Genomic DNA, 56017 nt, shown 5'->3' on the forward strand with positions numbered 1-56017 from the left:
CATGCCGTAACCGCAGGACAAAAGACCTGTCGAGCCGTCGGAGCTATCCTCGCTTGTCATAGTAATGAAACGTGTTCTAGCCTGACCCCATGGGTAACCCGGTAATCGTCGAAGCCACCCGCAGCCCGATCGGCAAACGCAACGGATGGTTGTCAGGGCTACATGCCACCGAACTGCTTGGCGCGGTCCAGAAAGCTCTGGTGGAAAAAGCCGGCATCGACGCCGGAGATGTCGAACAAGTCATCGGCGGCTGCGTGACCCAGTTCGCCGAGCAGTCCAACAACATCAGTCGGACGTCCTGGCTGACGGCGGGGCTGCCCGAACACGTCGGCGCCACCACGGTGGACTGCCAATGCGGCAGCGGCCAGCAGGCCAACCACCTGATCGCCGGGCTGATTGCGGCCGGCGCCATCGACATCGGCATCGCATGCGGCATTGAGGCGATGAGCCGCGTCGGGCTAGGCGCCAACGCCGGACCGGACCGCAACTGGCGAGCCGAATCCTGGGACATCGACATGCCCAACCAGTTCGAGGCGGCCGAGCGGATCGCCAAACGACGGGGCATCACTCGCGCCGACATCGACGCCTTCGGATTCCAGTCCCAGCTACGCGCCAAGCGGGCCTGGGACGAGCATCGCTTCGACCGCGAAATCTCGCCGATCGAGGCTCCCGTGCTCGACGAGCAGAAGCAGCCCACCGCCGAACGCCACCTGGTCTCCCGCGATCAGGGTTTGCGCGAGACCACGCTGGACGGGTTGAGCGAGCTGAAGCCGGTGCTCGAAGGCGGGATCCACACCGCGGGCACCTCGTCGCAGATCTCCGACGGCGCGGCGGCCGTGCTGTGGATGGACGAAGACAAAGCCAAGGCGCTGGGGTTGAAGCCGCGGGCCCGAATCGTCAGCCAGGCATTGGTCGGCGCAGAGCCCTACTACCACCTGGACGGGCCCGTGCAGTCGACGGCGAAGGTGCTGGAGAAGGCCGGCATGAAGATCGGCGACATCGACATCGTCGAGATCAACGAGGCGTTCGCATCGGTGGTGCTGTCCTGGGCGCGGGTGCACGAGCCCGACATGGACCGGGTCAACGTCAACGGCGGGGCCATCGCGTTGGGTCACCCCGTCGGCTCTACCGGCAGCCGCCTGATCACCACCGCGCTGCACGAGCTGGAGCGCACCGACCAGAGCACCGCGCTGATCACCATGTGCGCCGGCGGTGCGCTGTCCACCGGCACCATCATCGAGCGGATCTAGTAGCTCAGGTTCGCCATGGCAAATCCCCCGCGCGCGCTCAACTCCGCTGGCACAGGCGTCTTCATCAAGTGGATGTCGCGTATCAACACGTGGCTGTACAAGAGGACCGGCGGCAAGGTCGGCGGCAAGTTCCTGCAGGGCGCCCCGGTCGCACTGCTGACCACAACCGGCCGCAAGACCGGGCAGCCACGGGTAAGTCCGCTGCTGTACATGCGTGACGGTGACCGGGTGATTGTGGTGGCCTCGCACGGCGGGCGGGAAAAGAACCCGATGTGGTACCTCAACCTCAAGGCCGACCCGAAGGTGACGGTCCAGATCAAAGACGAGGTGCTGCAGCTGCGGGCGCGCGACGCCAGCGACGACGAGCGCGCGAAGTACTGGCCGCAGCTGGTGCAGATGTATTCCTCCTACGAGGATTACCAATCCTGGACCGAGCGAAGAATTCCGATCGTCATCTGCGAACCCTGAGGGATGACTCTGCGGCTACGGCGTCGCCTACTCGCAGATTTGCGCCCTGAACGCAAAGTCATCCACTTGGTTAGGCCCCGTATACCGGCACCGGGGGACGCGACTTGGCCAGCAGGTCCGCGACGACCGGTCCCAGCTCGGCGGGATCCCATCGCGCGCCCTTGTCAATCTCCGGGCCGTGCGCCCAGCCCTCGGCGACACGAATCTTGCCGCCCTCGACTTCGAATACCTTCCCGGTGACGTCCCGGGACTCGGCGCTGCCCAGCCAGACCACCAGCGGCGAGATGTTCTCCGGCGCCATGGAGTCGAAGTCCTGGTCCTGGGTTGCCATCATCTCGGCGAAGACGGTCTCGGTCATGCGGGTGCGCGCGGACGGGGCGATGGCGTTGACCGTGACGCCATAACGGCCCATTTCGGCGGCACCCACCAGCGTCAGGGCCGCGATCCCGGCCTTGGCGGCGCTGTAGTTGCCCTGCCCGACGCTGCCCTGCAACCCTGCACCCGAACTGGTGTTGATGATCCGTGCATCGACAGTCTTGCCCTCTTTCGACAGCCCCCGCCAATAGGACGCGGCGTGCCGCATGGTGGCAAAGTGGCCCTTGAGATGCACGGCGATGACGGCGTCGAACTCCTCTTCGCTGGTGTTGGCCATCATCCGGTCGCGGACAATGCCGGCGTTGTTGACCAGCACGTCCAGGCCGCCGAACGTGTCGACGGCGCTCTGGATGAGCTCAGCGGCTTGATTCCAGTCGGAGATGTCGGAGCCATTGGCGACGGCTTCGCCGCCGGCTGCGGTGATCTCGTCGACGACGCGCTGCGCGGCGCTGCCGCCGCTTGCCGGCGATCCGTCCAGGCCCACCCCGATGTCGTTGACCACGACGCGCGCGCCTTCGGCGGCGAAGGCAAGCGCGTGCGCGCGGCCGATCCCGCCGCCCGCTCCGGTGACGATGACCACTCGGCCGTCGACCAGACCCATACTGATTGCTCCTTACTCGTTACTTGTTGGCACTCGAGGTGGCCAGATACTGCGGCGGTTCGCCGCCGCCGTGCACCTCCAACGTGGCACCGCTGACGTAGGAGGCCGCATCGCACGCGAGAAACGCTGCGGCCCAGCCGATGTCGTCGGGTTTGGCCAGCCGGCCCAGTGGCACGGTGGCAGCGATCCGGGCGATCGACTCGGCGTCGCCGTAGAACAGCTCGGACTGCTCGGTCTCCACCATTCCGACGACGACCGCGTTGACCCGGACCTTCGGGGCCCATTCGACTGCCAGGGTGGTGGTGAGGTTTTCGAAGCCCGCCTTGGCCACGCCGTATGCGGCGGTGCCGGGAGTGGGTCGGCGACCGCTGACGCTGCAGATGTTGACGATCGACCCACCGCTGTCCTGCGATTGCATGAGCGCGTTCGCATGCTGCGAAACGAGCAGCGGCGCAAGCACATTGAGCTCGACGATCTTGCGGTGAAAGTTGTGCGTGGCCTCCGCGGCCAGGGCGTACGGCGATCCGCCGGCGTTGTTGACCAATACGTCGAGGCGGCCGTGGCGTTCGCGAATGGCGGTGAACAACCGGGCCACCGACTCCTCGTCGCGGATGTCGCAGGCGTGGAACTCGTACGGCAAGCCCTCGACGGCTCGTCGGGCACAGGTGATGACCGTCGCGCCCTGCCCGGCGAAAACCGAACTGATGCCGGCGCCTACGCCCCGCACCCCGCCGGTCACCAGGACCACCCGCCCGGCCAGCCCCAAATTGATGGCTTCCCCCGTCAGGGGGCCTCCGTCGGCGCGCGTCACTGTGCTAGCGTACCAAGCAAGTGCTTGCTTAGGTAGCTGGGTCCCACAGGAAGTGCCATGACCATCACAACCTCTCAAACCGAACCGGGCATCGTCGCGGTCACCGTCGACTACCCGCCCGTCAACGCCATCCCGTCACGCGGCTGGTTCGAGCTGGCCGACGCGATAACCGCCGCCGGTGAGAACCTGGAAACTCACGCGGTGATTCTGCGGGCCGAGGGCCGCGGCTTCAACGCCGGCGTGGACATCAAGGAAATGCAGCGCACTGAAGGCTTTACCGCGTTGATCGACGCCAACCGCGGCTGCTACGCCGCCTTCCGCGCGGTCTACGAATGCGCGGTGCCGGTGATCGCCGCCGTGAACGGATTCTGCGTCGGCGGCGGCATCGGACTGGTCGGCAACTCCGATGTCATCGTCGCCTCCGACGACGCCACCTTCGGTCTGCCCGAGGTGGAACGCGGCGCGCTCGGCGCGGCCACCCATCTGTCCCGGCTGGTACCGCAGCACCTGATGCGACGGCTGTTCTTCACCGCGGCCACCGTGGACGCCGCCACGCTGCATCACTTCGGCTCGGTGCACGAGGTAGTGCCCCGGGCCGAACTCGACGAGGCCGCGCTGCGCGTGGCCCGTGATATTGCCGCCAAAGACACCCGCGTGATCCGGGCGGCCAAGGAGGCGCTCAACTTCATCGACGTGCAACGGGTCAATTCGAGTTACCGCATGGAGCAAGGCTTTACCTTCGAACTCAACCTCGCCGGAGTTTCCGACGAGCACCGCGACGCGTTTGTGAAGAAGTCATAATGCCGGACAAGAGAACAACTCTGGACGACGCCGTCAGCCAGCTGCGCAGCGGCATGACGATCGGCATTGCCGGCTGGGGATCGCGACGCAAGCCGATGGCCTTCGTGCGGGCCCTGTTACGCACCGACGTCACCGACCTGACCGTCGTCACCTACGGCGGACCCGATCTGGGCCTGCTGTGCTCGGCGGGCAAGGTGAAGCGGGTGTATTACGGGTTCGTCTCGCTGGACTCCCCACCGTTCTACGACCCATGGTTCGCAAAGGCCCGTACCAGCGGTGCCATCGAAGCCCGTGAGATGGACGAAGGCATGCTGCGCTGCGGATTACAGGCAGCGGCACAGCGGCTGCCGTTCCTGCCGATCCGCGCCGGGCTGGGCAGTTCCGTGCCGGACTTCTGGGAGGGCGAACTGCAGACCGTCACCAGTCCCTACCCCGCGCCCGGCGGCGGACACGAGACACTGATCGCCATGCCCGCGCTGCGCCTCGATGCGGCCTTCGCCCACATGAATCTTGGTGACAGCCAAGGAAATGCGGCCTACACCGGTATCGACCCCTACTTCGACGACCTGCTCTTGATGGCCGCCGAGAAGCGGTTCTTGTCGGTCGAGCGCCTCGTCTCCACCGAGGAACTTGTCAAGGCGGTGCCGCCGCAGGCGCTGCTGATCAACCGGATGATGGTCGACGCCGTGGTGGAAGCCCCCGGCGGTGCCCACTTCACCACGGCGGCACCGGATTACGGCCGTGACGAGAAGTTCCAGCGGCACTACGCCGAAGCCGCGTCGACCGAGGAAGGCTGGCAGCAGTTCGTGCAGACCTATTTGTCCGGTACCGAAGACGACTATCAGGCCGCCGTGCGCGCCTTCGGTGCGGAGGCCTCGTCATGACGACCAGGGCCGAGGTGTGCGCGGTCGCCTGCGCCGAATTGTTCAGGGACGCAGGCGAGATCATGGTCAGCCCGATGACGAATATGGCGTCGGTCGGCGCCCGTCTGGCGCGGTTGACCTTCTCCCCCGATATCCTGCTGACCGACGGCGAAGCGCAGTTGCTTGCCGATACCCCGCCAATCGGCAAGACGGGAGCGATCGAGGGCTGGATGCCGTTCGGCCGGGTGTTCGAGACACTGGCCTGGGGACGACGGCATGTGGTGATGGGCGCCAATCAGGTTGACCGCCATGGCAATCAGAACATCTCGGCGTTCGGTCCCCTGCAGCAGCCGACCCGGCAGATGTTCGGTGTGCGCGGCTCGCCGGGCAATACGATCAACCATGCGACCAGCTATTGGGTGGGCAACCATTCCCGGCGGGTGTTCACGGACGCCGTCGACATCGTCTGTGGAATCGGTTACGACAAGGTGGACGCGGACAACCCGGCTTTCCGGTTCGTCAACGTCTACCGGGTGGTGTCCAACCTGGGGGTGTTCGACTTCGGCGGTCCCGAGCACACGATGCGCGCGTTGAGCCTGCATCCGGGCGTTGCGGCCGACGAGGTCCGCGAAGCAACGTCGTTCGAGGTGCATGGCTTGGACGAGGCCGAAGAAACCCGACTGCCGAGCGACGAGGAGCTGCGGCTGATTCGCGAGGTCATCGACCCGAAAGCGCTGCGCGACAGAGAGATTCGGTCATGAGGCTGCGAACGCCGCTGACCGAGCTGATCGGCATCGAACATCCGGTGGTGCAAACCGGGATGGGGTGGGTGGCCGGTGCTCGCCTGGTGTCGGCCACGGCGAATGCGGGTGGGCTGGGCATTCTGGCGTCGGCCACGATGACGCTGGACGAGTTGGCGACGGCCGTCGGCAAGGTCAAGGCGGCCACCGACAAGCCGTTCGGGGTGAACATCCGCGCCGACGCCGCCGATGCAGGCGACCGGGTCGAGTTGATGATCCGCGAAGGCGTGAAGGTGGCGTCGTTTGCGCTGGCGCCCAGGCAGGAATTGATAGCCACGCTGAAAGAAGCCGGGGTGGTGGTGATTCCGTCGATCGGCGCGGCCAAGCATGCGCGCAAAGTCGCGGCTTGGGGGGCGGACGCGATGATAGTGCAGGGCGGCGAAGGAGGCGGACATACCGGGCCCGTCGCAACGACGTTGCTGCTGCCTTCGGTATTGGATGCCGTGCAGGGCAGCGGAATTCCGGTTGTCGCCGCGGGTGGCTTCTTCGACGGGCGGGGGCTGGCGGCGGCACTTTCTTACGGCGCCGCCGGAGTGGCGATGGGCACCCGGTTCCTGCTCACGTCGGATTCCACCGTGCCCGATGCGGTCAAACAGCGTTATCTTCAGGCCGCGCTGGACGGCACCGTGGTCACCACGCGGGTGGACGGCATGCCGCATCGGGTGCTGCGCACCGGCCTGGTCGAGAAACTGGAAAGTGGCTCGCGGGCAAGAGGTTTCGCTGCGGCGGTGCGCAATGCCGCCAAATTCAAGCAGATGTCGCAGATGACGTGGCGGTCGATGATCACCGACGGGCTGGCCATGCGGCACGGCAAGGATCTGAGTTGGTCGCAGGTGGTGATGGCGGCCAACACGCCGATGTTGCTGAAGGCCGGGCTGGTGGACGGCAATACCGAGGCCGGGGTGCTGGCGTCGGGACAGGTGGCGGGCATCATCGAGGACCTGCCGTCGTGCGCCGAGCTCATCGAGTCGATCGTGCACGATGCGATAAAGCACCTCCAGGCGGCCTCGGCGCTGGTGGAGTAACACGCGCGAGCAGACACAAAAGCCCCCAAAATCAACGGTTTTGGGGAGCTTTTGCGTCTGCTCGCGGTCGGACTAGAGCCGCTCGATGATCGTGACGTTGGCGGTGCCTCCGCCTTCGCACATGGTCTGCAGGCCATAGCGTCCGCCGATTCGCTCGAGCTCGTTGAGCATTGTGGTGAACAGCTTCGCCCCGGTGGCGCCCAGCGGATGGCCGAGCGCGATCGCGCCCCCGTTCGGGTTGACCTTCTCCGGATCGGCCTTGATTTCCTTGAGCCAGGCCAGAACTACCGGTGCGAACGCTTCGTTGATCTCGACGGTGTCGATGTCGTCGATGGACAGTCCGGTCTTTTCCAGTGCATAGCGGGTGGCCGGGATGGGGCCGGTCAGCATGAACACCGGGTCGGCGGCACGGGCACTGATGTGGTGGATGCGGGCTCGCGGCGTCAACCCGTGGGTCTTGACGGCCTGCTCGGAGGCCAGCAGCACAGCACTGGCGCCGTCGGAGATCTGACTGGCCATTGCCGCGGTCAGCCGGCCTCCCTCGATCAGCGGCTTCAACCCGGCCATCTTCTCCAGCGACGACTCGCGCGGGCCTTCGTCCACCCGGAACGGCCCGGAATCGGTTTCGACAGTAAGGATTTCGTTGTCGAAATGGCCACCCCGGATCGCCGCGAACGCACGCTCGTGACTGGTCAGCGAGTACCGCTCCATCTCCTCGCGGGACAGGTTCCACTTCTCTGCGATCAACTCCGAGCCGCGGAACTGAGAAATCTCCTGATCGCCGTAGCGATGCAGCCACTGCTTGGATTCGGCGGTCGGCGTGGTGAACCCGAACTGCTCGCCGACGGTCATCGCCGACGAGATCGGGATTTGGCTCATGTTCTGCACGCCGCCGGCCACGATGACGTCGGCGGTGCCGGACATGATCGCTTGTGCGCCAAAGGAAATCGCCTGCTGGCTGGAGCCGCACTGGCGGTCCACCGTGACACCGGGGACCTCCTCCGGATACCCCGCCGCCAGCCACGACAGCCGGGCGATGTTGCCCGCCTGGCCCCCGATGGCGTCGACGCAGCCGGCGATCACATCGTCGACGGCCGCCGGGTCCACATCTATCCGGTCGAGCAGGCCGCGCCACGCCAGGGCGCCGAGGTCGACGGGATGTATCCCGGCTAGAGAGCCACCGCGCTTGCCGACCGCCGTGCGTACAGCGTCGATGACATACGCCTCAGTCATTGGTCTCAGACTCCTTCTTTCGTAATGCCGCCGAGCACGATGGCGAGGTATTGCCGGCCCACCTGTTCGGCGGTGAGCGGCCCGCCGGGTTGATACCAGCGCACCGACACCCAGGTGGTGTCGCGGATGAATCGGTAGACCAGGTCGACGTCGAGGTCGGACCGTAAGTACCCCTCGTCGATGCCCTGGCTGAGCACCTCGACCCACATCTTGCGTTGTTGGCGGTTCATGTCCTCGATGTAGGAGAACCGGGGTTGCGACAACAGCCGTTGGGCCTCGTCCTGGTAAATGACGACCTGCGCATGACGGTGCTCGATGGCCTCGAACGACGCCATGAACAGGCCTTTGAGCCGCTCGAGCGGGTTGGCCTCGCCATCGACGATCTCCCGATAGCGGGCGAACAACCAATCCAGGAAGCCGCGCAGCAGCTCGTCGACCATCTCCTCTTTCGACGAGAAGTGGTGATACAAACTGCCGGACAGGATGCCCGCGCCGTCGGCGATGTCACGCACGGTGGTGGCCCGCAATCCGCGCTCGGCGAACATCGACGCGGCGAGCTCCAGCAACTCGTCGCGACGGCTGTTTGCCGAACCGGTCACTCGGTCCATCCGATCAGAGTATCAACCAAGCGCTTGCTTGGCTACCTGCAGGGTCATGGATGCTGGCTCGACACCGAAATCACCTCGCCAGTGAGGTAACTCGAGTAGTCACTGGCCAGAAACGCGATGGTCGCCGCTACCTCCCACGGCTCGGCGGCGCGCCCGAAGGCTTCGCCTGCCGCGAGCCGGTCGAGCAGCTCCGCCGAGGTGGTCTTGTCCAGGAACTTGTGCCGCGCGATGCTGGGCGACACCGCGTTGATGCGGACACCGTACTCGGCGGCTTCGATTGCGCTGCAACGGGTTAACGCCATCACGCCGGCCTTGGCGGCGGCGTAATGCGCCTGCGAGTGCTGGGCCCGCCAGCCCAGCACGCTGGCGTTGTTGACGATCACCCCGCCATGCTTGGCCTCGCGAAAGTACCGCAGCGCCGCGCGGGTGGCGCGGAACACCGACGTCAGCGTCACATCCAGAACGCGGTCCCATTCGTCGTCGGTCATGTCGGCCACCGGAGTCTGCCCGCCGAGCCCGGCATTGTTGACCAATACGTCGAGGCGGCCCAGCCGCGCGGTGGTCGACTCCAGCAGCGCGTCGACCTGAGCGGTGGAGGTCACGTCGCACAGCACGCTCTCGACCCGGCCCAGTCCCAGCGCGGCCAGTTCGTCGGCCGTCTGCCCCAACCGTCGTTCGTGGTGGTCGGAGATCAGCACGTTTGCACCCTCGGCCAGGGCGCGACGCGCGGTCGCCGAACCGATGCCGGTGCCCGCGGCAGCGGTCACCACCACCACCTTGCCGTCCAAAAGTCCGTGTCCGGCAACCTCTTTCGGTGCTACGGAAAGATTCAACCCTTCACCTCTCTGGGCAAGCCGAGCACCCGCTCGGCGATGATGTTGCGCTGGATCTCGTTGGATCCGCCGTAGATGGTGTCGGCTCTGGTAAACAGGTATAGCCGCTGCCATTCGTCGAATTCGCCGTCGGCCATGACCATCCCGGGTTTGCCGATCACGTCCATCGCCAGCTCACCTAAATCACGATGCCAGTTGGCCCACAACAACTTCGACACATTGTCCTGACCCGGCTGCTCAACGTCCATGGTCGCCAGCGCATATGAACGCATGGCCCGCAGCCCGGTCCACGCCCGGGTCAGGCGTTGCCGGATCAACGGGTCTTCGGCGGCGCCGTTGCGCTGCGCCAGCTCAACCAGGTTGGAAAGCTCACGGGCGTAGACGATCTGCTGGCCCAGCGTCGAGACGCCGCGCTCGAACGTCAGCGTTCCCATCGCGACCCGCCAGCCGTCGCCGGGCTGCCCGACCACCAGAGAAGCGTCGGTGCGCGCGTCGTCGAAGAACACCTCGTTGAACTCCGCGGTGCCGGTGATCTGGACGATTGGCCGGATCTGGACACCGGGCTGGTCCAGCGGCACCAGCAGATACGACAGCCCGGCGTGCCGCTTGGAGCCCTTCTCGGTGCGGGCGACCACAAAGCACCACTGCGATAGGTGAGCCAGCGACGTCCACACCTTCTGGCCGTTGATCACCCATTGGTCGCCGTCGAGTTCGGCAGTGGTCGATACGTTGGCCAGGTCGCTGCCGGCGCCGGGTTCGGAATACCCCTGGCACCACAGCTCGGTGACGTCCAGAATGCGTGGTAAGAAGCGCTGTTGCTGTTCGGGGGTGCCGAATGCGATGAGCGTCGGCCCCAGCAGCTCTTCGCCGAAGTGGTTGACCTTGTCGGGCGCGTCGGCGCGGGCGTATTCCTCGTAGAACGCCACTCGATGCGCGGTCGAAAGGCCGCGTCCGCCGTGCTCGACGGGCCAGCCCAGACAGGTCAGTCCGGCTTGGGCGAGATGCTGGTTCCATGCCCGGCGTTCTTCGAACGCCTCGTGTTCGCGGCCGGGGCCGCCGAGACCCTTGAGTGCGGCGAACTCGCCGACCAGATTGTCGGCCAGCCACTGGCGGACCTCCGCCCGGAACTCCTCGACGTCCTGCATGCCATGTAGGCTAACCTACCAAGCACTTGCTTTGTTAGCCCAGGAGCGTCACCAATGTCGAGCGATCCCCGCACCGTGCCCGCGGCGCTGGATCGTTTGGCGCGCCAGCTGCCGGACCACGACGCGCTGATCACCGAGGACCGCAGCTTCACCGCCGCGGCGCTGCGCGACGAGGTGTACCGGGCCGCTGCCGCCTTGATCAGGCTCGGTGTCCGGCCGGCGGATCGGGTGGCCATCTGGTCGCCGAACACCTGGCATTGGGTGGTGGCCTGCCTGGCCATCCATCACGCCGGCGCCGCGATGGTGCCGCTGAACACGCGGTATACCGCCGAGGAAGCAGCCGACATCCTGGCCCGGACCGAAGCGCCGGTGCTGTTCGCGGCTGGCCGGTTCCTGGGCGCCGACCGGGCGAGCGACCTCGACCGTGAAGCGTTGCCCGCGCTGCGCCACGTCGTACGGATTCCGATCGAGGAAGACGACGGCACCTGGGACGACTTCATCGCCAACAATCGCAACACCGACGAAGTGATCGCCCGCGCCGCCGCCGTCAAACCCGACGACGTCAGCGACATCCTGTTCACTTCGGGCACTACCGGGCGCAGCAAAGGTGTGCTGTGCGCGCATCGGCAGTCGCTGGCCGGCGCCGCGGCCTGGGCGGCCAACGGCAAGATCACCAGCGACGACCGCTACCTGTGCATCAATCCGTTCTTCCACAACTTCGGCTACAAGGCCGGCATCCTGGCCTGTTTGCAGACCGGTGCGACGCTGATCCCGCACGTGACGTTCGATCCGCTGCGCACCCTGCAGGCCATCGAGCGCCACCGCATCACCGTGCTGCCCGGGCCGCCGACCATCTACCAGACGCTGCTCGACCACCCGGCGCGTCGCGACTACGACCTGAACTCGCTACGGTTTGCCGTCACCGGCGCGGCCACCGTGCCGGTGGTGCTGGTGGAACGCATGCAGTCCGAGCTCGACATCGACATTGTGCTGACCGCCTACGGGCTGACCGAGGCCAACGGTATGGGCACCATGTGTCGCCCCGACGACGACGCAGTCACCGTCGCCACCACCTGCGGGCGCCCCTTCGCGGACTTCGAGTTACGTATCGACGAGTCCGGGGAAGTCCTGCTGCGCGGACCGAACGTGATGCTGGGCTACCTGGATGACCCGGAGGCGACCGCTGCCGCGATCGACGCCGACGGATGGCTGCACACCGGTGACATCGGGACCGTCGACGACGCCGGCAACCTGCGAATCACCGATCGGCTCAAGGACATGTACATCAGCGGCGGATTCAACGTCTACCCCGCCGAAGTCGAGCAGGTATTGGCCCGGATGGACGGTGTGGCCGACGTCGCGGTGATCGGGGTTCCCGACGAGCGGTTGGGCGAAGTGGGGCGCGCGTTTGTGGTCACCCGCCCCGGCACCGGCCTCGACGAGGCGTCGGTAATCGCTTATGCCCGTGAACATCTGGCCAACTTCAAGACGCCGCGGTCGGTGCGGTTCGTCGACGCGTTACCACGCAATCCCGGTGGCAAGGTGGTCAAACCCCAACTGCGAGAGATGGCTTGACAATGGATTTAACCTTCGACGACGAGACGTTGGCCTTCCAGGCCGAGGTCCGCGACTTCCTCGCCGCCAACCGCGAGTCGATCCCTACCAAGTCGTATGACAACGCGGAAGGCTTTGCACAGCACCGTCATTGGGACCGAGTGCTGTTCGACGCCGGCCTGTCGGTGATCACCTGGCCCAAGAAGTACGGCGGCCGCGACGCCCCGCTGTTGCACTGGGTGGTGTTCGAAGAGGAGTACTTTCGCGCCGGGGCGCCGGGCCGGGCCAGCGCCAACGGTACCTCCATGCTGGCTCCCACGCTGTTCGCGCATGGCACCGAGGAGCAGCTGGACCGCATCCTGCCCAAAATGGCCAGCGGGGAACAGATTTGGGCGCAGGCCTGGTCGGAGCCGGAGTCCGGCAGCGACCTTGCGTCGCTGCGGTCCACCGCGACCAAGACCGACGGCGGCTGGCTGCTCAACGGGCAGAAGATCTGGAGTTCACGAGCCCCGTTCGCCGAGATGGGTTTTGGGCTGTTCCGTTCCGACCCGGCCGCCGAAAGGCACAACGGGCTGACGTATTTCATGTTCGACCTGAAGGCCGAGGGCGTCACGGTGCGCCCGATCGTTCAGCTGGGCGGCGACACCGGCTTCGGCGAGATCTTCCTCGACGACGTGTTCGTGCCCGACCGGGATGTCATCGGAACTCCGAACGACGGCTGGCGTGCGGCCATGAGCACGTCGAGCAACGAGCGCGGCATGTCGCTGCGCAGCCCGGCCCGCTTTCTGGCCGTGGCGGAACGGTTGGTGCAGCTGTGGCAGGACAGCGGCTCGCCACCGGAGTACGCCGACCGGGTTGCCGACGGATGGATCAAGGCGCACGCCTACCGGCTGCAAACCTTCGGCACGGTCACCAGGCTGGCCCGCGGCGGAGAGCTGGGCGCCGAGTCGTCGGTGACCAAGGTGTTCTGGTCCGACCTGGACGTGGAGCTGCATCAGACCGCGCTGGACATCCTCGCCGCGGACGGGGAGCTTGCCGGCCGCTGGACCGAGGGCCTGCTGTTCGCGCTGGGCGGCCCGATCTATGCCGGCACCAACGAAATCCAGCGCAATATCATTTCGGAACGGCTGCTGGGTCTGCCCCGGGAGAAACGCTGATGGAATTCGCACTCGACGAACAGCAACGTGACTTCGCGGCCAGCATCGACGCCGCGCTCGGGGCTGCGGACCTGCCCGGCGCGGTGCGCGCATGGTCGGCGGGCGACGTCACCCACGGCCGTAAGGTCTGGGAACAATTGGCCAGCCTCGGCGTCACCGCCCTGCTGGTGCCGGAGAGGTTCGACGGCATCGAGGCCGATCCGGTCGACCTGGTGGTAGCCCTCGAACGTCTGGGCCGCTGGTGCGTGCCGGGCCCGGTCGCCGAATCCATTGCCGTGGCACCGGTTTTGCTCGCTGAAGACGACCGCTGCGCCCAGCTGGCCTCCGGTGAACTGATCGCCTCCGTCGCGATGCCGCCGCAGGTGCCGCGCGCCGTCGACGCCGAAATCGCCGGACTGGTGCTGGTGACCGACGGCAGCACCGTCGCCGCGGCCGAAGCCGGTACGGAACATCAGTCCGTCGACCCTAGCCGCCGCATTTACGACGTCGCGGCGATCGGCGAGAGCTGGCCGGCAGACGTCGAGCGCGCCTACCGATTGGGTGTGCTGGCTACCGCGGCGCAGCTTGTCGGCGCCGCGCAGGCGCTGCTGGATGCGGCCGTCGACTACGCCAAGCAGCGCAGTCAGTTCGGCCGGGTGATCGGCTCGTATCAGGCGATCAAGCACAAGCTCGCCGACGTGCACATCGCCATCGAGCTGGCTCGCCCGCTAGTTTACGGCGCCGCGTTGTCGTTGGCGGCCCGCGATGTGAGCGCCGCGAAAGCCGCGGCGGCAGAGGCGGGCTTGCTGGCCGCGCGCTCGGCGTTGCAGACCCATGGCGCCATCGGGTTCACCCAGGAACATGACCTGTCACTATGGCTGCTGCGGGTGCAGGCATTGCGGTCGGCGTGGGGTACGCCGCAGGAGCACCGGCGGCGAGTGCTGGAGGCGCTGTGACACAAACTGAAGAACGGCAGATGCTGCGGGAAACCGTCGCCAACCTGGTGGCCAAGCACGCGAACCCGTCGGCCGTGCGCGCGGCGATGGAGTCCGACCGGGGGTACGACGAGTCGCTCTGGCAGCTGCTGTGTGAGCAGGTCGGGGCGGCCGCGCTGGTGGTCCCCGAGGAGCTGGGCGGCGCAGGCGGTGAATTGGCTGATGCGGCAACGGTTTTGCAGGAGCTGGGCCGGGCGCTGGTGCCGTCCCCGTTGCTGGGCAACACGCTGGCCGAGCTGGCCCTGCTCGCCGCGCCGCAGCCAGACGGCGAGACGTTAGGGGCGCTGGCCGCAGGAACCTCGATCGGGGCGCTGGTGCTCGACCCGGACTATGTGGTCAACGGTGATATCGCCGACGTCGTCGTCGCTGCGACGGACGGTCAGCTCAGCAGGTGGACGCGATTCACTGCCCACCCGGTCGCCACCATGGACCCCACTCGCAGACTGGCCAAGGTGCAGCCCGAAGACACCGAGTCGCTGGGAGCCGACCCCGGCCTGGCCGACGCCGCGGCCATCCTGCTGGCGGCCGAGCAGATCGGCGCCGCCGAAAGGTGCCTAGAGCTCACTGTCGAATACGCCAAGAGCCGAGTTCAATTCGGCCGGCCGATCGGCAGCTTCCAGGCGCTCAAGCACCGGATGGCCGACCTGTACGTCAGGGTCGCCGCGGCCCGAGCTGTCGTCGACGCCGCATGCGTAGAGCCCACGGCGGTCAACGCGGCAACCGCTCGCCTGGCCGCCAGCGAGACGCTGTCCATCGTGGCCGCCGAGGGCATCCAGCTGCACGGCGGGATCGCGATCACCTGGGAACACGACATGCACCTGTATTTCAAACGCGCGCACGGCAGTTCACAGCTGCTGGCCACGCCCAGCGAGTTGCTGCGCCGGCTGGAAGAACAGGTGCTGCTTACATCGTGAGCGACCGTGTGGCCCTGCGCGCGGGCATTCCACCGTTCTACGTGATGGATGTCTGGCTGGCGGCCGCGGAACGCCAGCGCACCCATGGCGATCTGGTGAACCTGTCAGCCGGCCAGCCCAGCGCGGGCGCTCCTGAGCCGGTTCGAGCCGCAGCCGCCTCCGCACTGCAGCGCAACCAGCTGGGCTACACTGTCGCACTTGGCATTCCGGAATTGCGGTCCGCGATTGCCGCGGATTACCACCGCCAGTACGGCATCGACGTCGAGCCCGACGCGGTGATCGTCACGACCGGATCGTCGGGTGGATTTCTGCTCGCCTTTCTGGCCTGTTTCGACGTGGGAGACCGCGTCGCGCTGGCCAGCCCCGGCTATCCGTGTTACCGAAACATCCTGTCGGCCTTGGGATGTGAGGTGGTCGAGATCCCGTGTGGCCCTGGGACCCGGTTTCAGCCCACCGCCCAGCTGCTCGCCGAACTCGACCCGCCGATACAAGGTGTCATCGTCGCCAGCCCGGCCAATCCCACCGGGACCGTCATACCGCCAGAAGAGTTGTCCGCGATCGCGGCCTGGTGTGACGCTTCCGGTGTGCGGCTGATCAGCGACGAGGTCTACCACGGCTTGGTTTACCCGGGCGCGCCGCCGACCAGCTGTGCGTGGCAGACCTCGCGAAATGCCGTGGTGGTCAACAGCTTTTCCAAGTATTACGCGATGACGGGCTGGCGGCTGGGCTGGCTGCTGGTACCGGCCGAACTGCGGCGCGCCGTGGACTGCCTGACCGGCAACTTCACCATCTGCCCACCGGTGCTGTCGCAATTCGCCGCGGTTTCGGCGTTCACGCCCGAGTCTGCCGCCGAAGCCGACGGCAACCTGCAGCACTACACGGCCAACCGCTCGCTGGTGCTCGACGGGCTACGCGGGATCGGGATCGACCGGCTGGCGCCCACCGATGGCGCGTTCTACGTGTATGCCGACGTCTCGGACTTGACCGACGATTCGTTGTCGTTTTGCTCAAAGCTGTTGAGCGACACCGGGGTTGCCATCGCACCGGGCATCGACTTCGATCCGGCGCACGGCAATCGGTTTGTCCGGCTGTCGTTCGCCGGCCCAACGACCGACCTCGAAGAGGGCCTACGGCGACTGGGACACTGGCTGCGCGTCCGGTAGCCGGTCGATGCGTGCTTCGAGGACGCTGCGCTCGCCGACGTCGGCGATGTTGATCCCGAACCGGTCACCAAGCACGTCGATCACCGCCGCCGCATCGTCCAGCCGGATCTTCTCGGTCTGGCCCTTTCGGTGGACGGTCAGGTTGTGGTCAGCCAAATTCCAGCGGGCGTCGTCGGTGACCCTCGCCACCATCAGGTTGGTCACGAAATGCGACGACGGGTGGGTCGAAACGAACCAGCTACCCACCTTCAGATCGATCATCGGCGCCGTCCTGGTGGTGAATTCATATAGCGGCTGCCACTCGTCGCGCAGCTGCGCCTTGAGCACCAGCCCGTCGCCGCGGTCCTCGAGGCGATACGGTTCGTGCATTGTCTGCTGGACACTGCCCGTTTCCAGCCGAATCGGCGACGTGGGTGACTGCCCGCCGAAGCCGACGTCGACGAGATATGAACCTTGCGAGCCGGGGAAGGTTACCGCCAACACGGTGTGCGTCTGCGCCGGGAGCGGCGAGCCAGGCGGCATCATCCAGACCACGCGGCCCGCCAGCCGGCGCACCCGAAACCCGATTTCTGCCAGCACATAACCCATCAGGCCGTTTTGCTCATAGCAGTAGCCACCCCGTCCGCGGCGCACCAGCTTGTCGAACAGCGCCTCTGGGCTCAGGTCGTCCACCGGCACGCCCAGCAGCGGATCCAGATTCTCGAACGGAACGGTCTTGGTGTGCGCGCTGACGAGATTCTGTAGCGTGTCCAGGTTCGGCTCCACGGGGCCGTGATAGCCAATGCGGTCGAGGTAACCGGCCAGATCCAATGCCATGCAGCCATTCTGGACCTAGTGCGAACCATAGCCTCTCCCACCCGGATAAGACGGCGCCGATGGCCAGGTCACGCGTTGGGCCATGGCACCCAGAAAAAGGTTCCTCACGTTGGCGGAACGGTCACCGGGAAGTGCATGGTTCGTTACTCTGAACCTCGCGAACGACCCACCCGCGGGAGAGTGAGCGCCGACTAATGCCTGACGGACCCACCACCGGCCCAGCACGCCCGTCCAGCGGGCTCGCCGAGGAGCTAGCCGACGCCGGATTCGAAAGGGCTCAGCAGGTGGCTCGGGGCGGCGCCGGGGTGATCTACCGCTGTTACGAGACGGCGCTCGGCCGAAACGTTGCGGTCAAGGTTCTGCCGTCGCACTTCGACGAGGAGAGCCGAGAGCGTTTTCTGCGTGAGGGCTATGCGATGGGCGGACTGTCCGGGCATCCGAACATCGTCCACATACTGCGCGTCGGGGTTACCCCGAGTGGCAAACCGTACATCGTGATGGCCTACTACCCCGCCGATTCGCTGGCGGTGCGGTTGCGCAATGAAGGTCCCCTGCCCTGGCCCGACGTTTTGCGCATCGGCGTGAAGCTTTGCGGCGCATTGGAGACCGCCCACAAGACCGGCACATTGCATCGCGATATCAAGCCTGCGAACGTACTCGTAAACGATTACGGCGAACCGCTATTGAGCGACTTCGGCATTGCGCACATCGAGGGCGGATACGAGACCGCGACCGGATTCTTTTCTGGCACAATCGATTACACTGCACCGGAGGTGATGACGGGTAATCCGGCAACGGTCGCCTCCGACCTTTACTCGCTGGGCGCAACCCTTTATGCGCTCATCGCGGGCGGTGCCGCGCATGAGCGCAAGGCCGGCGAAGATCTCATTGCGCAGTACCTGCGGATCAGCACCAGCCGGGTTCCAGACATGCGTCCGGAAGGCATTCCGGATGTGGTGTGCTCGGCGATCGAGAGAGCGATGTCGATCGATCCCGCCGGACGGCCGGCGTCTGCCGAGCAGTTCGGCCACGAGTTGCAGGCCGCGCAGCGCAGCTGCGGCTTCAAACCCGATTCGATGGCGATCACCAGCACCATGTCTGGTTCGAGCCACACCATCGTCACGCCGACAGGTGTCGTTCGAGCGCCCACCCAAGAGACCGGCGCGCAGACAGCAATGGAGTCGGCGACTTCCGCTGGGTCGAGCCGGCATGGGTCGACGCAACAAATGGCGGACCCGTTCGGCCCCGCGCCCTCCGTCCGACGGCCGCTCGCGCCGGACGCAGGACCTGCGGGTCGAGATGAGTTCTCGCAAGCGGCCAGCGTCCTGCGTGAGGGGCATAGTTCCCCACCGCCCCCTCCTGGCTCACCCCCGACCGGCGCCACTCACGTATTCCCGCCGCCCGCCGGGCCGACCGGCATCGCCTCTGGCCCGTCGGGCCCGCCAGCGCCGCCGCCTTCAGCGCCGCCAAGAGTCCCAACAGCGCCGGCACCGTCGGGTCCGGTCCCGCCGCGCGGCCGGAAATCGGGTCTGGCCGGGTGGTTCGCGGAACCGGGAAAGAAGCGGAATCGCATGGCGCTGGCCGTGGTGGCGGTCCTCGCGGCCATCCTGTTGGTCGTCGGCGGCGTCTATCTGCTGACCGGCAACAAGAACGACCACAAGGTCGCCAGTCAACCCAGTACCCAGGCCCCGGTCCAGTGGAAGCCGATCACGAATGCGCCCATCGCGCGCGACGGGGCAGCAACCACCGAGCTTGACGGCACGATCTGGGTCTTCGGCGGGGTTCGGAGCGACGGCAACCTGACCCCGTTGCACGAGGGCTACGACCCCGTCGTCGACACGTGGAAGACCGGCGCCGATCTACCGGTCGCGGTTCAGCATGCGATGGCCGTGAAGTACCAGGACAATCCGATCGTGCTCGGCGGCTGGAAGATCGAGAACGGCAAAAAGGTTGGCACGGACAAGGTTTGGCGTGTAGTCAACGGTCAATGGGTGGAGCAGCCGCATCTGTTGCAGCCGAGGGCGGCGGGCGCAGCGGCAACGGTGGGCGACCGCATCATCGTCACCGGCGGTGTGGACGCCAACGGCGCACTGCTGAACACCACCGAAATCTTCGACGGCACCGCCTGGACCCTCGGCCCTCCGATACCGACGCCGCGACAGATGCTGGCCGCAGCCACGGACGGAAAGCTGCTGTACGCGGTTGGCGGATCCAGCGGGAACGCCGACCTGACGACGGTCGAGGCGTATGACCCGGCTGCGAAATCCTGGGCGGCGTTGGCCGGGCTTCCGCAGCCGCGCAGTGACCTAGGTGTGGCATTCGCCGATGGGCGCTTGGTGGCCGTCGGCGGCGTGTCAAATGGAGAAGTCCTCAAAAGCGTTTCGGTACTGGATCTGATGACGAAGACCTGGGACGCCTTACCGGACCTGACCAGCCCGCGGCACGGCATGGCGGTCGATGCGGTGGACAAGTCCGTGTACGCGGTCGGCGGGTCGACCGCGGTCGGAGACGGTCAGTTGGTCGCGACGGCGGAGGTGCTGAACTTGCCGCCTCGCAAGATTCAGCCAGCGTCTCAGTGGCGCTCGCTGCCGGACGCCCCGACCGCCAGGCTGATGATGGCGTGGGCCGTGCTCAACGACAAGATCTGGGTCATTGGTGGCCTGCGCAATGGGGTCCCGTTGCAGACCGTCGAGAGCTTCGACCCGAAGACGGGAGTCTGGCAGCCCGGGCCGCCGTTGCCGATGCCGCTGCATCACGCCGCAGCGGCGACCTACCGCGGCGAGGTGGTGGTGGTGGGCGGCGAAACCGAAAAGAACATCGGCAACGGGACCAACAAGGTGCTCGCGCTGCGTGGCAACAACTGGGTGGAGTTGCCGAGCCTCAACCACTCTCGTGCGGCACCGGCAGCCGCCGTGGTCGGCGACAAGCTGGTGGCTGTGGGCGGGCAGAGCGCCAAGCAGCTGGTCAAGCAAACCGAGGTCTTCGACGGCAGTTCGTGGAAGGACGCCGCCGATATGCCGACACCGCGGGAACACCTGGCCGCAGTGTCGGACGGCACCTATGTCTACGCGATTGGTGGTCGGTTCCTGTCCGCCTCCAAGAACACCGCGGCGTTGGAGCGGTTCGACCCGGCGTCGGGGACCTGGACCAAGCTGGTGGGCATGCCGACCCCGCGCGGTAGCTACGGCGCCACATACATCGACGGCCGAATCGTGGTGGTCGGCGGGGAGGCACCCACTCAAGTGCTGAACGTGGTCGAGATGTACGACATCGCCGACAACAGGTGGAGCACGCTGACCCCGATGCCGACCTCGCGTCACGCGGAGGTGGTCGCGACGGTCGGCAACACGGTGTACGTCATCGGTGGTGCGAATCGACCGTCACACGAAGGCCCCATCGCAACGGTCGAAGCGTTGGACTTCATGTAGCAAGCCCAGCAAAGCCCGTTTTATTTATGTCGAATATGGGGATCCGGTAGAGACGGCTGCAGCCAGCAACCCACAAACCGTCCGTCTACGGAGCTCAAGATGCATACCAGCAATACCGTCTGGATCGTGGTTGCCGTTGTGGTGGCCATCTTGGTGATCGCCGCCCTGGCCTTCGCGGTCAGCAGGGCATCCAGAACCCGCCGGCAGCGGCAGGCCGAACAAATCCGCGAACAGGCCCGGCTCGAGACCGCCAAGCTCGAACGGCGCGAAGCGCTCGCCGAGGAAACAGCCGCCAAGGCGCGCGCCGCGCAGGCAGAGGCCGAGGTGAAGGCCGCCGAAGCCGCGAGGCTGCAGGAACGAGCGGCCAAACATCAAAGCGAAACCGCGGCGTCGCGGGAACAACTTGACGAGCAGTGGAACCGCGCGGACAGCATCGACCCAAAGGTCAAGAAGGACAGGCGGGAAGGCGCGGAGCCGTCGGTGCCGGGCCGCCACGAGGACCCCGGCGACGGGTCATTCGAATCGACGCCGGACGCGCACGACCATCGCACCCAATCCACCTGAGCTTGCGTGGGCGTAGGCGCTGTAGACGCTATTGCGAGCTTCCCCCTTGATATTTCGCAGTAGCGTCACCCTGGCACGGCATGACGTCGAACCTCTTGACGGCAGCCGCGAGCAATCTGTCGCTCGCGCGCGAACAGCAACCCATAGGTAAAGCCGTTCTCTCCGTTCGTCGTTCCCGCGGTTATCCCCAGCCCTCGAAGCATTTCGCGGGCGACCACGGTGTCCTGATGATCACCAAGCACAGTTTGGATGTGCTTGTAGTGCTTGACCGCTCGCTTCGCACTTTTGTCCAGCGGTTTGTATAGTTCGGCGGCGTAACGGGCGCGCTTCGCAGCTTTGCGGGCCCGGTGCAGCAGGGCGTCGTCGTCGGCCTGCAGTGCGGCGGCAAGCCGACGATCCGCCTTGCGCTGTGCACGTCGCGCCCTGTTTCGGAGGTCGTTGGCGGTGACGTCGCGGTTTACTGGCGGTTCAACGCGCAGCTGCCGCAAAGCGGACATGATGCGCACATAGCGCTCGGAGTCCATCGCCTCACTCACCCGACTGCGGGCCGGCAACTCGATGCCTTGCAGGTGGTTGCGGATCCGTGCCGGCACGGGGCCAAGAATCAGTTCGTCGGGCAGTTCGTCGAGCGCATCGGTGAGCCGACGTTGTTGCACCTGGCAATCGCGGACTTCGCCGAGTAGGCCCGCGTACCACTTCAGTTCGGTGTCGAGATCGTCAACGGCCGCGGTATCCAGTGCCTTGCCGAATACCCGCAGTGTGCTGCGCAACCGCCGGATCGCCACCCGCGTGTCGTGAATCGGGTCCTGGCCGCGACGCAGACCGAGGTCACCGGCCGTGATCTGGTCGATCTGGGTGTTCAGGTAGCCGGCAAGCGCTCGGGTGGCCTGCATGTCTGAGAGCATTGCCGATTCGGGGACCGCCAAACATTCGCCGCACGACGCCGCGAAAGTTCAAGCGGGCGGTAGCGTTACGCTCGCTAGCCACGCATTGTCGGCGAACTAAAGCCAGGTGTCCTGGGTGGTGGTGGTGAGGAAGGCTTCCAGATCGTCGCGCCACTGAGCCGGTGTCGTCTTGTCCGGCTCGATGCCGGTGTAGTCGCCGCGATAGAACAGCAGCGGACGCGGCTTGATCTTGGGCACTTCGGACAGCGACGTGACCGCGCCGAAGACGACGAAGTGATCGCCGCCGTCGTGCACGGAAGCCACCGTGCAGTCGATGTATGCCAGCGAGCCCTCGATGATCGGCGATCCCAACGGCGAAGGGCGCCAATCGATTCCGGCGAACTTGTCAGCTTCCTTGGACCCGAATCGCGCCGAGACGTCCTTCTGCTGCTCGGTCAGCACGTTGACGCAGAACCGTCCGCTGGCCTCGATGGCCTTCCAGGATCGCGAGACCTTGGTCGGACAGAACAACACCAGCGGCGGGTCGAGTGACAGCGCTGCAAATGACTGACAGGCAAAGCCGATCGGGACCTCGTCGTGCACAGTGGTGATGATCGTTATCCCGGTGCAGAACTGACCGAGCACGCTACGGAACGTGCGCGGATCGATCGGCTCGGCAGACATTTCCGGGGGCGAGGCTAGCCGCGCGCGCCGACGGTGAAGTCGTGACCCCACAGGCTCACGGCGGTGCTCTCCCGGGCGATCCAGTCGTCGTCCTCGACTTGTCTACCCTCGCAACCGAATTCGACGTCGAAGCCGCCGGGTGTCTTCATGTAGAACGACAGCATCAGGTCGTTGACGTGACGGCCCAGGGTTGCCGACATCGGCACCTTGCGGCGCAACGCCCGATCCAGGCACAGCCCCACATCGTCGGCGTTCTCCACCTCGACCATCAGGTGCACGATTCCGCTCGGTGTCGGCAGCGGCAGAAACGCCAGGCTGTGGTGGCGCGGGTTGCAGCCGAAGAAGCGCAGCCACGCCGGTGCGCCGTCGGCCGGCCGGCCCACCATCTGCGGGGGCATCCGCATCGAGTCACGCAGCTTGAACCCCAGCACATCCCGATAGAAGTGCAGCGCCTCGGCGTCGTCGCGGGTGGTCAGCACCACGTGGCCGAGGCCCTGCTCGCCGGTGACGAACTTGTGCCCGTAGGGGCTGACCACCCGGCGGTGCTCCAGGGCGGCCCCGTGAAACACCGCCAGCGGATTGCCCGACGGGTCGGCGAACAGGATCATCTCGTCCACACGCCGTTCGGCGAGCTCGGCGGCGGTGGCTTCCTTGTACGGCGTGCCCTCCACGTCGAGCCGGTTCCGGATCTCTTGCAGGCCTTCAGCATTCGCGCATTCCCAGCCGGCTTCCGCGAGCCGGTCCTGCTCACCGGGCACGATCACCAGCCGAGCCGGAAAGTCGTCCATCCGCAGATATAGAGCACCCTCGGTGGCGCCCTTGCCCTCGACCATGCCGAGAACTTTCAGGCCGTACTCGCGCCAGGCCGCCATGTCGGTGGCCTCGATGCGCAGCCAGCCCAGCGACCTAATGCTCATCGCGCACCTCCCAGGAAATCGATGGTGAGCTTGTTGAACTCGTCGAACTTCTCCACCTGCGCCCAGTGTCCACATTGCCCGAAGACGTGCAGCTGCGCACGCGGAATGGTCTTCAGCGCCACCAGCGCCCCGTCCAGTGGATTGACCCGATCCTCCCGGCCCCAGATCAGCAGCACCGGCTGGCGCAGTTTGTACACCTCGCGCCACATCATGCCGAGCTCGAAATCGGCTCCGCTGAAAGACATTCCCATCGCCCGGGTCGCGGTCAGCGATTCCGGCGTGCTGGCCAGCTCGAAGCGCTGGTCCACCAGCTCGGGGGTGATCAGCTTCTGGTCGTAGACCATGACCCGCAGGAACGCCTCCAAGTTCTCGCGGGTCGGTTCGACGGAGAACTTGCCCAGCCGCTTCACGCCCTCGGTGGGGTCGGGTGCAAACAGGTTGACGCTCAGCCCGCCCGGACCCATCAGCACCAGCCGCCCGGCCCGATCCGGATAGTCCAGCGCGAACCGCACCGCGGTGCCGCCGCCCAGTGAATTGCCCACCAGCGGAACGCGGCCCAGCTGCAACTGATCGAAGAGGCCCTTGAGCGCCCGTGCGGCGTACCGGTTGAACTGGCCGTGCTCGGCGCGCTTGTCGGAGTGGCCGTAGCCGGGCTGGTCGACGGCCAGCACATGGAAGTGACGCGCCAGCACCGCGATGTTGCGGGAGAAGTTCGTCCAGCTCGACGCGCCGGGACCACCGCCGTGCAGCAGGATGATCGTCTGATCGTTGCCGACGCCGGCTTCGTGGTAGTGCAGCTTCAGTGGTCCGTCGACGTCCACTTCGGCGAAGCGCGAGGTGGATTCGAACGTCAGGTCCTCTGTCGTCGCGGTCACGGGCATCAAACCATCGTGTCGCCGGGCGGCAGCCCGAACTCATGGTTGCCGAAGATGACGTAGGCCCGTTCCGGGTCGTTCGCGGCGTGCACCCGGCCGGCATGCGCATCGCGCCAGAAGCGTTGCACCGGTTGGTCATTGGCCAGCGCGGTGGCACCGGACGCCTCGAACAGCCGATCGATCGAAGCGATCGCGCGTCCGGTCGCACGCACCTGGTCGCGGCGAGCACGGGCGCGCAGCTCGAAGGGGATCTCCTTGCCGGCGGCCAGCAGCGCGTATTCGTCACCGACGTTCCCGATCAGCTGGCGCCACGCGGCGTCGATGTCGCTGGCCGCCTCGGCAATTCGCACCTTGGCGAACGGGTCGTCCTTCGCCTTCTCCCCGGCGAACGCTGCCCGCACCCGCTTGCCCTGGTGCTCGACATGGGCGTCGTAGGCGCCGTAGGCCATGCCCACGATAGGCGCCGAGATGGTGGTGGGATGCATTGTGCCCCAAGGCATCTTGTAGACAGGCGCGGTGTTGGTCCGATAGCCGCCGGCGGTGCCGTCGTTCATCGCCTTGTAGGACAAGAACCGGTGCCGCGGCACGAAGACATCCTTGACCACCAGCGTGTTGCTGCCGGTGCCGCGCAAACCGACGACATGCCACACGTCGTCGATGCGGTATTCGCTGCGCGGGATCAAGAAGCTGCCGAAGTCCACCGGGCGGCCATCTTTGATCACCGGGCCGCCCACGAACGTCCAGGAGGCGTGGTCGCAGCCGGACGACCAGTTCCATGACCCGTTGACCAGATATCCGCCGTCGACGACGACGCCCGCGCCCATGGGGGCGTAAGACGATGAGACGCGAGTCGTCGGGTCCTCGCCCCAGACCTCCTCCTGGGCTTGCTGGTCGAACAGCGCCAGATGCCAGTTGTGCACGCCGACGATCGAGCTGACCCAGCCGGTCGAGCCGCACGCGCTCGCGATACGCCGAACCGCCTCGTAAAACAGCGTCGGATCGCACTGCAGGCCCCCCCATTGCTCGGGCTGCAGCAGCGTGAAGAACCCGACCTCGTCGAGCTCCTGGACGGTCTCGTCGGGCAGCCGGCGCAGGTCCTCGGTGGCCTGGGCGCGCTCGCGGATCTTGGGAAGCAGATCATCGATGGCGGCCAACACCGACTGCGCGTCACGCTGTTGAATGGACGTCACTTACGTTTGCCTCCTGGGCCAGGACCTACCGAGTGGATTTATCCGAAAGACTAGAACACGTTCCGATTTGTGTCGAGCAGGGTATTCCTGCGGCTGGTAGCGATACCAATCGGGTTTTCTGTAACATGTTCTAGTTATCCGTGACGCGCGGCGCGCGGCGCGTGGCGATCGCAAGAGCGGCGCAGCCGGTCGCGGCGGGTCGCCACATAGTGACACAGAGAGGATGGGCGTTGACCGGCGCGATTCCCGACGAGCCTCTCGGCGACCACGTCCTCGAACTGCAGATCGAAGAAGTCGTCGCTGAGACTGACGAGGCGCGGTCGCTGGTGTTCTCGGTGCCGGACGGCCCGAATGACCCGGGCATTCCGGCGGAGCGGCTGCGCTACGCGCCGGGGCAGTTCCTCACGCTGCGCATCCCCAGCGACCGCACCGGCTCGGTGGCGCGCTGCTACTCGCTGTGCAGCTCACCCTTCACCGACGACGCGCTGACCGTCACCGTCAAACGAACCGCCGACGGGTATGCGTCGAACTGGCTGTGCGACAACGCCCACAAGGGCATGCGGATCCACGTCCTGGCGCCGTCGGGCAACTTCGTGCCCAAAACGCTCGACGACGACTTCCTGCTGCTGGCCGCGGGCAGCGGCATCACCCCGATCATGGCGATCTGCAAGTCTGCGCTGTCCGAAGGCGGTGGCCAGGTGGCGCTGGTGTACGCCAACCGCGACGACCGCTCGGTCATCTTCCGCGATGCGCTGCGCGAACTGGCCGGCAAATATCCCGACCGGCTCACCGTGGTGCACTGGCTGGAATCGCTGCAGGGGCTGCCGAGCGCGACCGCGCTGGCCAAGCTGGCCGCCCCCTTCACCGGCCGGCCCGCGTACATCTGCGGTCCCGGCCCGTTCATGCAGGCGTCCAGGGAGGCGCTTGAGGCACTGGATGTGCCGGCCGAGCAAGTACACATCGAAGTGTTCAAGTCGCTGGATTCCGACCCGTTTGCGGCGGTCAAGATCGAAGACGCCGGCGACGAGGCCCCGGCGACCGCCGTGGTGCAACTTGACGGGGAGACACACACCGTCTCGTGGCCGCGGCACGCCAAGCTGCTCGACGTGTTGCTGGCCGCTGGTCTCGACGCGCCGTTCTCCTGCCGGGAAGGTCACTGTGGCGCCTGCGCGTGCACCCTGCGCGGGGGCAAGGTGGCCATGGAAGTCAACGACGTACTGGAGCAGCAGGACCTCGACGACGGGCTGATATTGGCCTGTCAGTCGCACCCGGAAACCGATTCGGTGGAAGTGACCTACGACGAATAGTCGCAAGCGTTAAGTTCTCCTTGAGGTCGGCGTTGGGGAAGGGAAGCGGGATGAAGCGGCTGATGATGGGCTTCGCTGTCGTCGGACTGATGTTCCCGTTCGTTCCGTCCGGAGCCGCTCACGCGGCGAGCAACACCGCCACCACCCTGTTCCCGCTGGACGGGCCCAATCAGTTGGAGACGCGCGCCTTCCTCAATTGTAGGAAGCCGAGCGGTAGCTGCGACTTCACCGTCGGCGCCGACATGCTGACTCCCGACGGCGTGACCGGCTTCCCGTCCGGCCTCTGGGCCCGCCAGACCACCGAGATCCGCTCGTCGAACCGCCTGGCCTACCTGGACGCACATGCGAACGGTCAATACGAACGCGTCCACAAGGCGATGGGAAGCGACGAGATCACCACCATCTACTTCGGCGAGGGACCCCCGGACAAGTACCAGACCACCGGCCGTATCGACTCCACGGATTGGTCCACCGGCCAGCCCAAGACCGACATCAACGTCTTCGTCTGCACCCACATCCAGGTGGTCTACCCCGGGGTCAACATCACCTCGCCCAGCACCTGCGCGCAGGCGAATTTCTCCTAAGTCAGGGCTCTAAGCGGTGTGGTCCGCGGAACAAGAATGTCGCATCCCGGATCGACGGCAGTCCGAGCAATAGCATCAGCACACGGTTCAATCCCATTCCGAAACCACCATGCGGCGGTGTCCCGAATCGAAAGATATCGAGATAACTGCGCATGGATTCCGGGTCCAAACCCTTCTCCACCGCCTGGTGCACCAACACGTCGTACCGGTGCTCACGCTGAGCGCCCGTGGTGATTTCCAGCCCCTTCCACACCAGGTCGAAACTCGCGGTGACATTCGGTTTCGGCCGCATGTGGTAGAACGGGCGCACTGAGGTCGGGTATTCGGTGAGATAGACGAACTCGCTGCCGAATTCTTGTCGCACGTATTCCGCGATCATCCGTTCGCCTGCGGGATCCAGGTCAGCCTTGTCAATCGGCTCCCACCCGCGATTCAGCAGAATCCGCCGAGCTTCTTCTAGCGGAATTCTCGGGAACGGCAGCGCCGGTACAACGACATCCACACCATAGGCGTCATGAATCTGTTGCCCGCAGCGTTCTCGCACCACTTCGAGCATGTGCCGCAGCATCGACTCTTTGAATTGCATCACGTCTTCGACATCGTCAATCCAGGCCATCTCAATGTCGACGCCGGTGAACTCGGTCGCGTGCCGCGACGTGAAGGAGGGCTCAGCGCGAAATACCGGACCCATTTCGAAAACCTTGTCGAAACCGGACGCGATAGCCGTCTGCTTGTAAAACTGCGGCGATTGAGCCAGGTACGCGGGACGACCAAAATAGTCCAGCTGAAACACCTCGGCCCCGGACTCGGATGCCGTCCCCATCAGCTTCGGGGTGTGCAGCTCGACGAATCCCTCTCGGCTGACGAAGGCACGCAACGCCATCTCGACAGCTGTGGATACGTCGAACACAAATCGCCGCTGCGGGTGTAGTCGAAGATCAAGGAATCGCCAATCCTGCCGTACGTCGGGACCAGACTCCGGCCCGATTGGAAGCGCAGCCTCAGCACGTGCCAGGACTTCAACTTGGCTCGGAAGCAGCTCAATTCCGCCGAGTTTCACGATTTCGTTGCGCAGCACCACGCCGGTAATGGCGACCGCTGAAGCGGCAGTCAGGCGCTCGAGTTGCCGCTCGATCTCGTCATCCGCACCACCCCTGCGGTGGGTCACTTGAACCGCGCCCGAAGCGTCGCTGACGATGACGAATTGCATTTTCCGCTGCAGCCGCAGGGCGCTGACATAACCACAGACTCGGACGGTCTCGCCGATTCGCGAGTGGAGATCTTCGATTTTCGCGCGGCGCACGGGTCAATCCGACCACGCAGAATGCCTAACGCGGAAGACCGAGCAGCCGCTCGGCGGCGACGGTGAGCAGGATTTGCTCGGTGCCGCCGGCGATCGTGAGGCAACGCGTGTTCAGGAAGTCGTGTACCGCGCGGTTTTCCACGAGGCCGCCGCCCTCTGACACGTCCATCGTGTATTCGGCCAGCGCCTGGCGATAGCGCACGCCGATGAGCTTGCGCACGCTGGACTGCGCACCCGGATCCTGCCCACCGAGCGCCAGCTGGGCGATCCGCTGGTCGAGCAGTGCGCCGGTGGCGGCGGTGGCGATCAGCCGTCCCAGCCGGTCTTGGTCGGCAACGTCGAGGTCCAGCTCGGCCAGCACCTCGAGCAGCTCTTCCATCGGGTTGCCCAGCGCAGTACCGGTGGCCATCGCGATGCGTTCGTTCGCGAGCGTGGTGCGGGCCAACCGCCAGCCGTCGTTCACCGCGCCCACCACCATCTCGTCGGGAACGAACACGTTGTCCAGGAAGACCTCGTTGAACAGCGAGTCGCCGGTGATTTCGCGCAGCGGCCGGATTTCGATTCCGGGCGATTTCATGTCCACCAGGAAGTAGGTGATGCCCTTGTGCTTTGCGGCGTCCGGGTCGGTTCGCGCCAGGCAGACGCCCCACCGCGCCTTGTGCGCCGCCGAAGTCCACACCTTCTGCCCGGTAAGCAGCCAGCCACCCTCGGCGCGCACTGCTTTGGTACGCAGCGACGCCAGATCTGAACCGGCTCCCGGTTCGGAAAACAGTTGGCACCAAAGGAATTCACCGCGCAGGGTGGCGGGCACGAAGCGCTCGATCTGCTCGGGCGTGCCGTGCTCGAGGATGGTCGGCGCCGCCCACCAACCGATCACCAAGTCGGGACGCACGACGCCGGCCGCCGCCAGCTCCTGATCGATCAGCAGTTGCTCGGCCGGCGAAGCGTCGCGCCCGTAGGGTGCCGGCCAGTGCGGTGCCAGCAGGCCCGAATCGGCCAGCGCCACTTGGCGCTGCTCTTCGGGCAGCGCGGCCACCTCGGCAACGGCGGCGGCGATCTGCGGGCGCAGGCGTTCCACCTCCGACAAATCGATGCCGAGGCGACGCCGGACTCCGTCCTGGGTCAGTGCGGCGACGCGACGCAGCCAGCGCTCGGCGCCACCAAGGAAGCGCCCGATGCTGTGCGCCCGTCGCAGGTACAAATGTGCGTCGTGCTCCCAAGTGCAGCCGATACCGCCGAGCACCTGGATGCAGTCTTTGACGTTGGCCTTCGCGGCGGGGATGCAGATGCTGGCAGCCAGCGCCGCGGCGATCGCGAACTGGCTTTCGTCGGATTCACCGGCGGCCCGAGCGGCGTCGGCGGCGGCCACCTCGGCCTGCTCGGCCCGGCACAGCATTTCCGCACACAGGTGCTTGACCGCCTGGAAGCTACCGATCGGCTTGCCGAACTGCTCCCGCACCTTGGCGTAGGCGACCGCGGTGTCCAGCGCCCAGCGGGTCACGCCGGCCGCCTCGGCGGCCAGGACCATCGCAGCCAGGTCCCTTACCGGCTGCTGACCGAGCAACGACACCTCGGCCGAGGTCAGCACCACCCGGGCCAGCGGCCGGGAAAAGTCGGCGGCGCGCAGCGGTTCGATGGACACCCCGTCGCCGATGGTGTCGACCAGCAGCCAGTTCTCGTCGGCCGGCACCAGCAGGACTCCGCCGGGCACGGCGCCGATCACAACCGGCAGTGTGCCCGACGCCCGTGAGGTCTCGCTGTCGAACCGCACATCGCCCTCGAGTGCCAGGCCGGCGACGCGCTCGCCAGACGCCAGCGCAGCGCGGACGTCGGGATCGGCCGCCACCAATGTGGCCAGCGCAGTGGTCGCGACCGGTCCGGGCACCAGCGCCTTGGCCGCCTCCTCGACCATCGCGCAGAGGTCTTCGACGCTGCCGCCGGCCCCGCCGTGCTCCTCGGGCACGGCGACCCCGAACAAGCCCAGTTCGGCCAGCCCCGCGTAAACGGGGCGCCAAGCGTCGGTGTTGCCCTGCTCGGTTGCCCGGATGGCCTGGCTCGAGCCCGAGTTACGGGACCAATCGCGCACCAACTCACGGGCGGCAGACTGTTCGTCGACGACGGGCGCTACCACGTGTGAGTCCTCCGGATGGTGTTCGAGGTGGGCGATCCGCCCCCACTTCCAAATTGTCCGACTCCTCTTCGGCTTCCCCCGCAAGCCGCATCGTCGTCAGACTAGAACGTGTTCTAATAGTGCCAGTAGTCGAGCGTCAAGTCGAACTGCATCGCAGCAGGACACATGGTTGTGTCGGTGTCCGGGAGGTGGGAAATTCACACACGAAATGCGTATCGTTTGCGAACGGACCGCCGGAAAAAGGAGCAACCCCTCAGATGTCGCCAACGAACACAAACCCGGGTCGCGCCGCCGCCCAGGCGGACGATGCGCAGCCCCGCGAGGTGACGAACGTGGCGGTATTGGCTGAGTCCGAGCTCGGTTCGGAGGCGCAGCGGGAGCGTCGCAAGCGCATCCTGGACGCGACCATGGCAATCGCTTCCAAAGGCGGCTATGAGGCGGTGCAGATGCGTGCCGTCGCGGACCGGGCTGATGTCGCCGTCGGGACGCTGTACCGGTATTTCCCGTCGAAGGTGCATCTGCTGGTGTCGGCGCTGGGGCGGGAATTCAGCCGGATCGACGCCAAGACCGACCGTTCGGCCGTTGCCGGTAGCACCCCGTTTCAGCGACTGAAGTTCATGGTGGACAAGCTCAACCGCGCGATGCAGCGCAATCCCCTGCTCACCGAGGCGATGACTCGCGCCTACGTGTTCGCCGACGCCTCCGCGGCAAGCGAGGTTGACCATGTCGAGAAACTCATCGACAGCATGTTCGCGCGCGCGATGGCCGACGGCGAGCCGACCGAGCACCAGTACCAAGTCGCCCGCGTGATTTCAGATGTATGGACCAACAACCTGCTGGCTTGGCTGACCCGGCGAGCGTCGGCCACCGACGTCAGCAAGCGGCTCGACCTTGCCGTGCGGCTGCTGATCGGTGACAGCGACGGTTCCCGCAGCTGACTCTGCGCCGCGCACCCGAACGGCTAGGCGGGCGGACCGGCCGTGCGCCCCCGAACGAGCTCGGTGGGCAACAGCTCGACCACCGGCAGGCCGGAACGCGGTGGCTGGTGCACCAATTCCCCCGCGCGGCGCCCTTTCTGCAAGCTCGGCTGCGAAACGGTGGTCAGCCCCCGGCTGATCGCCTCCGGCACGCCGTCGAATCCGGTGACGGTAAGCTCCCCGGGCACGTAAATGCCATGTGCCCGTAGGTAATCCATGGCCGATAGCGCCAGTATGTCCGCGGTGCACATCAGCGCGGTGATGCGTGGGTTGACGTCCAGCGCGACCTGAGCGGCGGCGCCGCCGGAGGTGGGCAGGTGATCGTAGCTCTCCACGACCGTGAGCGAATCCCGGTCGATCCCGTGGGCCGTCATTGCCTCCCAAACGCCGATGATGCGCTCGCGCTGCACATCGAACGTCGGGGATTGCAGCCGTTCGGCGTCCACCAGGCCCTGGCGGCGGTCCCGGCCCAGTCGCATCGTCAAGAGGCCAATCTCGCGATGGCCCAATCCCATTACGTAGCCGGCGATTTCGCGCATCGCCGCCCGGTCGTCGATGCCCACCCGCGACACTGCCTGCACGCCGATCGGCTGGTCGACCACCACAACGGGCAGCCGCCGTTGCAGCACCACCTGCAGATAGGGGTCGTCGTCGCAGACCGAATACACTACGAAGCCGTCCACCCCGGCAGCAAGCACGGCGGCGGTTCCGTCGGCGACGCTGCGGCTCGGTCCGACCGCTACCAGCAGCAGCCCCCGCCCCAGTTCTTCGCACGATTGCGCCACTCCCGCAACGAAATCCCGCGCCGCGGGGTCGCTGAAGGAGTACGTCAGCGCTTCGGTCAACACCAGCCCGATAGCGCCGGCTTTGCGGGTGCGCAACGATCGCGCCACCGGATCTGGTCCGGCGTAACCCAGCCGCTTGGCTGTCGCCAGTACCCGCTCCCGGAGTTCGGGTGAAAGCTGATCCGGTCTGTTGAACGCGTTCGAGATGGTGGTCCGCGAGACGTTCAGCTCGGCCGCCACGGATGCCAGAGTCGCACGCCGACGCGGGGTGGGACTCACGATCGGTCACGCTACAGCGGATTCCCGGGGGGCGGGTATGCACCGCGGGGCCCGCTTTACTAATGGAAACGATTTTCATTAATATTGGTGGTCAGCTTAGGGCCAGCGAGAGGAAATCGGGCGTGCGAGCGGCTCTAACGGGACTTCGACGGCGCCCGCATAACGGCGACCCACCGCGCTGGCTGTGCGCCGCCGCCATTGTGATCGGCGTTGTCGTCGGCTCGACAATGCTGACCGGCTGCGGCACCAGTGGCGGGGCGCACCCGCACGCGGGGGCCATCGTCGCATCCACCGACGTGTGGGGCAGCGTGGCCCGCGCCGTCGCCAAGAGTCACCTCACCGTCAGAGCCATCCTGTCCGGCGCCGCGACCGATCCCCACTCGTACCAGGCCAGCCCGTCGGACGCCGCGGCGATCGCCGATGCGGCTCTGGTGGTCTACAACGGTGGCGGATACGACGGATGGGTCGAGCAGGTGCTCGCCAGTCATCCTGGCATCAAATCGATCGGTGCGTACTCCCTTCTCGAGCCCGCCAATTCGCCGTCCGGTGCGCCACCCGACGAGCACGTCTTCTACGACCTGAACGTTGCCAAGTCGGTGGCTGCCCTGATCGCCGACCGGCTGGCGGTCATCGACCCGGTCAACGCCGCCGACTATCGGGCCAATGCCGCCGAGTTCTGTCGCGGCGCAGACGCTATCGCCATCTCCGAACACGCGATTGCCACCAACTATCCCGCCACCGGAGTCATCGCGACCGAGCCCGTCGGGCACTATCTGATCGCCGCCTCCGGCCTGGTGAATCGCACGCCGCCCGCCTTCACCGCGGCGAACGAGAACGAAACCGACCCGTCGCCCGCCGACATGGCCTCCGTTCTGGACCTGATCAACCACCGGCAGGTCGCGGCGCTGCTGGTCAACCCGCAGACGTCCAGCGCAGCGACCAACGGCCTCAAGGATGCTGCCCGGCACGCGGGAGTCCCGGTGGCCGAAGTGACCGAGACACTACCACCGGGCACCGATTACCTGACGTGGCAACGCAATACGGTCAACCAGCTACTCGCCGCACTGCGGTCGAGTCGATAAGCGTGGGCAACGCGACTGTCGGCGCCCCTGGTGCGCACAGCATTTCGCTGAAGGGTGCGCGGTTGGCGTTCGGCGATCGGGTGCTGTGGGACCACCTAGACCTTTCGGTCTCGCGCGGAGAGTTCATCGCGGTGCTGGGTCCCAATGGGACGGGCAAGACGTCGCTGCTCAAGGTACTGCTCGGGCAGCTTCCGCTGAGCGCGGGCGTCGCCCTGGTAGAAGGCAAGCGCGTCAGCTCGGGTAGCGGACACATCGGTTACGTGCCGCAGCATCGGCCGATGGACCGCGACGTGATGCTGCGCGGGCGAGACCTGGTCGCCCTGGGTATCGACGGATGCCGTTGGGGCTGGGGGCCGCTGCGCCGCGCTGATCGGGCCGGCCGGCGCGAGGCCGTGGGCGACGCGTTGCGACAGGTGAACGGCGAACGGCTGGGCAACATCCGGGTTGGGGTGATGTCCGGCGGCGAGCTGCAGCGGGTGCGCGTGGCGCAGGCGCTGGCCAGCGACCCGATCGTGCTGCTGTGCGACGAGCCGCTGCTGGCCCTGGACCCGGCCAACGCCAAGTTGGTCGCGGCCCTGATCGATCGGCGCCGACGGGAAGCCGATACCACGGTCGTCGTCGTCACCCACGAGGTCAACCAGATCCTGCCCTACGTCGACCGGGTGCTCTATCTGGTCGATGGCCGGTTCACGGTCGGCGCCGTCGAGCAGGTGATGACCACGGAGACGCTGTCCCGGCTTTACCAGGCCGACATCGAGGTCGTGAAGGTCAAGGGACGGTATGTGGTGGTCGGCGCGCGGGACAGCCACCCATGATGAACGACCGGCTGGCCGAGGTACTGGACAATCTGTTCTCCTTCGACATCACGGCCCACCTGCTTCGGCACGACTTCGTGCAGCAGGCGCTGGTTGCGGCGGCGCTGCTGGGGCTGGTGGCGGGGCTGATCGGCCCGTTCATCGTGATGCGTCAGATGTCGTTCGCGGTACACGGCTCCAGCGAGCTTTCGCTGACCGGGGCCGCGTTCGCCCTGCTGGCCGGATTCCAGGTGGGCCTGGGCGCGCTGATCGGCAGCGCGGTAGCCGCGGCGCTGTTCGGCCTGCTCGGTCAGCGGGCCCGCGAGCGCGATTCGGTGACCGGGGTGGTGCTGGCGTTCGGGCTGGGGCTGGCGGTGCTGTTCATCCATCTCTACCCCGGCCGGACCGCGACCAGTTTCGCCCTGCTGACCGGCCAGATCGTCGGGGTCGGGTACTCCGGGCTGGCCATGCTGGCGGCCGTGTGCCTGCTGGTCATCGTCGCGCTGGCGGTCTGCTACCGGCCGCTGCTGTTCGCCACCGTGGACCCGGAAGTGGCGGCCGCGCGTGGCGTTCCGGTGCGCGCCCTGGGCATTCTGTTCGCCGCACTGGTCGGAGTGGTGGCGGCCCAGGCCGTGCAGATCGTCGGTGCACTGCTGGTGATGTCGTTGCTGATCACGCCGGCAGCCGCGGCGGCCCGCGTGGTCACCTCCCCGTTGGCGGCGATCGTGGCCTCGGTGGTGTTCGCCGAAGTCGCCGCCGTCGGGGGCATCTTGCTGTCCCTGGCGCCGGGTGTCCCGGTCTCGGTGTTCGTCGCGACCATCTCCTTTTTGATCTACCTGACCTGTTGGCTGATCGGGCGCCGTCGGCAGTACGCCGGCGCTTGACCGCGTTCTAGCTCCTAAGCTGTTCGAATGACGCGGATCGACCTCAATGCCGATTTGGGTGAGGGCTTCGGTGTCTGGCGCCTCGGCGATGACGACGCCATGCTGGGCATCGTCACCAGCGCCAACGTCGCGTGCGGCTTCCATGCCGGAGATCCGGCCGGCCTGATGCGGGTGTGCCGGTCGGCCGCCGAGCGCGGCGTGCGGATCGGTGCGCAGGTGAGCTACCGCGACCTGGCCGGGTTCGGCAGGCGGTTCATCGATGTTGCCGCCGAAGACCTGCTCGCCGACGTGGTGTACCAGATCGGCGCCTTGCAGGCGCTCGCACAGGCCTGCGGCTCGACGGTGACTTACGTGAAACCGCATGGGGCGCTTTACAATACGATTGTCCATGACCGCGAACAGGCCGCCGCCGTCGCGGCCGCGGTGCACATGGTCGACGCCGCACTGCCGGTGCTGGGCATGACCGGTTCGGCTTTTTTCGACGAGGCCGATCGGATCGGATTACGCACGGTGCCTGAAGCATTCGCAGACCGAGCCTACCGTGCGGACGGCCGGCTGGTTTCCCGCCGCGAACCCGGCGCCGTGCTGCATGACCCGGAACTGATCGCGCAGCGGGTGCTGGGCATGGTGACGACCGGCCAAGTCTCCGCCGTCGACGGCACCACGATCGCCGTCACCGTGGAATCGGTTTGCGTGCACGGCGATTCGCCCGGTGCGGTGCAGATCGCGGCCGCGGTGCGGGATCGGCTGAAGGCAGCCGGTGTCGAGATCGAGGCTTTCTGCTGATGAGGTTGAAGCTGGGACGTCCCGACCTCGGGCGGTTCTCCGACCGTTTCGACGTGCCCGTCGCCGAATCCGACGCGCCGCTGTCGGTTACCTGGCTTGGTGTGACGACACTACTGCTCGACGACGGATCCTCGGCATTGATGACCGACGGCTACTTCTCCAGGCCGAGTCTGGCGCAGGTTGCCGTCGGGAAGATATCGCCGTCGCTGGAGCGTGTCGGCGAATGCCTTGCGCAGGCTCATGTTTCGCGTCTGGCCGCAGTGATTCCGGTGCACACGCACTTCGACCACGCGATGGATTCTGCGCTGGTGGCCGAGCGCACCGGAGCGCAACTGGTCGGAGGCGAGTCGGCGGCCAACGTCGGGCGCGGATATGGCCTCCCCGATGATCGACTCGTCGTCCCAGCGTCCGGTGAGCGAATCCAGTTGGGCGCCTACAACGTAACTCTGGTGGAGTCACATCACTGCCCGCCCGACCGGTTTCCCGGGGTGATCGACGAGCCAGTGGTGCCGCCGGTGCGGGCGTCGGCATATCGCTGTGGTGAGGCATGGTCCACGCTGATCCATCACCGGCCGTCAGGCCGCCGGATGCTGATCCAGGGCAGCGCCGGATTCGTCAAGGGCGCGCTGGACGGTTATCACGCCGAGGTGGTGTACCTTGGGGTCGGCCAGCTGGGGGTGCAGCCACGCTCATACTTCGTCGACTACTGGACCGAGGTGGTACGCGCGGTAGGCGCTCGGCGCGTGGTTCTGATCCATTGGGACGACTTCTTCCGGCCGCTGTCAGAACCGTTGCGCGCCTTGCCCTATGCGGCCGACGACTTGGACGAGTCCATTCGCATCCTCGATGAACTGGCGGCATCTGACGGTGTCACGCTGCACATGCCCACGGTGTGGCGACGCGAGGACCCCTGGGTATAGAACCTTGACACTGGTCCTTGCGCTGCTGCTGCTTGCTGTCGTGCTTGGGTTTGCCGTTGCCCGGCCCCGGGGCTTTCCGGAGGCGGTGGCCGCTGTCCCGGCTGCGCTCATTCTCGTTGCGACGGGCGCGATCTCAGCCCACCAGGCGGCAGAGCAGGTGGCCGGGCTGGCGCGCGTCGTCGCCTTTTTGGGCGCGGTACTGGTGCTGGCCAAGCTGTGCGACGACGAGGGCCTGTTCGAGGCCGCGGGCGCCGCGATGGCACAGCGGGTCGGCGCTAGGGGCCTATTGCGCGAGGTGTTCCTCATAGCCGCGGCGATCACCGCCGCGCTCAGCCTGGATGCCACCGTCGTATTACTGACCCCGGTGGTGCTGGTCACGGTCCGGCGGCTGCGAACTCCGGTGCGGCCCTACGCCTATGCCACCGCACATCTGGCCAACGGAGCGTCGTTGCTGCTTCCGGTGTCGAATCTGACCAACCTGCTGGCCTTCCGTGCCGCAGACATCTCGTTCACCAAGTTCACCCTGGTGATGCTGCTGCCTTGGCTAGCAGCGGTCGGCACGATATATGTCGTCTTCCGATGGTTTTTCAGACGCGATCTGCGGGTGCCGCCGAACCCTGAGCAACATGGCGCTCCGCCGCGGCCGCCGGTGTTCGTCTTGGTGGTAGTCGGTTTGACGCTTGTCGCTTTTGCTCTCGCCGAATCGGTCGGGCTGGCCCCGGCCTGGGCCGCGTTGGCCGGCGCGTCGGTGTTGGCGGTGCGTAGCCTCTACCACCGACGCACCTCGGTGGTGGAGATCGCGCGCTCGGTGAACGTCTCGTTTCTGGTTTTCGTTCTGGCGCTGGGTGTGGTGGTGCAGGCCGTCATGCTCAACGGGATGACGACGCACATGTCGGCGGTGGTGCCGTCGGGCTCCGGTCTGCCCGCGCTACTCGGAATCGCTGCGCTATCCGCTGTTTTGGCCAACGTCGTCAACAACTTGCCCGCCACGCTGGCGTTGATGCCGCTGGTCGCGACGAGCGGGCCGGCGGCCGTGCTGGCGGTGTTGATCGGGGTCAACATCGGCCCCAACCTGACCTACGTCGGCTCGCTGTCCAACCTGCTTTGGCGACGAGTGCTGCGCCAGCATCAGGTCGAGGCCGGTGTCGGCGAATACACCTTGCTGGGTCTGTGTACCGTGCCAACGGCATTGGTCGCGGCGGTGTTGACGCTGTGGGTCAGCGCGAAAGTGCTTGGCTTATAAGCGCGAGCAGACGCAAAATCCCCCGACACGCCGTGCATTCGGGGCATTTTGCGTCTGCTCGGCAGGTTACAGCACGCTGCGCAGCAGAGCGGGGTAGTCGGTGATGAGGCCGTCGACGCCGTCGGCGATCAGCTCTCGCATGGCCTCGGCGTCGTTGACGGTCCACGGAATAGCCCTGAGCCCCAACACATGTGCGCGATCGACGAACGCCTTGTCGACCAGCGTGTACTTGGGCGACAACACGCTTGCGCCCACCATCATCGCGCCGATCATCGGATCGCCCACCACAGCGGGATAAACACCGGCCAGCCACGGTGAGCCCGGTGTCCAGGTTTCCTCGTTCCACAACGCCACCAACGGAATCGACGGCTCGGCCTGACGAGCATTGCGCAGCGTTCGCCAGTCCAAGCTCTCAATCTCCACCCGGTCGACCATGCCGGCCGACCTGACCGCGGCCAGTATCGCATCCGCGAACTCCTGCGGGCCGACCGAAACGCCCGGGTGATCGGCGGCTACTTTGGTTTCGATGTTGTAGCGGACGTCAGTGTGGCGCATGGCTTCGAAGACTGCCGGCAAGGTCGCTATCTTGTTGTGCCACACCACTTCAGCGTGTGGGAACTCATCGCTGGGCTGGCCGCAGTCCAGGGTCCTGATCAATGCGACAGGGCGCCAGCAACGCACCAAACACTCGCGAGCAGACGCAAAGTCGCCCAGAAATGGCCATTTTGGGGCGACTTTGCGTCTGCTCGCCCAAGGAAATCAGCCCCGTCGCTGGCGGGCGATCTCGGCGAGCACCACCCCGGCTGCCACCGAGGCATTCAACGACTCCGTATCAGCGGCCATCGGGATGGACACCACCTCGTCGCAGTTCTGCCGCACCAACCGGGACAGCCCCTTGCCTTCGGAGCCGACCACCAGCACCAGGGGGTCGGTGCCGTCCAGGTCGTCGAGCGGGGTTTCCCCAGCGGCGTCCAGACCGACCACCCGCAGCCCATGGTCGGCCCAATCCTTCAGCGTCCTGGTGAGATTGGTGGCCCGCCCTACCGGGAGCCGGGCCGCGGCGCCGGCGCTGGTCCGCCAGGCCACCGCCGTTACCGAGGCGGAACGACGTTGCGGAATCAACACGCCATGACCGCCGAACGCCGCTACTGAACGTACGATCGCACCCAGGTTGCGGGGATCGGAGATATTGTCCAGCGCTACCAGCAGGGCAGGGGGTGTTTCCAGCGCGGTGGCCAGCAGGTCGTCGGGGTGGGCATAGCCATACGGCGGTACCTGCAGCGCAATGCCCTGGTGCAGGTGGTTGGCGGTCATCCGGTCCAGGTCGCTGCGTGGTACCTCGAGGATCGCGATGCCCAAATCTGCTGCCCGGGAAACGGATTCGGTAAGACGCTCGTCGGCCTCGACACCAAGCGCAACATATAGCGCGGTTGCCGGAACCCCGGCGCGCAGGCATTCCAGCACCGGGTTGCGGCCGAGCACCGTCTCGGTTTCGTCAACAGTGCGACGGGCCGGCCGCCGCGCTTGGGCGGCCGCCCGTTTGGCGGCGGGATGGTTGGGCCGCAGGTGCGCCGGCGGGGTGGGGCCGCGACCCTCCAGCCCGCGACGACGCTGGCCACCCGAGCCGACGGTGCGTCCGTTCTTGCTGCCCGATTTGCGCACCGCCCCGCGGCGACGCGAGTTACCGGCCATCTACTTGTCGGCGGACCGCAGCGACCACTGCGGCCCGTCCGCGGTGTCGGTGACCTCGATGCCGGCTTGGTTGAGCCGATCCCGGATCTGATCGGCCAGCGCCCAATTGCGCTGTTCACGCGCCTTTTCCCGGTTTTCGAGTTCGTTTCGCACCAGCACGTCGACAGCAGCCAGCGCGGCCGAAGTTTCGTCGCGCGATTCCCAACGTTCGTCCAGCGGGTCGCAGCCCAGGATGCCCATCATCGCCCGAATCGCACTGGCACTTCGCAGGGCTCCGTCGTGGTCGCCGGCATCGAGGGCACGATTGCCCTCCGCGCGCATCTGGTGCACTTCGGCCAGCGCGGTCGGCACCGCCAAATCGTCGTCGAGCGCCTCGGCGAACCGCGGGGTCCACTCACCGGGCACGACGGCGCCTACCCGATTGCGCACCCGATGCAGAAAGTCCTCCACCCCGACGTAGGCATGGACCGCATCCCGCAGGGCGGTCTCGGAATATTCCAGCATCGAGCGGTAGTGCGCGCTGCCGAGGTAGTAGCGCAGCTCGGCCGCTCGTACCCGCTGCAGCATCGCCGGTATGGCCAGCACGTTGCCCAGCGACTTGCTCATCTTCTCGCCGCCCATCGTCACCCAGCCGTTGTGCAGCCAGTAGCGAGCGAACCCGTCGCCCGCGGCGCGGCTCTGCGCGATTTCGTTCTCGTGGTGCGGGAAAATCAAATCCATTCCGCCGCAGTGGATATCGAACTCCGGCCCGAGGTAGGTGCGGGCCATCGCCGAGCACTCCAGGTGCCAGCCGGGCCGTCCGCGCCCCCAGGGGGTGGGCCACGACGGCTCGCCGGGCTTGGCGCCCTTCCACAGGGTGAAGTCGCGCTGGTCGCGCTTGCCGGTGGCCACCCCCTCGCCCTGGTGCACATCGTCGATCCGGTGCCCGGACAGCTGGCCATACTCCGGGTAGCTGAGCACGTCGAAGTAGACGTCTGCGCCGCCCGGCCGAAGATCGGTATAGGCGTGGCCGGTTTCGATCAGGCGTTGCATTAATTCGACCATCTGAGTGATGTGGCCGGTGGCACGCGGCTCGGCCGACGGCGGCAGGACGCCCAGCGCGTCGTAAGCCGCGGTGAATGCCCGCTCGTAGGTGGCGGCCCACTCCCACCACGGCCGTCCCGCCGCGGCCGCTTTGGTCAGGATCTTGTCTTCGATATCGGTTATGTTGCGGATGAAGGCGACGTCGTAGCCGCGTGCCAAAAGCCAACGTCGCAGGATGTCGAAGGCTATGCCGCTGCGGACGTGCCCGATATGCGGCAGCGTGTCGGGGGTTGCGCCGCACAGGTAGATGGAGACGTGCCCGTCGCGCAGCGGGACGAAATCACGCACGGTTCCCGAAGCCGTGTCGCGTAGCCGCAAGGTCACGACGTGCGAGCTTACCTGGCCAATTGCCGCACGCCGCGACCGCTCGGGCCGCAATGCGTACGTCACTCGACGGGCACCACCAGCGCCGTCGCGATGGCAGCGAGGCCCTCACCGCGGCCGGTCAGCCCCAGACCGTCGGTCGTGGTCGCCGACACCGCTACCGGCGCCCCCACCAGACCGGACAGCACGGACTGCGCCTCGGGGCGACGCGGAGCGATTTTCGGTCCGTTGCCGATCACCTGGACGGCGGCGTTACCGACCCGATAGCCGTGCTGCGACAGCAGCTCGACGACGTGACGCAGCATGTCGGCGCCGGTGACGCCCTTCCAGCGGGGATCGTCGACCCCGAAGACGCCGCCAATATCGCCCAGCCCCGCAGCCGAGAGCAGGGCGTCGCACAGCGCATGCGCCCCCACGTCGCCGTCGGAATGACCGGCGCAGCCGTCGGCGCCGGGAAACAGCAGGCCCAGCAGCCAGCATGGCCGTCCAGGTTGAATCGGGTGCACGTCGGTGCCCACACCGATGCGCGGCAGCTCGTTCACTGCCGCACGATCGCTTGCGCCAGCAACAAATCCAGCCGGGTGGTGATCTTGAATGCCAGCGGGTCGCCCTCGACAACTTGCACCTGGCCGCCGACATGCTCGACGAGCGACGCGTCGTCAGTGAATTCGGCGCTGCTGGCGTGCTGATAAGCCCGTACCAGCAGCTCCATGGCGAACCCCTGCGGGGTTTGCACCGCGCGCAGTCCGGCCCGCTCAGGCGTGCCAAGCACCGTCCCGTTGGCATCCACGGCCTTGATGGTGTCAAAGACGGGCAGCGCGGGCACCACGGCATCGTTGCCGGCTCGCAACGCGTCCACAACCCGCACAATCAAATCCGGTGGGGTCAGCGCCCGCGCAGCGTCATGAACCAGCACGAACTCCGGCTCACCCGGCAGCGCCTGTAACGCCTGGGCCACCGATTCGGTGCGGTTGGCGCCCCCGGTCACGACGGTGGCTTTACCGCCGAGGACACGCTTTGCCTCGTCCGTGCGCCCCGCGGGAACCGCTACCACGACGGCGTCGACGACACCGGAACCCAGCAGGCCATCAACGGCGCGTTCGAGCAGGGTGCGCCCGTCGAGCTGACAAAACGCCTTGGGAACGCCGGCAGCCAGCCGCTCACCCGACCCCGCGGCCGGGACTATTGCGACGACTTGCAACTAGAAGGATCTTCAGGAAGCGGCGGCCAGGACCTCGTCCAAGATGGTCTCGGCCTTGGCGTCGTCGGTGCTCTCCGCGAGCGCCAACTCACCTACCAGAATCTGCCGAGCCTTGGCCAGCATGCGCTTCTCGCCGGCGGACAAGCCGCGTTCCTGGTCACGACGCCACAGGTCGCGCACCACCTCGGCCACCTTGTTGACGTCGCCGGAGGCGAGCTTTTCCAGGTTGGCCTTGTAGCGGCGGGACCAGTTGGTCGGCTCTTCGGTGTGCGGCGCGCGCAACACCTGGAAAACCTTGTCGAGGCCTTCTTGACCGACCACATCGCGGACGCCGACGTACTCGGCGTTCTCCGCGGGCACTCGAACAGTCAGGTCTCCCTGCGCAACTTTCAAGACGAGATACTCTTTTTGCTCCCCTTTGATGGTCCGGGTTTCGATCGCCTCGACTAACGCAGCACCGTGGTGTGGATAGACAACGGTGTCTCCGACCTTGAAAATCATCAGATTCGAGCCCCTTTCGTTACTCCATGCTAACACGGGCCCCCGACACGCGCGGAACAACGGTGCAGGTCAGGGGCACAACACCCGCAGATTAGGGGTTGACAGACGGGCCAAGACGTGCAAGGCGTCACAGCGTCGACGGCGTATCCGCGGTGTTGTTGCGCTGGTCTCGGGCCCGCCGGCTCCATGTCAGCAACGGTAGCCACCGTCCCGGCCGCCATCTCACTTGGGTGCCGTGGGCTACCGTCGGCGGCACCTCACCTACTACTGTGCATAGTTGGACGCTCGACCACCCCGACCAAAGGCCAATGCAGGAGGCATTGAGTGAACCGCTTGAAGATCTGCCTCCGCGCGCTGGCCCTCCTCGGCCTGGTTGCTTTGATCGCGCCGACGCTCAGCGGCTGCGGTGCCGGCCAGATTGCGCAGACCGCGAACCAGGAGCCCGCCGTCAACGGCAACAGGCTCACCATCGGCAACGGCGAACGGCGCGTCGAGCTACGCGATATCCGCATTCAAGCCTCGCAAACCGGTGACTTCATCGAGCGGGGTCGGACCGTGGACCTGGTGTTCGTCGCCATCAACCAGTCGCCCTACGCCCCCGACCGGCTGGTGGAGATCATCAGCGACATAGGCAAGGTCCAGATCACCAACGACGCTCGGCTGCAGCCCAGCGGGATGTTGTTCGTCGGGGCGCCCGAAGGCCAGCGGGTGGAGGCGCCGGGGCCCATTGGGAACAGCACCGCCGCCAAGGCCGTCGTCACCCTGGATGAGCCCATCACCAACGGCCTCACGTACAAGTTCACCTTCAAGTTCGAGGTGGCCGGCGAGGGCAGTGTGCTGGTGCCGATATCAGCCGGCCCGAAACCCCAGCGCGTCTGAACCCGCGGGTTGTCATACCAGCCCGATACGGTCAGCTGGTGGCAAACACGCGTACCCAATACCGCTGCTCCGAATGCCGTCACGTCACGGCCAAATGGGTTGGGCGCTGCCTGGAATGCGGAACCTGGGGCACGGTCGACGAGGTGGCCTTGTTCAGCGCTGTCCGCGGTGCACACCGGCGTAACGGAACCGGCGCGTCGCATGCCATTCCCATCAGTTCGGTGGACGCCGCACAGGTGCAACCGCGCCCCACCGGCGTAGACGAGTTAGACCGGGTGCTCGGCGGCGGTGTGGTGCCCGGGTCGGTGACGCTGCTGGCCGGCGAGCCAGGGGTGGGCAAGTCGACGCTGCTGCTCAAAGTTGCCCACCGGCAGGCCCAATCCGACCGGCGGGTGCTGTACGTCTCCGGCGAGGAGTCCGCCGCCCAGATCCGGCTGCGCGCGGACCGGATGGGCTGCATCGGCGACCAGCTTTATTTGGCCGCAGAAGCCGACCTGAACAGGGTGCTGGAGCACATTGCGACGGTCCGCCCAGCCCTGGTCATCGTGGACTCCGTGCAAACCATCTCGAGCACCGAGTCCGACGGCGTTACCGGCGGCGTCACGCAGGTGCGTGCGGTGACTGCCGGGCTGACCGCGTCCGCGAAGGGCAACGGCGTCGCGCTCATCCTGGTGGGCCACGTCACCAAGGACGGCGCCATCGCAGGGCCGCGCTCACTCGAGCACCTCGTCGACGTGGTGCTGCATTTCGAAGGTGACCGCAACAGCACACTGCGCATGGTCCGCGGCGTCAAGAACCGTTTCGGCGCATCCGACGAAGTCGGCTGTTTTCAATTGCACGACAACGGAATCGAGGATGTCACCGACCCGTCCAGCCTGTTCCTGGACCAACGGCCGGCCCCCGTCCCCGGCACCGCGATCACGGTGGCGCTGGACGGAAAACGACCACTGATCGGCGAAGTCCAAGCACTGCTGGCGACGCCGAACGGCGGCTCGCCCCGTCGGGCCGTCAGCGGGATCGACCACGCCAGGGCCGCGATGATCACCGCCGTGCTGGAGAAGCACGCCGGCCTCAAGCTCGCGACCAACGACATCTACCTGTCCACGGTGGGGGGCATGCGGCTGACCGACCCGTCGTCGGATCTTGCCGTGTTGATCGCGCTGTCTTCGGCGTACGTGAACCTGCCACTGCCCAGTACGGCGGTGATGATCGGCGAGGTGGGTTTGGCGGGCGACCTGCGTCGGGTGCACGGCATGGACCGGCGCCTCGCCGAAGCCGCCCGGCAGGGGTTCAACATTGCGCTGATCCCGCCCGGAAACCAGGCGCTGCCGCCGGGGATGCACGCCCTGCGTGCCCCCACCATCGTTGCTGCTCTGGAGCACATGGTCGACATCGCCGACCATCGCCGCGTCACCCCAGCGAAGCTGCTTCAGCTGGACAAGTCGCAGTAGCTCCACCTAATCGGCCGCGACATAGCAGAATGCACGCTGTGACGCGACCGACGCTGCGTGAGGTTGTCGCCCGCCTGGCACCTGGCACCGGGCTCCGGGACGGGCTGGAACGCATCCTGCGCGGACGCACCGGGGCACTGATCGTGCTCGGGCACGACGAGAACGTCGAGGCCATCTGCGACGGCGGCTTCTCGCTGGACGTCCGGTACGCGCCCACGCGGTTGCGCGAACTGGCGAAGATGGACGGCGCCGTCGTGCTGTCCACCGATTGCAGCCGCATCGTGCGGGCCAATGTTCAGCTGGTTCCGGATCCCTCGATACCGACCGACGAATCGGGAACCCGCCACCGCTCGGCGGAGCGGGCAGCGATCCAGACCGGTTACCCGGTGATCTCAGTCAGCCATTCGATGAACATCGTGACCGTCTACGTGGGCGGGGAACGCCACGTGCTGACGGACTCGGCAACCATCCTGTCGCGAGCGAACCAGGCCATCGCGACCCTGGAGCGGTACAAGACCCGACTCGACGAGGTCAGCAGGCAACTGTCCAGAGCCGAGATCGAGGACTTCGTCACCCTGCGCGACGTGATGACCGTGGTGCAACGCCTTGAGCTGGTCCGGCGCATCGGTCTGGTCATCGACTACGAAACCGTCGAGCTTGGCACCGACGGCCGGCAATTGCGACTGCAACTCGAGGAGCTGCTCGGGGGCAACGACACCGCCCGGGAACTAATTGTCCGCGATTACCACGCCAATCCCGAGCCACCGTCGGATCCGCAGATCGCCGCCACCCTGGCCGAGCTGGACAGTTTGTCCGATACCGAGCTGCTCGAGCTCACCGCGCTGGCGAAGGTCTTCGGGTATCCGACTACGGCCGAAGCCCAGGACTCGGCGCTGAGCCCGCGTGGCTACCGCGCGATGGCCGGCATCCCGAGGCTGCAGTTCGCCCACGTGGACCTGCTGGTCCGGGCGTTCGGAACGCTGCAGGGTCTGCTCGCGGCCAGCGCCAGCGACCTGCAATCGGTAGAGGGCATCGGCGCGATGTGGGCCCGCCACGTGCGTGAGGGTCTGTCCCAGCTGGCGGAATCGACCATCGTCGATCCGCTGGATTGACGTCGAAGCTATCCCGCGGGAGCGGGGGCTGGACCGGGCACCGGCGGCCCCTCCGGTTGTGGCGGGACCGGCTGCCCGGCCGGCGCGGGCCCGGGCGGTGCCGGAGGCTGATTCAAGATGAACGGAACGGGCAGCGATCGCAGGTTGCCCAGCTGAACGACCAGGTTGTAGGTACCTGGCCCGATCGCCGGGCGCGGCAGCGGGCAGTGCGGGGCCGAGCCCATCCCGGTCCACGTCACCGCGGTGGTCACTTGCTCGCCGGGGGTGAACGTCTTGATCAGCGTCTCGTTGGACGGCGCGCAGTCGAGGTTGGACCACAGCCGCTTGTTGTCCAGCGAGTACACGTACGCCGCAAGCACCGCGGCCCCAACGTCGCGTTTGCACGCGACCAGGCCGATGTTGGTGACGACCATGGTGAATTTCGGCTGGTCACCGATGAAGTACTGGGGGGCGTTGGTCAGGCCTTTGACCGCCAGCGTGGAATCGGGGCAGTCGTCGCCTTCCTTGAGCACCGGCGGCGGCTGTACCGCGGCGGTCGGCGTCGGGGACTCGGGGTTTTGCCCTTGGGGGGGCTGCCCTTGGGGCGGAGCCGCCGGCGGGCCGGCTTGCGGCGCGACGGACGGCGGCGCCTGCACCGCAGGCGACCCCGGGTGACTTTGCGCCGAGCCGGGTTTCTCGGCGGCGGCGGGTTTGGCCCCGGCGCTGTTGCTCACGAAGGCGATAATGGCCGCAACCGCGATCCCGACCACGACCACCACGATGCCCAGCGCCAGACCTCTGCGCCGCCAGTAAATCTCGGTGGGTAGCGGGCCACGCGGTTCCAGATCCAGCACATTCACACCGTAGGCCCAGGTCACGCATACTCGTTCGACCCGCCTCGGCGTGTCGCGAGGTTAGCTGAGGCCCGAAGAGAGCAAGCCGTGTTAGGGGGGGCGGGGTGCGACCGTAATCCAGTGCCGCGTCGAGATCTTCGCGGCCCGGCCGATGAACTCGGCGAGTTCAGCTCTGCGGCTCGTCTCCGATATCACCCACAGTGTGGACCAGCACCGCGCGCCCCTCGGCAAGGCGGTAGGTGACGCCCGCTATTGCCAGGGTGCCAGCCGCCACGCGCTCCGCGATGACTGTCGAACGCTCCATGAGCTGTGCGGCCGTCTCGCGTACATGCCGCGCCTCGAATTCGTCGACGCGGGTCAGCCCGTCTCGGCGGCCCAACAGAATCGTCGTGACAACCCGCTCTACCAGGTCCCGCACAAAACCGACTGGTATGTCACCGTCATCGAGCGCGCTCAGAGCGGCCTTGACGGCACCGCAGCTGTCATGGCCGAGAATCACAATCAGTGGTACGTCGAGGACAGCCACCGCGTACTCGAGGGATCCCAGGACAGCCGCATCGATGGCCTGACCGGCGGTGCGCACCACGAACATGTCGCCCAGGCCCTGGTCGAAGATCAGCTCGGCGGCCACACGGCTGTCAGCGCAGCCGAAGATCACCGCCGTCGGCTTCTGGCCGGCGGCCAGGCTGGCGCGATGGTCGACGCTCTGGCTCGGGTGCTGGGGCTTCCCGGCGACGAATCGCTCGTTACCCTCTTTGAGTGCTTTCCACGCGGTTACCGGATTGGTGTTGGGCATGGCCCACATTCTGCCGGAAACCGCGGTGACCGCCGTCGAACACATACCAGTCACCAATCTTGTCGACTGGTACCGCAGGTCCCGGCGTGATCTGCCGTGGCGCGATTCCGGCGTGAGCGCCTGGCAGATCCTGGTCAGTGAGTTCATGCTGCAGCAGACTCCGGTGTCGCGGGTGCTGCCGGTGTGGACGGATTGGGTGCGCCGTTGGCCCACAGCCTCGGCCACGGCCGCGGCAACGGCGGCCGATGTGCTGCGGGCCTGGGGGAAACTCGGCTATCCGAGGCGGGCCAAGCGTCTACACGAGTGCGCGACCGTGATCGCCCGCGATCACGACGACGTGGTTCCCGACGACGTCGAAACCCTACTGACCTTGCCCGGGGTGGGTAGCTACACCGCCCGGGCGATAGCGTGCTTCGCCTACCGACAACGGGTGCCGGTGGTGGACACCAACGTGCGCCGCGTGGTGGCTCGTGCCGTGCACGGCCGCGCCGACGCCGGGGCTGCGTCGACGGCGCGCGACCACGCCGACGTCTCGGCCCTGCTGCCGAATGACGCTGCAGCACCATTGTTTTCGGCGGCCTTGATGGAGTTGGGCGCTACCGTGTGCACCGCGCGGGCGCCCCGGTGCGGGTTGTGCCCGCTCGGTGATTGCGCGTGGCGGCGTGCCGGCTATCCACCCGCGGCCGGGCCGGCCCGACGTGTTCAGAGCTACGCGGGAACCGACCGCCAGGTCCGTGGGCGGCTGTTGGATGTGTTGCGGGCCAAGGACTCTCCGGTCAGTCGGGCCGAGCTTGACGTAGCGTGGCTGACCGATACCGCGCAACGCGACCGCGCGCTGTATTCACTGCTGGACGACGGACTGGTGACGCAGACCGCCGACGGGCGTTTCGCGCTGGCGGGCGAGGAGAGTTAGCCTGCGAGCAGACGCAAAATCCCCAATTCCGTTCCCGAATCGGGGATTTTGCGTCTGCTCGGCATCACAGCGTCGCCTCGAAAAAGGACTCGACCGCCTTCCGGTAAACCTGCGGCGCCTCGTCGTGCAGCAGATGGCCGACTTCCGGCACACGCAGATATGTTGTCGGGCAGTCGCTTTGGCTCATCGCAGCCATTTGACCGGGCGGGGTGACGGAATTACCGGCCTCGAGCAGCAGCGCGGGCGCCCGCACGGCACGCCACTGCTCCCAGTAGTCGCGGGTACCCCATTCGGCGGCGATCTCGATCCACCGCGAGGTGTGACCGTGCAGGCGCCAACCAGTGGCCGTGCGGTCGAAGGCTTCCAGAAAGTATCGCCCCGCGATGTCGCCGAATTCAGCGAATACTTGCTCCGCAGAATGGAATTCGACGGGAAGAGCATGCAACCACGGCTCCCAGGGGCCGGTGGTGCGGCCGCGGAAGTCCGGCGCCATGTCCTCCACTACGAGTGACGACACCAGTTCGGGCCGATCGGCAGCCAGACACCACGAGTGCAGCGCCCCCATCGAATGCCCGACCAGCCTGGCCGCCGCCCCCAGCGAGGCCACCGCATCGCCCAGATCGGCCACGAAGCGTTCGGTGCTGATCGGATGGGAATCGCACACGTCCCGGCCCCGATGCCACAGCGCGTCGTAGGTGTACACGCTGCCCAATCGGGCTAGCCACGGGATCTGACGCGACCAGGTCGTGCCCCGGCCCATCAGGCCGTGCACCAGCACCAATGGCTCGCCCTGTCCGCCGCGGAAGGTCAATAGGTCGCTGGGCATACCACAATCTTGCGTGACCAGATCTTGAGCGGGCCCGGCGGCACGGTAGCCTAACGACATGCCGCCAGTGGTGAAGATCAACGCTATAGAAGTACCTGCCGACGCTGGCCCCGAATTGGAGAAGCGATTCGCGCACCGGGCGCATGCGGTCGAGAACTCTCCCGGCTTCCTCGGCTTTCAGCTGTTGCGCCCAGTCAAAGGTGAGAACCGCTATTTCGTGGTGACGCACTGGGAGTCCGATGAAGCATTCCAGGCGTGGGCTACCGGCCCCGCCATCGAGGCCCATGCCGGCCACCGCGCCAATCCGGTGGCAACGGGCGCGTCATTGCTGGAATTCGAGGTTGTGCTTGACGTTGCCGGATCAGGTCAGGCGAAGTAGCCGACGCGCGGTACGACGCCGAGCAGTAGCGCTGAGCGCCGCCGCGCTATTAGTAGTCACCCTGGCGCCCGGCTGTGCGCCCTCGCCTGCCCCAGAGGCGAACGCGGCCAACGCGGGGCGACAGATCGACACCAGGACTCCAGTCGGCCTACGGGCCCAGCAAACCCTGGACATGCTCAACTCGGACTGGCCCATCGGCCCCGTCGGGGTTGGCACTCTTGCCGCCAAAGACGAAGTGGACATGGTTCGGACCGCCATGGAGGGGCTGTGGTGGGACCGTCCGTTCGCTCTCGCGGGCGTTGACATCGGCGCCAGCGTCGCCACCTTGCACCTGGTCTCCTCGTACGGGGCACGCCAGGACATCCGGATTCACACCGACGACGACAGGTGGGTCGACGGATTCACCGTCGAGACGCAGCCACCCTCGATCAAGTCATGGTCCGACATCGACGCCGTGCTGAGCAGGACCGGCGCACGGTACTCGTACCAAGTCGCCAGGGTCAACGATGGCGAGTGCGAGCGGGTAGCCGGCACCAACACCGGTGAATCACTGCCGCTGGCATCGATTTTCAAGTTGTACGTGCTGCATGCGCTGGCGGACGCGGTCAAGAACGGGACGGTGTCCTGGGATGATCAGCTGACCGTCACCGACAAGAGCAAGGCCGTGGGCTCCTCGGGTCTGGAACTGGCTCCGGGAGCACATGTTTCGGTTCGCACGGCCGCCGAGAAGATGATCGCCACCAGTGACAACATGGCCACCGACCTGCTGATCGAAAGGCTGGGCACCCGAGCCATCGAGCGTGCCCTGGTGACCGCCGGCCACCATGACCCCGCCAGCATGACGCCTTTCCCCACGATGTATGAGCTGTTCTCCGTCGGCTGGGGGCAACCGGATCTGCGCGGCCAATGGAAGCAGGCGTCGTCGCCGCAAGTTCGTGCCCAGCTGCTGCAACAGGCGAATTCGACGCCGTACCAACCTGATCCGACGCGCGCACATTCCCCGGCATCGATCTACAACGCGGAATGGTACGGCAGCGCCGAGGACATCTGCCGGATCCATACCACGCTGCAGGCCGACGCGGTGGGCCCAGCAGCGCCGGTTCGCAAGATCCTGGCCGCCGTGTCGGGTATCCAGCTGGATCGCAATGATTGGCCGTATATCGGCGCAAAAGCCGGCGGCCTGCCGGGCGATCTGACGTTCAGCTGGTATGCCGTCGACAAGACGCAGCAGCCGTGGGTGGTGAGCTTTCAACTGAACTGGCCGCGTGACCACGGACCGACAGTCACCGGATGGATGTTGCAGGTGGCCAAACAAGCATTCGCACTGGTGACTCCGCCGTAGGGTGGCCACAGATGTTATTGCGCAGACTCGGCCACCGCGGTACGGGCGCAATCCAGCGCGGCCCGGAAGGTATCCAGACACATCTGCGTTAATTCGGCTCGGGAGATCGTCTGCGACGCAACCCATTCCACACAGATGGCGCGGACGAAGACCAGCCACCCATGAACGGCGACGGCAGCGATCTCGCGTGCGTGCCCATGCAGACCAGTCGCATCGAGGATGCGCTGGGCCACCATCGCCAGCTCTTCGGCGATGATCGCCTGGATCACCGGATCCCCGGCGAGGGCACCGCGGTTCACCGTGAGCGCGTCGCGGGGATTGTCCACGAAGTACTGGATATGCGTGTCAAGCGCGGTGCGGAGTTGCTCGTCAGCAGAGCGGTCGCCGGCGGGTGCGGAACTGGCCAGTAGCTGATCGCTGGCGCGGCGAAAGATTGCCGTGTAGAAGTCGCGCTTGGTCGGAAAATAGCGATACAACAGCCTGCGAGTCACGCCCGCGCGGTCGGCGACGTCGTCCATCAGCACACTCTCGTACGGCTTTTCGGCAAACAGTGCGGCACCAATGTCCAGCAGCTGCTCCCGGCGCCGCTCGGGGCTGAGCCGTTGCCGAGTCATCCCTGCAGCTTACTTCACATGTATGAATTAGGAGTGGTAAGGTTTAGTGCACATGCGTGAACTAATGAAAGGACTTGCGATGGCCACTATCACTCGGCCGACGGTTCCGGGCTATGTGAATTGGGTCTTCAAACGGCTGCTGCGCTCCCCGCTGCATCGATTCGTCAGTCAGAACACGATGCTGCTGGCCTTCGCCGGCCGCAAAACCGGCAACCACTACGTTGCCGTGGTTCGCTACATTCGCCGCGACGACCTGGTCATTTGCTACACGGACAGTAAATGGTGGATCAACTTGCGCGGTGGTGCACCCGTCCAGATGCTGATCGCCGGTCGGAAAGTTAGAGGTATCGCGACGCCGGTCGAGGATCGCGCAACGGTGGCTGCGAGCTTGTGGGAGTTCCTGCAGACGACGCCCGGGGATGCAAAGTATTACGGAGTGCGCCGCAGCGCCGACGGCCGGCCTTGCGGCGACGATATCCGCAGAGCGGCCCAGTACACCGCGATGATCGAAATTCGGGTCCAGCCGTAGACGACGCCACACCAGTCCCTCAAGGCCCGACCACTAATTCTGCAGGTTGCTACCACCCGCGATATCGAACCGCCAGCCGCCACGCAAATCCTCACGCCAACCGCAGCGTCCAGCGCTGGTCGCGGAAGTGCAGGACGGAACGGCCGCCCGGTGCAATGTCAATGCGCCAGAACGACTTCGGCGCAGCGTCAAGCGCGACCAGGATCGCCGCCCGGATCACCGCTGGATGTGTGACCGCGACCGTCGGTAATGCATTGCCGGTCAACGACTTCAGCCATCCGGCGACCCGGTCGACCAGGCCGACGATCGACTCGCCGCCGTGCGGCGCCTCAGCCGGATCCGTCAACCACGTCCGCAGGTCGTGGGGCGCAACACTGCCCAGCGTTTCTCCACGCCAGCTCCCACAATCCAGGTCGGCCAGGCGCTGCTCGGTGACGGCTTGCAGACCCAACAGCTCCGCGGTTTGCCGGGCACGCCGCTCAGGTCCCGTCAGTTGGCATGCGTCCCTGGTGATTTCGAGACGTCCGACCTGACGACGTCCGATGTCATTGAGCGGCTCGTCGGCGGGGAAGCGGCCGGCCGCCATCGCCTCGGTCATCCCGTGCGAAACCAAGGTCAGCCGGAGAACCTCGGTCACGCCGCGATACTCGGGGTCCGTTCCGCTCGGCCATCCAGCAACCGGCCGGCGAGCGTCGCGAAAACCAGACCGATGCAGGCCCACAGCACGAGTTGGGTGGCCAGCGCCACCAAGCGGAACTCGTGGAGGACGTCAGCGGGGAAACCGGGATAGATGATCGCACCCGAAGCGTTGCGCAGCGGCTCGGGCGTCTCGTCCACCGTCGGCAACAACACCAGCACGACAGTGATCACCAGGAGGTAAAAACCCGCAGCGATCAGCCCGGCATTCCACAGACCGCCGAACAGGGCGGCGAGCCGCCGGGCCAGCCACACCGCAACGACCGCGAGCACCACAGATGTCAGCACAGCCGCCAGATACCACCCGGTGCGTGCTCCGACGGTATCCGACTGGCCCACCGCCGGCGGGTTGGGCGGGTACTTCACAAACGGCACCAGGTAGACGGTGACAAATGCCGCTGCCGCCAGCCACAATGAAAACACCCGTGGCCCAACGTCTCTCGCAGGATCCCCGGCGCGCCCGTAGACCAGGCAGAACGCCACCGCGAACAGCGCGCCCATGGCTATACCGAAAGCCAGCACTCCGAAGCCCAATCCAGCATTAGATTGCACACCGCGGCTGAACAATTCCGCACCGTGCTCGTGCACGCCGGTAGCATTCTCGGCATCGATTCGACCGTGCTCGAATTCGATGGCACGACCAATCACGGGCTCGGCGCACAGACGTGCGAATACAAAAGCCAGTATCGCTCCGACCGCACCCGCCAGCAGACCGCGGACGATCAGACGCTTCTCCACGTTCGGGGCGCCTTCTCTTGAAATCTGGCTCAGTGGCAGGGGAATCCGAGCAGATGCCGTGCGTCGTGCATAAATTCGTGCACGTGCGAGTCACCACCGAATACTGACACCGCACCCTGGTCGATGCCGACGAAATACAGCGCCAACAGCGCCAGGACGACGGTGGCCGCCAACCACAGCGCAGCGCTCGTCGCCGACAAATCCACCGCTGCGATCCTGCTGACCGCTGTCTCGCTCTTGGCCACTGGTGACTCCTTCTGGGATGTCGCGTCCCGCTTAGGCGTTGGTGACGAGCTTCGGGTCTGACTTTGGACAGTGGCGCGACCGTTCTGGAGTTTCACCAGATTCCGCTGCCCGTCTACAACATCCGACAGTCTAAACCGCCGGAGATGACAGCCGACAAGTGTCCCGGGCGTTCACTCTGCGGCTACGGCGCAGAAATGCGAGTGGGCATCGCCCTCAGCGCAGTATCAACGCCCTGATCGCACGCTACTTGCTGTGCGCTCCGGCCTTCGCCAGATCCGGCTCGGCCGGCGGCTTGCGGGTTCCGGTGAAGGTGAACACCGCATCTTCACCGGGGCTTTCGCCGTCCCAGTTGTCCACGTCGACCGTGACGATCTGGCCCGGTCCGACCTCCTCGAAGAGGATCTTCTCGGACAATTGGTCCTCGATCTCGCGCTGAATGGTGCGCCGCAGCGGACGCGCACCCAGCACCGGATCGAAGCCGCGCTTGGCCAGCAACGACTTGGCCTTGTCGGTCAGCTCCAGCGCCATGTCCTTGCTCTTGAGCTGGTTGGCAACTCGGCTGATCATCAGGTCGACCATCCGGATGATCTCGTCGCGAGTCAGCTGGTGGAAGACGATGATGTCGTCGATGCGGTTGAGGAACTCCGGCCGGAAGTGCTTCTTGAGCTCGTCGTTGACCTTCTGCTTCATCCGCTCGTAGTCGTTCACACCGCCACCCTGGGAGAAGCCCAGACCGACCGGTTTGGAGATGTCGGAGGTCCCGAGGTTGGACGTGAAGATCAGCACCGTGTTCTTGAAGTCCACCGTGCGGCCCTGCCCGTCGGTGAGCCGACCGTCCTCCAAGACCTGCAACA

58 protein-coding genes (1 of these 58 running past the window's edge) are annotated in these 56017 nt (G+C 66.2%); 29 read left to right on the forward strand and 29 right to left on the reverse strand.

Going from position 1 to position 56017, the window contains the following annotated elements:
- Positions 1 to 89: 89 nt before the first annotated feature.
- Both AC5Y2L_RS15535 and AC5Y2L_RS15540 read left to right on the forward strand, forming a co-directional pair.
- Entirely contained in the window at positions 90 to 1250 is a 1161-nt protein-coding gene (locus AC5Y2L_RS15535; RefSeq protein ID WP_499935284.1) for a steroid 3-ketoacyl-CoA thiolase, read from the forward strand.
- Between the two features lie 15 nt (positions 1251 to 1265).
- Complete coding sequence (locus AC5Y2L_RS15540) at positions 1266 to 1718, forward strand: nitroreductase family deazaflavin-dependent oxidoreductase (protein ID WP_499935286.1); 453 nt, start codon at positions 1266 to 1268, stop codon at positions 1716 to 1718.
- A gap of 70 nt (positions 1719 to 1788) precedes the next feature.
- Here the strand turns inward: AC5Y2L_RS15540 and AC5Y2L_RS15545 are convergent, their stop codons facing one another.
- Positions 1789 to 2694: an SDR family oxidoreductase gene (locus tag AC5Y2L_RS15545; protein ID WP_499935287.1), complete on the reverse strand. Its 906-nt coding sequence runs from the start codon at positions 2692 to 2694 to the stop codon at positions 1789 to 1791.
- A gap of 19 nt (positions 2695 to 2713) precedes the next feature.
- Complete coding sequence (locus AC5Y2L_RS15550) at positions 2714 to 3481, reverse strand: SDR family oxidoreductase (protein WP_499935459.1); 768 nt, start codon at positions 3479 to 3481, stop codon at positions 2714 to 2716.
- An 81-nt stretch (positions 3482 to 3562) separates the two neighbouring features.
- Here AC5Y2L_RS15550 and echA20 point away from each other — a divergent pair, with 81 nt between their 5' ends.
- Genes echA20 through ipdC form a run of 4 tightly spaced genes read left to right on the forward strand, consistent with a single transcriptional unit; the run spans position 3563 to position 6994 of the window.
- On the forward strand, positions 3563 to 4306 hold the full coding sequence (gene echA20, locus AC5Y2L_RS15555; RefSeq protein WP_499935289.1) for a (7aS)-7a-methyl-1,5-dioxo-2,3,5,6,7,7a-hexahydro-1H-indene-carboxyl-CoA hydrolase: 744 nt from the start codon (positions 3563 to 3565) through the stop codon (positions 4304 to 4306).
- Positions 4306 to 5190: a cholesterol ring-cleaving hydrolase subunit IpdA gene (gene ipdA, locus AC5Y2L_RS15560; protein ID WP_499935291.1), complete on the forward strand. Its 885-nt coding sequence runs from the start codon at positions 4306 to 4308 to the stop codon at positions 5188 to 5190. The genes echA20 and ipdA overlap by 1 nt, the downstream gene beginning before the upstream one ends.
- On the forward strand, positions 5187 to 5930 hold the full coding sequence (gene ipdB / locus AC5Y2L_RS15565; RefSeq protein ID WP_499935292.1) for a cholesterol ring-cleaving hydrolase subunit IpdB: 744 nt from the start codon (positions 5187 to 5189) through the stop codon (positions 5928 to 5930). The genes ipdA and ipdB overlap by 4 nt, the downstream gene beginning before the upstream one ends.
- Entirely contained in the window at positions 5927 to 6994 is a 1068-nt protein-coding gene (gene ipdC, locus AC5Y2L_RS15570) for a (3aS,4S,5R,7aS)-5-hydroxy-7a-methyl-1-oxo-octahydro-1H-indene-4-carboxyl-CoA dehydrogenase (RefSeq protein WP_499935293.1), read from the forward strand. Before ipdB ends, ipdC begins: the two co-directional genes overlap by 4 nt.
- A 72-nt stretch (positions 6995 to 7066) precedes the next feature.
- On the opposite strand, the gene fadA6 is transcribed toward ipdC, so the two are convergent.
- From fadA6 to ipdE1, 4 genes are read right to left on the reverse strand one after another with little or no spacing between them, the layout of a single operon-like run.
- A complete protein-coding gene (gene fadA6, locus AC5Y2L_RS15575) occupies positions 7067 to 8227 on the reverse strand; it encodes a steroid 3-ketoacyl-CoA thiolase FadA6 (RefSeq protein ID WP_499935294.1) in 1161 nt (386 codons plus the stop codon).
- 5 nt (positions 8228 to 8232) lie between these two features.
- Positions 8233 to 8835, reverse strand: a complete 603-nt coding sequence (gene kstR2, locus AC5Y2L_RS15580) for a TetR family transcriptional regulator KstR2 (RefSeq protein ID WP_499935296.1) — start codon at positions 8833 to 8835, stop codon at positions 8233 to 8235.
- A gap of 44 nt (positions 8836 to 8879) precedes the next feature.
- A complete protein-coding gene (gene ipdF, locus AC5Y2L_RS15585; RefSeq protein ID WP_499935298.1) occupies positions 8880 to 9668 on the reverse strand; it encodes a (5R,7aS)-5-hydroxy-7a-methyl-1-oxo-2,3,5,6,7,7a-hexahydro-1H-indene-carboxyl-CoA reductase in 789 nt (262 codons plus the stop codon).
- Positions 9665 to 10813: an acyl-CoA dehydrogenase IpdE1 gene (gene ipdE1, locus AC5Y2L_RS15590; protein ID WP_499935300.1), complete on the reverse strand. Its 1149-nt coding sequence runs from the start codon at positions 10811 to 10813 to the stop codon at positions 9665 to 9667. Before ipdE1 ends, ipdF begins: the two co-directional genes overlap by 4 nt.
- 54 nt (positions 10814 to 10867) lie before the next feature.
- Between ipdE1 and fadD3 the strand changes: the two genes are divergently transcribed.
- From fadD3 to AC5Y2L_RS15615, 5 genes are read left to right on the forward strand one after another with little or no spacing between them, the layout of a single operon-like run.
- Positions 10868 to 12388, forward strand: a complete 1521-nt coding sequence (fadD3, locus tag AC5Y2L_RS15595) for a 3-((3aS,4S,7aS)-7a-methyl-1,5-dioxo-octahydro-1H-inden-4-yl)propanoate--CoA ligase FadD3 (RefSeq protein WP_499935302.1) — start codon at positions 10868 to 10870, stop codon at positions 12386 to 12388.
- 2 nt (positions 12389 to 12390) lie between these two features.
- The gene (locus tag AC5Y2L_RS15600) at positions 12391 to 13524 is read left to right on the forward strand and encodes an acyl-CoA dehydrogenase family protein (protein WP_499935304.1); all 1134 of its coding nucleotides are present in this window, start codon (positions 12391 to 12393) and stop codon (positions 13522 to 13524) included.
- On the forward strand, positions 13524 to 14459 hold the full coding sequence (locus tag AC5Y2L_RS15605; protein WP_499935306.1) for an acyl-CoA dehydrogenase family protein: 936 nt from the start codon (positions 13524 to 13526) through the stop codon (positions 14457 to 14459). The genes AC5Y2L_RS15600 and AC5Y2L_RS15605 overlap by 1 nt, the downstream gene beginning before the upstream one ends.
- Positions 14456 to 15412 carry an acyl-CoA dehydrogenase IpdE2 gene (ipdE2, locus tag AC5Y2L_RS15610; RefSeq protein ID WP_499935308.1) on the forward strand — a complete coding sequence of 319 codons (957 nt, stop codon included), beginning with the start codon at positions 14456 to 14458 and terminating at the stop codon, positions 15410 to 15412. The genes AC5Y2L_RS15605 and ipdE2 overlap by 4 nt, the downstream gene beginning before the upstream one ends.
- Positions 15409 to 16575 (forward strand): pyridoxal phosphate-dependent aminotransferase, encoded by a 1167-nt coding sequence (locus AC5Y2L_RS15615; RefSeq protein WP_499935310.1) that lies wholly within the window; start codon positions 15409 to 15411, stop codon positions 16573 to 16575. Before ipdE2 ends, AC5Y2L_RS15615 begins: the two co-directional genes overlap by 4 nt.
- Here the strand turns inward: AC5Y2L_RS15615 and AC5Y2L_RS15620 are convergent.
- A complete protein-coding gene (locus AC5Y2L_RS15620; protein WP_499935311.1) occupies positions 16540 to 17391 on the reverse strand; it encodes an arylamine N-acetyltransferase family protein in 852 nt (283 codons plus the stop codon). The genes AC5Y2L_RS15615 and AC5Y2L_RS15620 overlap by 36 nt on opposite strands.
- Before the next feature lie 194 nt (positions 17392 to 17585).
- Between AC5Y2L_RS15620 and AC5Y2L_RS15625 the strand changes: the two genes are divergently transcribed.
- Positions 17586 to 20819, forward strand: coding sequence for a Kelch repeat-containing protein (locus AC5Y2L_RS15625; RefSeq protein WP_499944116.1), 3234 nt, complete (start codon positions 17586 to 17588; stop codon positions 20817 to 20819).
- Between the two features lie 99 nt (positions 20820 to 20918).
- A complete protein-coding gene (locus AC5Y2L_RS15630; protein ID WP_499935314.1) occupies positions 20919 to 21383 on the forward strand; it encodes a hypothetical protein in 465 nt (154 codons plus the stop codon).
- Between the two features lie 65 nt (positions 21384 to 21448).
- On the opposite strand, the gene AC5Y2L_RS15635 is transcribed toward AC5Y2L_RS15630, so the two are convergent.
- From AC5Y2L_RS15635 to hsaA, 5 genes are all read right to left on the reverse strand, one after another.
- A complete protein-coding gene (locus AC5Y2L_RS15635; protein WP_499935316.1) occupies positions 21449 to 22276 on the reverse strand; it encodes a CHAD domain-containing protein in 828 nt (275 codons plus the stop codon).
- Between the two features lie 108 nt (positions 22277 to 22384).
- Positions 22385 to 22951: a 3-hydroxy-9,10-secoandrosta-1,3,5(10)-triene-9,17-dione monooxygenase reductase subunit gene (gene hsaB, locus AC5Y2L_RS15640; protein WP_499935318.1), complete on the reverse strand. Its 567-nt coding sequence runs from the start codon at positions 22949 to 22951 to the stop codon at positions 22385 to 22387.
- 14 nt (positions 22952 to 22965) lie between these two features.
- On the reverse strand, positions 22966 to 23868 hold the full coding sequence (gene hsaC / locus AC5Y2L_RS15645; protein WP_499935320.1) for an iron-dependent extradiol dioxygenase HsaC: 903 nt from the start codon (positions 23866 to 23868) through the stop codon (positions 22966 to 22968).
- A complete protein-coding gene (gene hsaD, locus AC5Y2L_RS15650; RefSeq protein WP_499935321.1) occupies positions 23865 to 24749 on the reverse strand; it encodes a 4,5:9,10-diseco-3-hydroxy-5,9,17-trioxoandrosta-1(10),2-diene-4-oate hydrolase in 885 nt (294 codons plus the stop codon). Before hsaD ends, hsaC begins: the two co-directional genes overlap by 4 nt.
- Positions 24749 to 25933: a 3-hydroxy-9,10-secoandrosta-1,3,5(10)-triene-9,17-dione monooxygenase oxygenase subunit gene (hsaA, locus tag AC5Y2L_RS15655; RefSeq protein WP_499935322.1), complete on the reverse strand. Its 1185-nt coding sequence runs from the start codon at positions 25931 to 25933 to the stop codon at positions 24749 to 24751. The genes hsaD and hsaA overlap by 1 nt, the downstream gene beginning before the upstream one ends.
- A gap of 230 nt (positions 25934 to 26163) precedes the next feature.
- Between hsaA and AC5Y2L_RS15660 the strand changes: the two genes are divergently transcribed.
- Positions 26164 to 27240, forward strand: a complete 1077-nt coding sequence (locus tag AC5Y2L_RS15660; protein ID WP_499935323.1) for a 2Fe-2S iron-sulfur cluster-binding protein — start codon at positions 26164 to 26166, stop codon at positions 27238 to 27240.
- Between the two features lie 50 nt (positions 27241 to 27290).
- Positions 27291 to 27824 carry a hypothetical protein gene (locus tag AC5Y2L_RS15665; RefSeq protein WP_499935325.1) on the forward strand — a complete coding sequence of 178 codons (534 nt, stop codon included), beginning with the start codon at positions 27291 to 27293 and terminating at the stop codon, positions 27822 to 27824.
- 1 nt (position 27825) lies between these two features.
- Here AC5Y2L_RS15665 and aspS read toward each other — a convergent pair whose 3' ends face one another.
- Together aspS and AC5Y2L_RS15675 are read right to left on the reverse strand one after the other, a co-directional pair.
- Positions 27826 to 29127, reverse strand: coding sequence for an aspartate--tRNA(Asn) ligase (gene aspS / locus AC5Y2L_RS15670; RefSeq protein WP_499935327.1), 1302 nt, complete (start codon positions 29125 to 29127; stop codon positions 27826 to 27828).
- A gap of 25 nt (positions 29128 to 29152) precedes the next feature.
- Entirely contained in the window at positions 29153 to 31258 is a 2106-nt protein-coding gene (locus AC5Y2L_RS15675) for an acyl-CoA dehydrogenase family protein (RefSeq protein ID WP_499935329.1), read from the reverse strand.
- Positions 31259 to 31590: 332 nt separating this feature from the next.
- On the opposite strand from AC5Y2L_RS15675, the gene kstR reads away from it, so the two are divergent.
- Entirely contained in the window at positions 31591 to 32196 is a 606-nt protein-coding gene (gene kstR, locus AC5Y2L_RS15680) for a cholesterol catabolism transcriptional regulator KstR (protein ID WP_499935460.1), read from the forward strand.
- A gap of 23 nt (positions 32197 to 32219) precedes the next feature.
- Here the strand turns inward: kstR and AC5Y2L_RS15685 are convergent, their stop codons facing one another.
- Positions 32220 to 33299: an Rv3575c family transcriptional regulator gene (locus tag AC5Y2L_RS15685; protein ID WP_499935331.1), complete on the reverse strand. Its 1080-nt coding sequence runs from the start codon at positions 33297 to 33299 to the stop codon at positions 32220 to 32222.
- A gap of 227 nt (positions 33300 to 33526) precedes the next feature.
- Between AC5Y2L_RS15685 and AC5Y2L_RS15690 the strand changes: the two genes are divergently transcribed.
- The 6 genes from AC5Y2L_RS15690 to AC5Y2L_RS15715 are packed head-to-tail and all read left to right on the forward strand — an operon-like array spanning position 33527 to position 39008.
- Positions 33527 to 34381, forward strand: a complete 855-nt coding sequence (locus tag AC5Y2L_RS15690; RefSeq protein ID WP_499935462.1) for a metal ABC transporter solute-binding protein, Zn/Mn family — start codon at positions 33527 to 33529, stop codon at positions 34379 to 34381.
- Positions 34378 to 35196: a metal ABC transporter ATP-binding protein gene (locus tag AC5Y2L_RS15695; protein WP_499935463.1), complete on the forward strand. Its 819-nt coding sequence runs from the start codon at positions 34378 to 34380 to the stop codon at positions 35194 to 35196. Before AC5Y2L_RS15690 ends, AC5Y2L_RS15695 begins: the two co-directional genes overlap by 4 nt.
- Positions 35196 to 36059: a metal ABC transporter permease gene (locus AC5Y2L_RS15700; RefSeq protein WP_499935332.1), complete on the forward strand. Its 864-nt coding sequence runs from the start codon at positions 35196 to 35198 to the stop codon at positions 36057 to 36059. Before AC5Y2L_RS15695 ends, AC5Y2L_RS15700 begins: the two co-directional genes overlap by 1 nt.
- Positions 36060 to 36086: 27 nt before the next feature.
- Complete coding sequence (locus AC5Y2L_RS15705; protein WP_499935334.1) at positions 36087 to 36845, forward strand: LamB/YcsF family protein; 759 nt, start codon at positions 36087 to 36089, stop codon at positions 36843 to 36845.
- Positions 36845 to 37765: an MBL fold metallo-hydrolase gene (locus tag AC5Y2L_RS15710; protein WP_499935336.1), complete on the forward strand. Its 921-nt coding sequence runs from the start codon at positions 36845 to 36847 to the stop codon at positions 37763 to 37765. The genes AC5Y2L_RS15705 and AC5Y2L_RS15710 overlap by 1 nt, the downstream gene beginning before the upstream one ends.
- A gap of 4 nt (positions 37766 to 37769) precedes the next feature.
- Entirely contained in the window at positions 37770 to 39008 is a 1239-nt protein-coding gene (locus AC5Y2L_RS15715) for an SLC13 family permease (RefSeq protein ID WP_499935337.1), read from the forward strand.
- A gap of 66 nt (positions 39009 to 39074) precedes the next feature.
- Here AC5Y2L_RS15715 and AC5Y2L_RS15720 read toward each other — a convergent pair whose 3' ends face one another.
- The 6 genes from AC5Y2L_RS15720 to carD all read right to left on the reverse strand — a co-directional run bounded on the left by AC5Y2L_RS15720 (position 39075) and on the right by carD (position 43809).
- Entirely contained in the window at positions 39075 to 39689 is a 615-nt protein-coding gene (locus AC5Y2L_RS15720; RefSeq protein ID WP_499935339.1) for a glycerophosphodiester phosphodiesterase family protein, read from the reverse strand.
- Positions 39690 to 39767: 78 nt separating this feature from the next.
- Positions 39768 to 40700, reverse strand: a complete 933-nt coding sequence (gene rlmB, locus AC5Y2L_RS15725) for a 23S rRNA (guanosine(2251)-2'-O)-methyltransferase RlmB (RefSeq protein ID WP_499935340.1) — start codon at positions 40698 to 40700, stop codon at positions 39768 to 39770.
- Entirely contained in the window at positions 40701 to 42107 is a 1407-nt protein-coding gene (gene cysS, locus AC5Y2L_RS15730; RefSeq protein WP_499935342.1) for a cysteine--tRNA ligase, read from the reverse strand. It lies immediately after the preceding gene.
- A 62-nt stretch (positions 42108 to 42169) separates the two neighbouring features.
- On the reverse strand, positions 42170 to 42649 hold the full coding sequence (gene ispF / locus AC5Y2L_RS15735; protein ID WP_499935343.1) for a 2-C-methyl-D-erythritol 2,4-cyclodiphosphate synthase: 480 nt from the start codon (positions 42647 to 42649) through the stop codon (positions 42170 to 42172).
- On the reverse strand, positions 42646 to 43308 hold the full coding sequence (gene ispD / locus AC5Y2L_RS15740) for a 2-C-methyl-D-erythritol 4-phosphate cytidylyltransferase (protein WP_499935345.1): 663 nt from the start codon (positions 43306 to 43308) through the stop codon (positions 42646 to 42648). Before ispD ends, ispF begins: the two co-directional genes overlap by 4 nt.
- Before the next feature lie 12 nt (positions 43309 to 43320).
- Positions 43321 to 43809, reverse strand: coding sequence for an RNA polymerase-binding transcription factor CarD (carD, locus tag AC5Y2L_RS15745; RefSeq protein ID WP_003419482.1), 489 nt, complete (start codon positions 43807 to 43809; stop codon positions 43321 to 43323).
- A 324-nt stretch (positions 43810 to 44133) separates the two neighbouring features.
- On the opposite strand from carD, the gene AC5Y2L_RS15750 reads away from it, so the two are divergent.
- Genes AC5Y2L_RS15750 through disA form a run of 3 tightly spaced genes read left to right on the forward strand, consistent with a single transcriptional unit; the run spans position 44134 to position 47251 of the window.
- Positions 44134 to 44688 carry a copper chaperone PCu(A)C domain-containing protein gene (locus AC5Y2L_RS15750; RefSeq protein ID WP_499935346.1) on the forward strand — a complete coding sequence of 185 codons (555 nt, stop codon included), beginning with the start codon at positions 44134 to 44136 and terminating at the stop codon, positions 44686 to 44688.
- A gap of 38 nt (positions 44689 to 44726) precedes the next feature.
- On the forward strand, positions 44727 to 46139 hold the full coding sequence (radA, locus tag AC5Y2L_RS15755) for a DNA repair protein RadA (protein WP_499935348.1): 1413 nt from the start codon (positions 44727 to 44729) through the stop codon (positions 46137 to 46139).
- A 29-nt stretch (positions 46140 to 46168) separates the two neighbouring features.
- Complete coding sequence (disA, locus tag AC5Y2L_RS15760; protein WP_499935350.1) at positions 46169 to 47251, forward strand: DNA integrity scanning diadenylate cyclase DisA; 1083 nt, start codon at positions 46169 to 46171, stop codon at positions 47249 to 47251.
- An 8-nt stretch (positions 47252 to 47259) separates the two neighbouring features.
- Here disA and AC5Y2L_RS15765 read toward each other — a convergent pair whose 3' ends face one another.
- Both AC5Y2L_RS15765 and AC5Y2L_RS15770 read right to left on the reverse strand, forming a co-directional pair.
- On the reverse strand, positions 47260 to 48084 hold the full coding sequence (locus tag AC5Y2L_RS15765) for a hypothetical protein (protein WP_499935465.1): 825 nt from the start codon (positions 48082 to 48084) through the stop codon (positions 47260 to 47262).
- A 166-nt stretch (positions 48085 to 48250) separates the two neighbouring features.
- The gene (locus AC5Y2L_RS15770; RefSeq protein WP_499935352.1) at positions 48251 to 48880 is read right to left on the reverse strand and encodes a carbonic anhydrase; all 630 of its coding nucleotides are present in this window, start codon (positions 48878 to 48880) and stop codon (positions 48251 to 48253) included.
- On the opposite strand from AC5Y2L_RS15770, the gene AC5Y2L_RS15775 reads away from it, so the two are divergent.
- Positions 48879 to 49793 (forward strand): iron-sulfur binding domain-containing protein, encoded by a 915-nt coding sequence (locus AC5Y2L_RS15775; RefSeq protein ID WP_499935354.1) that lies wholly within the window; start codon positions 48879 to 48881, stop codon positions 49791 to 49793. The genes AC5Y2L_RS15770 and AC5Y2L_RS15775 overlap by 2 nt on opposite strands.
- Before the next feature lie 64 nt (positions 49794 to 49857).
- On the opposite strand, the gene AC5Y2L_RS15780 is transcribed toward AC5Y2L_RS15775, so the two are convergent.
- Positions 49858 to 50619 (reverse strand): alpha/beta fold hydrolase, encoded by a 762-nt coding sequence (locus AC5Y2L_RS15780; protein WP_499935356.1) that lies wholly within the window; start codon positions 50617 to 50619, stop codon positions 49858 to 49860.
- Positions 50620 to 50677: 58 nt separating this feature from the next.
- Here AC5Y2L_RS15780 and mhuD point away from each other — a divergent pair, with 58 nt between their 5' ends.
- Together mhuD and AC5Y2L_RS15790 are read left to right on the forward strand one after the other, a co-directional pair.
- Positions 50678 to 50998, forward strand: coding sequence for a mycobilin-forming heme oxygenase MhuD (gene mhuD / locus AC5Y2L_RS15785; protein ID WP_499935358.1), 321 nt, complete (start codon positions 50678 to 50680; stop codon positions 50996 to 50998).
- Complete coding sequence (locus AC5Y2L_RS15790) at positions 50961 to 52340, forward strand: serine hydrolase (protein WP_499935359.1); 1380 nt, start codon at positions 50961 to 50963, stop codon at positions 52338 to 52340. The genes mhuD and AC5Y2L_RS15790 overlap by 38 nt, the downstream gene beginning before the upstream one ends.
- 14 nt (positions 52341 to 52354) lie before the next feature.
- Here the strand turns inward: AC5Y2L_RS15790 and AC5Y2L_RS15795 are convergent, their stop codons facing one another.
- Complete coding sequence (locus AC5Y2L_RS15795; protein ID WP_499935361.1) at positions 52355 to 52954, reverse strand: TetR/AcrR family transcriptional regulator; 600 nt, start codon at positions 52952 to 52954, stop codon at positions 52355 to 52357.
- Positions 52955 to 53033: 79 nt separating this feature from the next.
- Here AC5Y2L_RS15795 and AC5Y2L_RS15800 point away from each other — a divergent pair, with 79 nt between their 5' ends.
- Entirely contained in the window at positions 53034 to 53483 is a 450-nt protein-coding gene (locus AC5Y2L_RS15800; protein ID WP_499935362.1) for a PNPOx family protein, read from the forward strand.
- Between the two features lie 91 nt (positions 53484 to 53574).
- Here AC5Y2L_RS15800 and AC5Y2L_RS15805 read toward each other — a convergent pair whose 3' ends face one another.
- From AC5Y2L_RS15805 to clpC1, 4 genes are all read right to left on the reverse strand, one after another.
- Complete coding sequence (locus tag AC5Y2L_RS15805; protein WP_499935363.1) at positions 53575 to 54120, reverse strand: histidine phosphatase family protein; 546 nt, start codon at positions 54118 to 54120, stop codon at positions 53575 to 53577.
- On the reverse strand, positions 54117 to 54917 hold the full coding sequence (locus AC5Y2L_RS15810) for a CbtA family protein (protein ID WP_499935365.1): 801 nt from the start codon (positions 54915 to 54917) through the stop codon (positions 54117 to 54119). The genes AC5Y2L_RS15805 and AC5Y2L_RS15810 overlap by 4 nt, the downstream gene beginning before the upstream one ends.
- A gap of 29 nt (positions 54918 to 54946) precedes the next feature.
- On the reverse strand, positions 54947 to 55162 hold the full coding sequence (locus AC5Y2L_RS15815) for a CbtB domain-containing protein (RefSeq protein WP_499935367.1): 216 nt from the start codon (positions 55160 to 55162) through the stop codon (positions 54947 to 54949).
- Between the two features lie 244 nt (positions 55163 to 55406).
- Positions 55407 to 56017 carry the 3' end of an ATP-dependent protease ATP-binding subunit ClpC gene (gene clpC1 / locus AC5Y2L_RS15820; RefSeq protein WP_499935369.1) on the reverse strand. Its footprint extends 1912 nt past the window's final position, so the window shows 611 of its 2523 coding nt (coding positions 1913–2523); the start codon falls outside the window, past its right edge — the gene reads right to left on this strand; the stop codon is at positions 55407 to 55409.

It is taken from the genome of Mycobacterium sp. NGS66 (assembly GCF_059812225.1).

Coding starts and splice junctions, on each gene's coding strand:
- AC5Y2L_RS15665 (WP_499935325.1), top strand. CDS start 27,291: ATGAAGCGGCTGATGATGGGCTTCGCTGTCGTCGGACTGATGTTCCCG.
- AC5Y2L_RS15535 (WP_499935284.1), top strand. CDS start 90: ATGGGTAACCCGGTAATCGTCGAAGCCACCCGCAGCCCGATCGGCAAA.
- AC5Y2L_RS15775 (WP_499935354.1), top strand. CDS start 48,879: ATGGCCCACATTCTGCCGGAAACCGCGGTGACCGCCGTCGAACACATA.
- kstR2 (WP_499935296.1), bottom strand. CDS start 8,835: ATGGACCGAGTGACCGGTTCGGCAAACAGCCGTCGCGACGAGTTGCTG.
- hsaD (WP_499935321.1), bottom strand. CDS start 24,749: ATGCCCGTGACCGCGACGACAGAGGACCTGACGTTCGAATCCACCTCG.
- fadA6 (WP_499935294.1), bottom strand. CDS start 8,227: ATGACTGAGGCGTATGTCATCGACGCTGTACGCACGGCGGTCGGCAAG.
- hsaB (WP_499935318.1), bottom strand. CDS start 22,951: ATGTCTGCCGAGCCGATCGATCCGCGCACGTTCCGTAGCGTGCTCGGT.
- hsaC (WP_499935320.1), bottom strand. CDS start 23,868: ATGAGCATTAGGTCGCTGGGCTGGCTGCGCATCGAGGCCACCGACATG.
- disA (WP_499935350.1), top strand. CDS start 46,169: ATGCACGCTGTGACGCGACCGACGCTGCGTGAGGTTGTCGCCCGCCTG.
- AC5Y2L_RS15710 (WP_499935336.1), top strand. CDS start 36,845: ATGAGGTTGAAGCTGGGACGTCCCGACCTCGGGCGGTTCTCCGACCGT.
- rlmB (WP_499935340.1), bottom strand. CDS start 40,700: ATGGCCGGTAACTCGCGTCGCCGCGGGGCGGTGCGCAAATCGGGCAGC.
- ipdB (WP_499935292.1), top strand. CDS start 5,187: ATGACGACCAGGGCCGAGGTGTGCGCGGTCGCCTGCGCCGAATTGTTC.
- carD (WP_003419482.1), bottom strand. CDS start 43,809: ATGATTTTCAAGGTCGGAGACACCGTTGTCTATCCACACCACGGTGCT.
- mhuD (WP_499935358.1), top strand. CDS start 50,678: ATGCCGCCAGTGGTGAAGATCAACGCTATAGAAGTACCTGCCGACGCT.
- AC5Y2L_RS15620 (WP_499935311.1), bottom strand. CDS start 17,391: ATGGCATTGGATCTGGCCGGTTACCTCGACCGCATTGGCTATCACGGC.
- ipdA (WP_499935291.1), top strand. CDS start 4,306: ATGCCGGACAAGAGAACAACTCTGGACGACGCCGTCAGCCAGCTGCGC.
- AC5Y2L_RS15545 (WP_499935287.1), bottom strand. CDS start 2,694: ATGGGTCTGGTCGACGGCCGAGTGGTCATCGTCACCGGAGCGGGCGGC.
- AC5Y2L_RS15600 (WP_499935304.1), top strand. CDS start 12,391: ATGGATTTAACCTTCGACGACGAGACGTTGGCCTTCCAGGCCGAGGTC.
- AC5Y2L_RS15690 (WP_499935462.1), top strand. CDS start 33,527: ATGCTGACCGGCTGCGGCACCAGTGGCGGGGCGCACCCGCACGCGGGG.
- ipdE1 (WP_499935300.1), bottom strand. CDS start 10,813: ATGCAGGACGTCGAGGAGTTCCGGGCGGAGGTCCGCCAGTGGCTGGCC.
- ipdC (WP_499935293.1), top strand. CDS start 5,927: ATGAGGCTGCGAACGCCGCTGACCGAGCTGATCGGCATCGAACATCCG.
- AC5Y2L_RS15700 (WP_499935332.1), top strand. CDS start 35,196: ATGAACGACCGGCTGGCCGAGGTACTGGACAATCTGTTCTCCTTCGAC.
- AC5Y2L_RS15780 (WP_499935356.1), bottom strand. CDS start 50,619: ATGCCCAGCGACCTATTGACCTTCCGCGGCGGACAGGGCGAGCCATTG.
- AC5Y2L_RS15540 (WP_499935286.1), top strand. CDS start 1,266: ATGGCAAATCCCCCGCGCGCGCTCAACTCCGCTGGCACAGGCGTCTTC.
- AC5Y2L_RS15800 (WP_499935362.1), top strand. CDS start 53,034: ATGGCCACTATCACTCGGCCGACGGTTCCGGGCTATGTGAATTGGGTC.
- fadD3 (WP_499935302.1), top strand. CDS start 10,868: ATGTCGAGCGATCCCCGCACCGTGCCCGCGGCGCTGGATCGTTTGGCG.
- echA20 (WP_499935289.1), top strand. CDS start 3,563: ATGACCATCACAACCTCTCAAACCGAACCGGGCATCGTCGCGGTCACC.
- AC5Y2L_RS15770 (WP_499935352.1), bottom strand. CDS start 48,880: ATGCCCAACACCAATCCGGTAACCGCGTGGAAAGCACTCAAAGAGGGT.
- AC5Y2L_RS15705 (WP_499935334.1), top strand. CDS start 36,087: ATGACGCGGATCGACCTCAATGCCGATTTGGGTGAGGGCTTCGGTGTC.
- AC5Y2L_RS15605 (WP_499935306.1), top strand. CDS start 13,524: ATGGAATTCGCACTCGACGAACAGCAACGTGACTTCGCGGCCAGCATC.
- AC5Y2L_RS15635 (WP_499935316.1), bottom strand. CDS start 22,276: ATGCAGGCCACCCGAGCGCTTGCCGGCTACCTGAACACCCAGATCGAC.
- AC5Y2L_RS15625 (WP_499944116.1), top strand. CDS start 17,586: ATGCCTGACGGACCCACCACCGGCCCAGCACGCCCGTCCAGCGGGCTC.
- AC5Y2L_RS15795 (WP_499935361.1), bottom strand. CDS start 52,954: ATGACTCGGCAACGGCTCAGCCCCGAGCGGCGCCGGGAGCAGCTGCTG.
- AC5Y2L_RS15630 (WP_499935314.1), top strand. CDS start 20,919: ATGCATACCAGCAATACCGTCTGGATCGTGGTTGCCGTTGTGGTGGCC.